Source organism: Nocardia jiangxiensis NBRC 101359 (genome assembly GCF_000308615.1).
Classification (GTDB): domain Bacteria; phylum Actinomycetota; class Actinomycetes; order Mycobacteriales; family Mycobacteriaceae; genus Nocardia; species Nocardia jiangxiensis.
In genome coordinates this window covers 1-57,671 of sequence record NZ_BAGB01000161.1, presented here as the reverse complement: position 1 = coordinate 57,671, position 57,671 = coordinate 1, and the positions used below count along the sequence as shown (strand labels likewise).

General features: G+C 67.1%; 43 protein-coding genes and 1 pseudogene (1 of these 44 running past the window's edge). 26 read left to right on the top strand and 18 right to left on the bottom strand.

Annotated features, from left to right (window positions below; all coding sequences use genetic code 11):
• Positions 1 to 306, bottom strand: partial view of an SDR family NAD(P)-dependent oxidoreductase gene (locus ON40_RS38365; protein ID WP_040830316.1) — the start only. Its footprint begins 636 nt before the window's first position; the window shows 306 of its 942 coding nt (coding positions 1-306); it begins with the start codon at positions 304 to 306; the stop codon falls past the left edge of the window.
• A 158-nt stretch (positions 307 to 464) separates the two neighbouring features.
• A complete protein-coding gene (locus ON40_RS38360; RefSeq protein WP_040830315.1) occupies positions 465 to 1,208 on the bottom strand; it encodes an SDR family NAD(P)-dependent oxidoreductase in 744 nt (247 codons plus the stop codon).
• Between the two features lie 290 nt (positions 1,209 to 1,498).
• Here ON40_RS38360 and ON40_RS38355 point away from each other — a divergent pair, with 290 nt between their 5' ends.
• From ON40_RS38355 to ON40_RS38345, 3 genes are read left to right on the top strand one after another with little or no spacing between them, the layout of a single operon-like run.
• The gene (locus tag ON40_RS38355) at positions 1,499 to 2,260 is read left to right on the top strand and encodes an SDR family NAD(P)-dependent oxidoreductase (protein WP_040830314.1); all 762 of its coding nucleotides are present in this window, start codon (positions 1,499 to 1,501) and stop codon (positions 2,258 to 2,260) included.
• 14 nt (positions 2,261 to 2,274) lie between these two features.
• Positions 2,275 to 2,931, top strand: coding sequence for a PaaI family thioesterase (locus ON40_RS38350; RefSeq protein ID WP_040830335.1), 657 nt, complete (start codon positions 2,275 to 2,277; stop codon positions 2,929 to 2,931).
• Positions 2,932 to 2,976: 45 nt separating this feature from the next.
• Positions 2,977 to 3,765 carry an SDR family NAD(P)-dependent oxidoreductase gene (locus ON40_RS38345; RefSeq protein ID WP_040830313.1) on the top strand — a complete coding sequence of 263 codons (789 nt, stop codon included), beginning with the start codon at positions 2,977 to 2,979 and terminating at the stop codon, positions 3,763 to 3,765.
• A 43-nt stretch (positions 3,766 to 3,808) separates the two neighbouring features.
• On the opposite strand, the gene ON40_RS38340 is transcribed toward ON40_RS38345, so the two are convergent.
• Both ON40_RS38340 and ON40_RS38335 read right to left on the bottom strand, forming a co-directional pair.
• Positions 3,809 to 4,348 (bottom strand): nuclear transport factor 2 family protein, encoded by a 540-nt coding sequence (locus tag ON40_RS38340; RefSeq protein ID WP_051194217.1) that lies wholly within the window; start codon positions 4,346 to 4,348, stop codon positions 3,809 to 3,811.
• A 202-nt stretch (positions 4,349 to 4,550) separates the two neighbouring features.
• Positions 4,551 to 4,739, bottom strand: coding sequence for a hypothetical protein (locus tag ON40_RS38335; RefSeq protein ID WP_157186706.1), 189 nt, complete (start codon positions 4,737 to 4,739; stop codon positions 4,551 to 4,553).
• A gap of 252 nt (positions 4,740 to 4,991) precedes the next feature.
• Here ON40_RS38335 and ON40_RS38330 point away from each other — a divergent pair, with 252 nt between their 5' ends.
• A complete protein-coding gene (locus ON40_RS38330) occupies positions 4,992 to 5,549 on the top strand; it encodes a hypothetical protein (protein WP_169541979.1) in 558 nt (185 codons plus the stop codon).
• Between the two features lie 109 nt (positions 5,550 to 5,658).
• Here ON40_RS38330 and ON40_RS38325 read toward each other — a convergent pair whose 3' ends face one another.
• From ON40_RS38325 to ON40_RS48800, 4 genes are all read right to left on the bottom strand, one after another.
• Positions 5,659 to 6,948 (bottom strand): cation:proton antiporter, encoded by a 1,290-nt coding sequence (locus ON40_RS38325; protein WP_051194216.1) that lies wholly within the window; start codon positions 6,946 to 6,948, stop codon positions 5,659 to 5,661.
• Positions 6,945 to 7,622, bottom strand: coding sequence for a hypothetical protein (locus tag ON40_RS38320; RefSeq protein ID WP_157186705.1), 678 nt, complete (start codon positions 7,620 to 7,622; stop codon positions 6,945 to 6,947). Before ON40_RS38320 ends, ON40_RS38325 begins: the two co-directional genes overlap by 4 nt.
• Positions 7,623 to 7,671: 49 nt before the next feature.
• Positions 7,672 to 9,168 carry a flavin-dependent monooxygenase QhpG gene (qhpG, locus tag ON40_RS38315; RefSeq protein ID WP_040830305.1) on the bottom strand — a complete coding sequence of 499 codons (1,497 nt, stop codon included), beginning with the start codon at positions 9,166 to 9,168 and terminating at the stop codon, positions 7,672 to 7,674.
• Between the two features lie 1,105 nt (positions 9,169 to 10,273).
• Positions 10,274 to 11,041 carry a class I SAM-dependent methyltransferase gene (locus ON40_RS48800; RefSeq protein ID WP_245568178.1) on the bottom strand — a complete coding sequence of 256 codons (768 nt, stop codon included), beginning with the start codon at positions 11,039 to 11,041 and terminating at the stop codon, positions 10,274 to 10,276.
• 229 nt (positions 11,042 to 11,270) lie between these two features.
• Here ON40_RS48800 and ON40_RS38305 point away from each other — a divergent pair, with 229 nt between their 5' ends.
• The 9 genes from ON40_RS38305 (at position 11,271) to ON40_RS38265 (ending at position 23,240) form a co-directional block, all read left to right on the top strand.
• Positions 11,271 to 11,927 (top strand): TetR/AcrR family transcriptional regulator, encoded by a 657-nt coding sequence (locus tag ON40_RS38305; RefSeq protein WP_051194214.1) that lies wholly within the window; start codon positions 11,271 to 11,273, stop codon positions 11,925 to 11,927.
• Between the two features lie 39 nt (positions 11,928 to 11,966).
• Complete coding sequence (locus tag ON40_RS38300) at positions 11,967 to 12,851, top strand: alpha/beta fold hydrolase (protein ID WP_040830303.1); 885 nt, start codon at positions 11,967 to 11,969, stop codon at positions 12,849 to 12,851.
• 265 nt (positions 12,852 to 13,116) lie between these two features.
• Positions 13,117 to 16,662: a carboxylic acid reductase gene (car, locus tag ON40_RS38295; protein WP_040830302.1), complete on the top strand. Its 3,546-nt coding sequence runs from the start codon at positions 13,117 to 13,119 to the stop codon at positions 16,660 to 16,662.
• 187 nt (positions 16,663 to 16,849) lie between these two features.
• Complete coding sequence (locus tag ON40_RS38290) at positions 16,850 to 18,532, top strand: AMP-binding protein (protein ID WP_040830301.1); 1,683 nt, start codon at positions 16,850 to 16,852, stop codon at positions 18,530 to 18,532.
• A 156-nt stretch (positions 18,533 to 18,688) separates the two neighbouring features.
• A complete protein-coding gene (locus ON40_RS38285) occupies positions 18,689 to 19,906 on the top strand; it encodes an ABC transporter substrate-binding protein (RefSeq protein WP_040830299.1) in 1,218 nt (405 codons plus the stop codon).
• 37 nt (positions 19,907 to 19,943) lie between these two features.
• Positions 19,944 to 20,801, top strand: coding sequence for a branched-chain amino acid ABC transporter permease (locus tag ON40_RS38280; RefSeq protein WP_040830298.1), 858 nt, complete (start codon positions 19,944 to 19,946; stop codon positions 20,799 to 20,801).
• Positions 20,798 to 21,853, top strand: a complete 1,056-nt coding sequence (locus ON40_RS38275; RefSeq protein WP_040830297.1) for a branched-chain amino acid ABC transporter permease — start codon at positions 20,798 to 20,800, stop codon at positions 21,851 to 21,853. The genes ON40_RS38280 and ON40_RS38275 overlap by 4 nt, the downstream gene beginning before the upstream one ends.
• Complete coding sequence (locus ON40_RS38270) at positions 21,850 to 22,551, top strand: ABC transporter ATP-binding protein (protein WP_040830296.1); 702 nt, start codon at positions 21,850 to 21,852, stop codon at positions 22,549 to 22,551. The genes ON40_RS38275 and ON40_RS38270 overlap by 4 nt, the downstream gene beginning before the upstream one ends.
• On the top strand, positions 22,548 to 23,240 hold the full coding sequence (locus ON40_RS38265; protein WP_040830295.1) for an ABC transporter ATP-binding protein: 693 nt from the start codon (positions 22,548 to 22,550) through the stop codon (positions 23,238 to 23,240). The genes ON40_RS38270 and ON40_RS38265 overlap by 4 nt, the downstream gene beginning before the upstream one ends.
• Here the strand turns inward: ON40_RS38265 and ON40_RS48795 are convergent.
• Both ON40_RS48795 and ON40_RS38255 read right to left on the bottom strand, forming a co-directional pair.
• Positions 23,219 to 24,406 carry a helix-turn-helix transcriptional regulator gene (locus tag ON40_RS48795; protein WP_051194213.1) on the bottom strand — a complete coding sequence of 396 codons (1,188 nt, stop codon included), beginning with the start codon at positions 24,404 to 24,406 and terminating at the stop codon, positions 23,219 to 23,221. The two genes, ON40_RS38265 and ON40_RS48795, sit on opposite strands and share 22 nt — an antisense overlap.
• Complete coding sequence (locus ON40_RS38255) at positions 24,403 to 25,659, bottom strand: acyl-CoA dehydrogenase family protein (RefSeq protein ID WP_040830294.1); 1,257 nt, start codon at positions 25,657 to 25,659, stop codon at positions 24,403 to 24,405. The genes ON40_RS48795 and ON40_RS38255 overlap by 4 nt, the downstream gene beginning before the upstream one ends.
• A gap of 153 nt (positions 25,660 to 25,812) precedes the next feature.
• Between ON40_RS38255 and ON40_RS38250 the strand changes: the two genes are divergently transcribed.
• Complete coding sequence (locus tag ON40_RS38250) at positions 25,813 to 26,265, top strand: MaoC family dehydratase (protein ID WP_040830293.1); 453 nt, start codon at positions 25,813 to 25,815, stop codon at positions 26,263 to 26,265.
• Positions 26,266 to 26,438: 173 nt separating this feature from the next.
• Here the strand turns inward: ON40_RS38250 and ON40_RS38245 are convergent, their stop codons facing one another.
• Positions 26,439 to 27,506, bottom strand: coding sequence for a phosphotransferase family protein (locus ON40_RS38245; RefSeq protein WP_040830330.1), 1,068 nt, complete (start codon positions 27,504 to 27,506; stop codon positions 26,439 to 26,441).
• Positions 27,507 to 27,629: 123 nt separating this feature from the next.
• Between ON40_RS38245 and ON40_RS38240 the strand changes: the two genes are divergently transcribed.
• The gene (locus tag ON40_RS38240; RefSeq protein WP_040830329.1) at positions 27,630 to 28,418 is read left to right on the top strand and encodes an SDR family NAD(P)-dependent oxidoreductase; all 789 of its coding nucleotides are present in this window, start codon (positions 27,630 to 27,632) and stop codon (positions 28,416 to 28,418) included.
• A gap of 226 nt (positions 28,419 to 28,644) precedes the next feature.
• Here ON40_RS38240 and ON40_RS38235 read toward each other — a convergent pair whose 3' ends face one another.
• From ON40_RS38235 to ON40_RS38220, 4 genes are read right to left on the bottom strand one after another with little or no spacing between them, the layout of a single operon-like run.
• Positions 28,645 to 29,637, bottom strand: coding sequence for an NADPH:quinone oxidoreductase family protein (locus ON40_RS38235; RefSeq protein WP_040830292.1), 993 nt, complete (start codon positions 29,635 to 29,637; stop codon positions 28,645 to 28,647).
• A complete protein-coding gene (locus ON40_RS38230) occupies positions 29,637 to 30,353 on the bottom strand; it encodes an SDR family oxidoreductase (RefSeq protein ID WP_040830291.1) in 717 nt (238 codons plus the stop codon). The genes ON40_RS38235 and ON40_RS38230 overlap by 1 nt, the downstream gene beginning before the upstream one ends.
• Positions 30,350 to 32,164 (bottom strand): PucR family transcriptional regulator, encoded by a 1,815-nt coding sequence (locus ON40_RS38225; protein ID WP_083896230.1) that lies wholly within the window; start codon positions 32,162 to 32,164, stop codon positions 30,350 to 30,352. The genes ON40_RS38230 and ON40_RS38225 overlap by 4 nt, the downstream gene beginning before the upstream one ends.
• A 15-nt stretch (positions 32,165 to 32,179) precedes the next feature.
• Complete coding sequence (locus ON40_RS38220; protein ID WP_040830327.1) at positions 32,180 to 33,100, bottom strand: LLM class flavin-dependent oxidoreductase; 921 nt, start codon at positions 33,098 to 33,100, stop codon at positions 32,180 to 32,182.
• 508 nt (positions 33,101 to 33,608) lie between these two features.
• On the opposite strand from ON40_RS38220, the gene ON40_RS38215 reads away from it, so the two are divergent.
• Positions 33,609 to 34,310 (top strand): DUF8020 domain-containing protein, encoded by a 702-nt coding sequence (locus ON40_RS38215; protein ID WP_040830290.1) that lies wholly within the window; start codon positions 33,609 to 33,611, stop codon positions 34,308 to 34,310.
• A 102-nt stretch (positions 34,311 to 34,412) separates the two neighbouring features.
• Here ON40_RS38215 and ON40_RS38210 read toward each other — a convergent pair.
• Positions 34,413 to 35,277: pseudogene (locus ON40_RS38210) on the bottom strand (aldehyde dehydrogenase family protein).
• Positions 35,278 to 35,738: 461 nt separating this feature from the next.
• On the opposite strand from ON40_RS38210, the gene ON40_RS38205 reads away from it, so the two are divergent.
• From ON40_RS38205 to ON40_RS38190, 4 genes are all read left to right on the top strand, one after another.
• Positions 35,739 to 36,983 carry an amidohydrolase gene (locus ON40_RS38205; protein ID WP_040830288.1) on the top strand — a complete coding sequence of 415 codons (1,245 nt, stop codon included), beginning with the start codon at positions 35,739 to 35,741 and terminating at the stop codon, positions 36,981 to 36,983.
• Between the two features lie 445 nt (positions 36,984 to 37,428).
• On the top strand, positions 37,429 to 38,637 hold the full coding sequence (locus ON40_RS38200; protein ID WP_040830287.1) for a CaiB/BaiF CoA transferase family protein: 1,209 nt from the start codon (positions 37,429 to 37,431) through the stop codon (positions 38,635 to 38,637).
• A complete protein-coding gene (locus ON40_RS38195; protein WP_051194211.1) occupies positions 38,634 to 40,250 on the top strand; it encodes an AMP-dependent synthetase/ligase in 1,617 nt (538 codons plus the stop codon). Before ON40_RS38200 ends, ON40_RS38195 begins: the two co-directional genes overlap by 4 nt.
• A 105-nt stretch (positions 40,251 to 40,355) precedes the next feature.
• Positions 40,356 to 41,945 carry a class I adenylate-forming enzyme family protein gene (locus ON40_RS38190; protein ID WP_218008941.1) on the top strand — a complete coding sequence of 530 codons (1,590 nt, stop codon included), beginning with the start codon at positions 40,356 to 40,358 and terminating at the stop codon, positions 41,943 to 41,945.
• A gap of 88 nt (positions 41,946 to 42,033) precedes the next feature.
• Here ON40_RS38190 and ON40_RS38185 read toward each other — a convergent pair whose 3' ends face one another.
• Both ON40_RS38185 and ON40_RS38180 read right to left on the bottom strand, forming a co-directional pair.
• A complete protein-coding gene (locus tag ON40_RS38185) occupies positions 42,034 to 42,762 on the bottom strand; it encodes a class I SAM-dependent methyltransferase (RefSeq protein ID WP_051194221.1) in 729 nt (242 codons plus the stop codon).
• Positions 42,763 to 43,447: 685 nt separating this feature from the next.
• Positions 43,448 to 44,230, bottom strand: coding sequence for a tyrosine-protein phosphatase (locus ON40_RS38180; protein WP_063713175.1), 783 nt, complete (start codon positions 44,228 to 44,230; stop codon positions 43,448 to 43,450).
• A 531-nt stretch (positions 44,231 to 44,761) separates the two neighbouring features.
• Here ON40_RS38180 and ON40_RS38175 point away from each other — a divergent pair.
• The 6 genes from ON40_RS38175 to ON40_RS38150 all read left to right on the top strand — a co-directional run.
• Positions 44,762 to 45,694, top strand: a complete 933-nt coding sequence (locus tag ON40_RS38175) for a LysR family transcriptional regulator (protein ID WP_040830284.1) — start codon at positions 44,762 to 44,764, stop codon at positions 45,692 to 45,694.
• Positions 45,695 to 45,781: 87 nt separating this feature from the next.
• Positions 45,782 to 47,458, top strand: coding sequence for an AMP-dependent synthetase/ligase (locus ON40_RS38170; RefSeq protein ID WP_245568177.1), 1,677 nt, complete (start codon positions 45,782 to 45,784; stop codon positions 47,456 to 47,458).
• A 143-nt stretch (positions 47,459 to 47,601) separates the two neighbouring features.
• Positions 47,602 to 48,855, top strand: coding sequence for an NAD(P)/FAD-dependent oxidoreductase (locus tag ON40_RS38165; RefSeq protein WP_040830283.1), 1,254 nt, complete (start codon positions 47,602 to 47,604; stop codon positions 48,853 to 48,855).
• Complete coding sequence (locus ON40_RS38160) at positions 48,852 to 49,457, top strand: SGNH/GDSL hydrolase family protein (RefSeq protein WP_040830282.1); 606 nt, start codon at positions 48,852 to 48,854, stop codon at positions 49,455 to 49,457. The genes ON40_RS38165 and ON40_RS38160 overlap by 4 nt, the downstream gene beginning before the upstream one ends.
• A gap of 31 nt (positions 49,458 to 49,488) precedes the next feature.
• Entirely contained in the window at positions 49,489 to 56,136 is a 6,648-nt protein-coding gene (locus ON40_RS38155) for a type I polyketide synthase (RefSeq protein ID WP_040830281.1), read from the top strand.
• A partial coding sequence (locus ON40_RS38150) for a beta-ketoacyl synthase (protein WP_157186703.1) occupies positions 56,133 to 57,671 on the top strand: 1,539 nt, incomplete at its 3' end. The genes ON40_RS38155 and ON40_RS38150, both read left to right, overlap by 4 nt.

The following is a 57,671-nucleotide window of genomic DNA, read 5'->3' as shown; positions in this document are numbered from 1 at the left end:
GTCCAGCGGCCCATGCCAATTCGCGACGAAGGTGGCCACCGAAGCCGGTTCGCTCAGGTCCAGTGGCCGCACCGACGGACGCCGCGCGGCGCCGTCGGCGGCGATCCGAGTCGCCACCTCCTGCCCTGCGTCGGTATCGCGGACGGCGAGCGTCACCGCCGCACCGGCCCGAGCCAGGACGCGGGCGGTCTCGGCGCCGATGCCCGACGACGCGCCGGTGACGATCGCGCTCTTGCCGGTGAGGTCGACGCCGGCGAGTACCTCGGCAGCGGTGCTCTCCGGTCCGAACGGGATCTGGCTGGTCATATCGTTCTCCTCGGAGGCTTCAGGTGCGGCTGTGATGGCGCCGATGAGTTGCGTCGGCGCCAGTGCTGCTCATGTTCAACCTGTTGGGGCGGGTGACCAATCCGGTCCACGATGACCGTTTTCCTCAGTTTTGATAGCAATCGCCTATAGGCATGTGGTCAATGCAATTGGATCATGCCTCCGTCGGCCATCACCGTCTGCCCGGTGATGTATCGGGCCTCCTCGGACGCCAGGAATGCGACGACCGGTGCGATATCGGTTTCCGGGTTACCGATCCGCCGCAGCGGCACCTTGGCCACGGCTTGGGCGGCTTGCTCGGGATGCTGTGCCTGCCAAGCGCTTACACCTTCGGTGGCGGCGAACGGGCACACCACGTTCACCCGGATGCCGTCGGGCGCCCACTCGTTCGCCGCGACTCGGCTGACGCCGCGAATCGCCTCTTTCGCCGCCGCGTAGGAGGTCTGCCGCGGCATTCCCTCGAGGCCGGATCCGGAGGCGAAGTTGACGACCGACCCCTTCGACGCCCGCAACTGCTCGTAGCAGGCCTGCATGAGGTGAACGGTCGGATAGAAGCCGGTGTTGAACGAGAGATCGAACATCTCGCTGGTGGTCTCGACGAATGCGGCCTGACGTGACGCGTGCGCGTTGTTGACCAGGATGTCGATCGAGCCGAACGCGGAGAGCGCGGCATCGCGGATCACGGCTGCCGAGGTCTGCTCGGAGATGTCGATGCGCAGGAACCGAGCGTGCGACCCGAGTTCCTGCTCGAGCGATTCACCGCGTTCCCGGTCGATGTCGACGAACAGGACATCGGCTCCCTGCTGGACGAACACGGTGGTGATCGCGCGGCCGATGCCACCGGCTCCACCCGTGACGATCGCTGTCTTGCCCTGCAGTTTCATGACACTCCTGTGGTCGACGGCGTCGGCTGGCCGACCGGCTCATGCTCACCACCGAACAGTGGGTTCCGGTGTTGCTGTCCCGATGATCGGGACCACGATGTGGCTGTGGGTGGCGCCCGGGGCGGCGGTTGCCTCTCGGGGCAGGTCCCGGCGAGTGGGACCGACGACCTGCGATCGCGTCGGAGGGCTAGGGTCCCTGCCGTGTGTCAGGTCCGCGAGGCGAGTGGCCGGATCTGTATGGGCCGCACGGTGGCCCGAGTTCGGCGAAGTCCACTGGGATAGGTGCGGATATGGGAAAGCTCGACGGCAAGGTGGCCATCATCACCGGTGCGGGTCAGGGCGTGGGTCAGGGTGTGGCTCTGGCGTTGGCGAAGGAAGGTGCGGCGATCGCGGTGACCGGCCGTACCGAGTCCAAACTGCACGACACCTGCGCGATGCTGACCGAAGTGGGGGCGCGCAGCGAGCCGATCGGCTGCGACGTCAGCCGGCGCGAGGATCTCGCGGCCGCCGTCGATCGCGTGGTGGCGACGTTCGGCGGGATCGATATCGTCGTCAACAATGCGAACGACTGCAGGCCCGGCCCCCTGCTGTCGCTCCTCGACGAGGAATACCAGCGGTCCATCGACGCCGGGCCGATGGCGACGCTGCGCATGATGCAGCTGTGCTATCCGCATCTGAAGGCGCGCGGTGGAGGGGTGATCGTCAACATGGTGTCCTCGGCCGCGGTGCGCTGGGATGCGAGCAATTACGGCGCCTACAGCTCGATCAAGGAGGCGATGCGTTCGCTGACGCGGGCGGCCGCGTGTGAATGGGGCCGCGACGGGATCCGTGCCCTCGCGGTGGCGCCGCATGCCGGCACGCCTGCCCTGGAACGCTGGGCGCAGCGCAATCCGCAGGAGGCGGCAGAATTCGTCGCCGGTATTCCGCTCGGCCGGGTGGGGGATCCCGAAACGGATATCGGCCGGGCTGTCGCATTTCTGGCCAGTGACGACGCGGGCTATCTCAGCGGTGCGACGATTCCTCTCGACGGCGGACAGTCGCGCTGGGGATGAACGCAGGAGACTCGATGAATCAACACCCGAAAGTCACTCGTACGGTGGACAATTCGCCCGACGGGACGGTACTGACCTCGGCGCCTCGGGACGTGCCCGTCGATCGCGCGACCGCTGCGGCGCGGCGAGTGGTCGACGCCCTGCTGCGCACCGACCGCGCGAATGCGAATCTCGATCGGGTGGCCGAGGAGCTCGAGAGCATCGCGGACCATCTCGATCAGCATGCTCCGGAGGTTGCCGAACGGCTGGTCGACATGTGGCACGGTGAGGGGGTCACTCGTCACGACCCGGTCACCGGTCCGGAAAACGCGATCGCACTGCCTCTTGTCCTCGCGGGCCGCGCGGACGGATCGGTCGAAGGTGTTGTCACCGTGACCATCCCGTATCAGGGACCGCCGGGCCATGTGCACGGGGGAGTGGCTGCGCTGCTGCTCGATCACACGCTCGGTGTCGCGAACGCGTGGGCCGGACGTACCGGCGCCACAGCGCAATTGAATGTGCGCTACCACCGTCCGACGCCATTGTTCGTGCCGCTCACCGTGACCGGCCGGTTGGTGTGGCAGGACGGTCGCAAGGTCGGCTCGGTCGGCGAGATCCGCACGGCCGACGGCACGCTGTGCGTCTCGGTGGAGGCGTTGTTCATCGACAGGACCGTTCCTCGACCGCGCTAGCGCCACAAGGCATCACACGATCGCGGGACCGAATATGGAGGTGCCATGGGCAAGTTGGACGGCCGGGCGGCGATCGTCACCGGCGCGGGAATGGGGGTCGGTCGCGGGATCGCCGGCGCACTGGCTCGCGAGGGCGCGGATGTGCTGGTCGCGGAGATCGATGAGAGGGCAGGTGCGGACACCGCACGGTGGTTGCGCGAAACCTGGGGTGTGCGTGCGAGGTTCGTGCACACCGACGTGACGCGGCAGTCGCAGGTCGAGGCGATGGTGGACACCGCCGTGGCCGAGTACGGGCGGCTGGACATCCTGGTGAACAATGCCTGGCGCGGGCAGGGGTACGCCCGGCTGGAGAAGACGTCGCCGGAGAACATGTCCGCCGGGTTCGACATGGCGGTGCTGGCCGCGTTCTGGGCCATGCAGCGCGCCTACCCGGCACTGGTGGCGCACGGCACCGGACGGGTCGTCAACCTGGCCAGCCTCAACGGCGTCAACGCGCACATGTATTCGGTGGCCTACAACGCGGCCAAGGAGGCGTTGCGTGCGCTGACCCGCACGGCGGCTCGCGAGTGGGCGTCGAAACAGGTGTGCTGCAACGTGATCTGTCCCGGCGCGCAGAGCGCGGCCTACCAGCGGGTGGTCGAGGCCAACCCGCAGATGGCGGCGACGATGGCCGCGGCGAACCCGATGGGCCGCATCGGCGACCCGCTCGAGGACATCGGCCCGGCCGTCGCGTTCCTGGCCGGGGACGATGCGCGGTACGTCACGGGCAACACGCTGTTCGTCGACGGTGGTGCGCATATCAACGGCGTGCAGTGGGCGCCGGAGGTCGACTGAACGCCCGGTTCGACCGCGGTGGCCCTGCCACACATCGCCGAGGTCAGTCGCGGGGCAGTCGGCGTTGCGCGTGCTCGCTCAGGTCACCGGTGTGGTCGACGCAGAACAGTCGCTGCGTGAACCGCCATTGTCCGCCGAGGAGCGCGAACTTGTCGAAGTAGCGGCCGGTGAGGATGGGCTGTAGCGGCAGCTCCCCAGCCGCCTGCAACACCGTGACGTAGGAGCATGCGGACGCCTCGATATTGTTGTCCGCCACCTGGATTCGCACATTCGTGGTGACGTGTTCGGTTCGAGGCGAGGGTGGGTCGCCGTGCATCTTGACGAACGCCCGGTTCGCCCGGAGCACGGCGTCCGCGTCTCGCACGGTCGCGACGCCGATCGCGACGCCTGCCCCGTCGCACTGCCCGTAGACCGCGTCGGAGAACAGTTCCGACACCTCCTCGAGCGCGCCGCGGTCGATCAGGTGGGAGTAGGCGTAGATCAGATCTCGAATCGCTTCGGTGGCGGCGAGCCGCGCGACGGTGTGCGCGATATCCGTCGGCCCGTCGATCGGGCGGGAGTCTCCGTGTTCAGCGGTGGTCATTCGATGATCGGCCTTTCTCGTGTGCGTCTGTGCGACAAGATCTCACGAACAGTTCCGGTGAGGCGGGAGGTTACCGATGATCGGGACCGACCGGCCAGCACCGGACACCGTGCGGTAGGGAGGCGGGTAGCGGCGCGCCATGGACTCGCTTCGCAAGCCGCATCCGCACGGCCAGACCGTACGGATGCGGTGCTGGTGACTGCTACGCGACGGCTATCGCCTCGCCCGAACCATCCACCGCGCCTGCGGATTCGGTGGCGGCGGACACGCGCAGCTGCCGAATCGTGCGCGGAATCGCGAGGGCGATGATCGCGCCGACCAGCGCGGTCCCGGCTCCGATCAGGAAGCCGTAGCGAATTCCGGCGTCGGTGTAGAAGACGTTGCCTCGCAACACTATTCCGATGTGGGAGTTCAGGAAAGGCTATGACGTGTCCAGTCGCGGGCGGATCCGGACCAGTGCCCTGGAGGCATGCGACGAGGCGAGTTGACTCGGCGCCTGCACCGGGATCGTGTCGGGGGTGAGAAGCTGCCCGATTCTGTGTTGATGCGTACCGCGAATACGGTTCTGGAAAGCGACTATTCGGTATCGGAGTATTAACGTTCACGTAGCCTGTTGATCTTGGTTCGTGGAATACTCGGCTGTATGCCAGCGATGTCCGCGTTTTCCGCGGTCGACCAGGAACAGCGTATCGTGATGGTGGAACTCGAAATCCTTCGCCAGCACAGCATTTCACTAGCCGTCAACCGCCGCGATGGTCAGAGCCCGGTCGCTCTCGAGATCCTGACACGCATCGTGAAAACGTTACGGCCGGGCACATGGATCAGCGCGGAACATCGCATCGACGCAATCACCGATGTCCTGGCCGGAGCCATCGAGCAGTTACCGGACGAAACGCTTCCTGGCGCCGCCGAGAACTCCCTGATCACCTGGCGCAGTGCGGCGCGGATCTTGTTCCAGGCGCCGCCGCTGCCGTTCGAACTGTTCGTCGCGGTCAAGAAGACCGATTCTGGCGTATCTGCCCCGTTCTCTGCCAAAGCTGTCCGCTACGTCCAACACGCGGCAGGACTGCCCAGCGGCGAGCAGCCGACCGGGGACCTCACCGGTTTGCTTCACCGCGAACTCGCGCGGATTCTGTTGCAGGAGGAGGGGAAGGCGATGATTACCTCACCCGGCGGGCCGGGGTCCTCAGGGGCACTCTGACGCACGCTGGCCTCGCCCGGCGACCCGCTCCGCTCGACGCCCTCTTCGAAGCTGCGCGGGACCACGTCGCCCCCCTCGGCAGTGCCGGTGGCCGTCAGTGATCCATTGGTTACCGAGTAGCGCTGTCTGGCTCGGAGTCGGTCAGCGCAGCAACATCATCGGCGTTGCTGTTGTGCAGCAGGGGGCCGGTCGTTTGGGCGGCGTGTGCTGAGGATGTGATCTCGGCGGGGCCGTGGCCCATGCCCAGTATTCGAAGTATCGGCGCGGTCGATGCGGTCGTGACCAGGGCCATGACCACCAGCAGTGAATACAGCTGGGGTCCGATCAGGCCGGTGGTCAGGCCGACGGACAGAATGACCAGCTCGGTCAATCCGCGGGTGTTGAGCAGCGCCGCGACCGCCGCGGCTGGTCGCACGTTCATACCGGTCAGGCGACCGGCGAGATAGACGCTGCCGATTTTGCCCAGTACAGCGACAGCGATGATGACCGCGAGTTCGCCGATCGCGGTCGAGTCGATCGAGCTGAGGTCGACGGCCAGGCCCGCGACGACGAAGAATCCGGGCAGCAGGACCGCGCTGAGGACCCGGACGCCGGATTCCACCGCCTGGCGACGTTCGCGGGGAAATATGACGCCGAAGGCGAACGCGCCGAAGATCAGGTGCAGTCCGATCCATTCGGTGATCGCGGCGACGGCCAGGGCGCCACCGACACCGAGCACGATCATCGTCTGGGCGGTGCCGATCTGGGAGATCCGCCCCAGCGCCGGCCGCAGGACCCACCACAGCAGCCCGACGAGCGGGATCAACAGAATCAGCCGCCATTGCGTGCCTCCCGGGTGCGCCAGCGCCAGCACCACCGCCAGCACAGCCCAGGCCATGATGTCGACCAGCGCCGCGCAGGCCAGGCTGAGCTGGCCGATCTCGGTGTGTACCAGGTTGCGGTCGTGCAGGATTCGCGCAAGGACCGGGAAAGCGGTGACGGCCAGTGCGCAGCCGATGTAGAGGGCGAAGTGCAGCCGGTTGCCGGTCTGGTAGCGCGCCAGGGCGGTGACCGCGATGCCGCTGCCCAACGCGAAGGGCACAATGTAGGCGGCCGCCGATATCGCGGGGATCGACCGGCGGGCGCCAGCAAATATGCCGCGGTCGAGTTCCAGGCCCGCGACGAACATGAACGTTGCCACGCCGATGTTGGCCAGCAGATTGAGTGAGGAGCGGGCGTCGTGCGGGAACAGCACTGCTGAGAGGTGATGGCCGATGATGGTGGGGCCGGCCAGGATTCCGGCCGCGATCTCTCCGATCACCGGTGGCTGACCGATCTTCTCGGCCAGCCATCCCAGGATGCGGGCCGCCACCATGATCAGGACCAGGTCCAGCAGGACCGTGACGGTGGGAATGTTCACTCTCGCGTCTCCTCGGATCCGAACGTATCGCGAAATTCGTTCGAGCGGATGGTCTTTCGGACTTCCTGGTCGGGTTCGTCCCGCAATTCGGGTTCCGGCAGCCACACCATGGCGTGTTCGGGCGGGACCACAGCCGGGTTGAATGCCTCCCGAATCCAGCACACCGGGCGATCGTCGAGTGACATCGCGTATGCCCGTGCGGCACAGGCACGCCCGTCCGGCCACGTCTTTGCGCCTGCCCACATGATCCGGCGGCGCTGGCTCAGCCCGCGGGCGATCAGTCCGCGGCCGATCGGAGTACCGAGATCGGCGATCCCGCTCGCTTGGGCCGGTTGCGCCACGGCCGCAACGTAGTTGATCGACACGGTCAGCTCGGCGGTGACCAGGTGCGAGCGCCGGATCAGGACGCGGTCGGCTGCGCGCAACTGAAGCACACCGACGATGAACGCGGGCAGCGCAGGGATCGCGACCTCGTCCTGATCCATCACCCGCACAGTCAGACGGCTTGCCACGAGGCGTTCGAGCGCCATGGTTGTCAGGCTCTCACTCGCCAGCAGGGCCCGGGTCGTGGGGTGGTGGAAGCGCTCGATCTGTGCAGCCGCACTCGTCCGGAACCCCGGCCCGCCGGGCGTCGGTTCGCCCAGCGGGCCGGGGGCGGAACGAGTGACCGTCACGGCCGACTCCATTTATCGGTACACACCGGGAGCCCTGGTGATTCGGCCGCTAGTGTGCGGCACCGGCGCCATGACGCGGCGGTAGGACCGGGCGAGACACCGCCTCGCGTTCAGCGTCGCTGCGCGGGCGCGTGGTCAGGCCGAACACCGGCTCGGTGGTGATCCGGAGCTCACCCATGTCGGTGTCCACCAGCGGGTCGCGCCAGTGGTCCCAGACCGGTGACATGTCCAGTCCGCCCATGTATTTGATGTTCACCCCGTCGGTGTCCGGGTCGGTGTGCAGGCGCTCGGCCTCGGAGGCGATCACCTCGGTTCCGGTCCGCTCCTGCGTGCCCGCGGTTTCGCCGACATCGGTCAGCCCGGCCATGATGCGCGTGAACGACTGCTCCGGCGAGTCACCTTGGTAGACCTCGGTGAGCTTGTGCGCGTGCGCGAAGTACTCCTCGGACCCGACGTAGTGCTCGTACATGCGCGAGACCAGCGACAGGAACCGCGTGTAGGCGCGGCGATAGGTGTACTCGTAGTAAGCCAGGGCGTCGGTCTCACTCATCTCGCCGCGCAGCGTGGTCGCGATCGCGGCCGCGGACACCAGCCCGGAATAGGTCGCCAGGTGCACTCCGGTGGACAGCAGCGGATCCAGGAAGCAGGCCGCGTCACCGACCAGGGCGTAGCCGGGACCGCAGAACCGGTCCGCGACATACGAATAGTCCTGCTCGGCCTTCACCTCGGCGACCTGCTCCGCGCCCTGGAGCATTGCGGTCATCGGTTTGCTGGCCGCGATCGTGTCCAGATAGTAGGACTGCCGCGAGTCGTGGCCGCGTAATTTCTCCGCGGCGAGCTTCGCGGACACCACGTATCCGACACTGTTGCGGCCGTCGGAGAGCGGGATGTTCCAGAACCAGCCACCCTCCTCGGTGGACGCGACGTTGATCGCGCCCTCGGGGCTATCGGGGTGTAGGTGCGCACCCTTCCAGTACGACCAGACCGCGACGTTGCGGAACGCCGGATGCTGACGACGCATACCGAAATGCTTGGCCAACAGGCCATCTCGGCCGGTGGCGTCGACGAGGAAGTCGAATTCGAGCGTGTGGACGGTGTCGTCGTCGGCCTTGACCCAATCCGCCGCGGTCGGGCGCTCACCGTCGAACACGATATTGGTGACCCTCGCTTGTTCTATGACCCGCGCGCCCTGATCGGAGGCGTTGCGCAGCAGCAGGTCGTCGAACTCGGCACGTTCGACCTGCCATGACCACGCCTCGGCGTCGACCAGCTTGTCCCAGTCCAGCAGCCAGGTGTCGTGCTGCCATTGGAAGTAGCCGCCCCGCTTGATCTGGAAGCCGTGCGCGGCGACCTTGTCGTAGGCACCGGATATCCGCAGGGTGGACAGGCACGAGGCCAGCAGCGACTCTCCGATGTGGTAGCGCGGGAACGTATCCCGCTCCAGGAGGGTCACCTGCACTCCGGACCGTGCGAGCAGCGCGGCAGCGGTCGAACCCGCCGGACCTCCGCCGACAACCAGAACGTGTGGATTTTCCTTGTTCCCCATAGCAACTCCCTGGAACGTGCGAACAAGATCGTGCGCCGCGTCATAGCGGCAGAATCGAGCCCGGGTCACATGTCGAACGACAGAATCCGCAACCTCCGTAGCCGCTAGTTAACTATATGACGGCGCACGGGTAACTAGCCTAACAGGTGATCTTGAAACCCTAAGGGAAACAGTGATTTACGATGCAATTGCAGATGCACCAACAGTAGCTGAAAAATAGCTGCTAGGGCATGGGGTATCTGCGACAGCGGCACGGGAACACGGTGTCACGACAATCGTTACCGCATCACGTTGTGGTGGTCCCGATTTCGGTGAACAGCCCAGGCGGAGAGGGCGAGAGACGGATCGGAAGAGGTTGCGATCACGATTGCTTCGTCATACATCACCCCGCTCTCCGGCCCGTCAATAATACGACGTTTGTCCGGTTTGCGTGCGGCACAGCTGGGGATTCGCAACACACGCGCCATGATCCGTGCTGGTCGGGCGGGTCCGAGCGGAGTGCTTGCGGTGGAACGTGATTGCCTTTGCATCACGCCGAGCAGGGCGTGGTGGCAGTTCGCCAGGAGTCCTGACAAGCCGCGCCGCGCCCCGACGGGGCAGACGCTACTCAGCGGTAGCCTCGATCGTCGGCTCGGCCATCTTCGTCACGGCCGGCTGCGCATCGGCAACATTGCAGCGGTCCAGACCGCACGCGGTCGCGACTCCGTAGACGGTACGGTCGGCCGACCAAGATCCCCGTCATCGTCGCGGGATGCGCCCCGGCACGACGTGCGAGCGCCGAGGGGGACAGCGGGCCATATCGGTTGATCAGATCCAGGCACGTCCAATCGACATCCTCGAGCTCAACCCGACCACCGAACCTCCGATTGAGTAGCGACAACCGAGTATTCAAGTCACGCAACGCTTCCCGCACGTCGACGGTGAACCTCCGCCGGCTCCCCGTCGAAGCACGACCTGCTACCGATGTCCTCGACATTGCTGGTCACCGCGATCGGCTGTTCGATCTCGCGTGCCTATCGAGCCATCAGGGCATCCACGAACTGCTTGTCGAGCCCGTGCGGGATCATGCCTTGGCGGCCATGTCGGAGGGAACGCCTGTCTTTCGTCAGAGCCGCTGTGCTTCCAATGCCCAGACGGGCATCAGCATCAGCCCGTCATCGGTGAATTCAGGGTGGAAGTTGTACTGTGCGAACTGATTCAACAACTGCATGGGCGGCTTGATGCCCTCCATATGGCCGGCTCGCAGACCAACGATCGACCAGTCCGGCGCTGTGAACGTGGTACGCAATTCGTCCTCCGAGATGGAATACAGCCCGAAGGTTTCGACGCCGGCGGCGAAGTTGGCGCTGAACTGGATCAACCGGCCGCCGGGTTCGAGCACCCGGGTCAGCGCGGCCACATGCGCGCGACGCTGCTCGGGATTCAGGCAGTGAATGAGCTGGCTGCTTACGACTGTGTCGAACTGGCCGTCGTATCCGTCGAGGACGGTTGCGTCGGCGACCTCGAACACGATCGACACCCCTTGCTCCGCCGCACGGCGGCTTGCCTGGTCGATCGCCGCGGCCGCGATGTCCAACCCGGTTACCCGGTACCCGAGACCGGCCAAGTAGATGGCGGTGTCGCCCGGTCCACAGCCGGCGTCGAGTACCTCACCGGTGATGCTGCCCGCCTTCTCGAACTCCACCAGCAGTGGCTGCGGCCTCCCGATGTCCCAGGGCACCCGGTCGAAGCTCAAGCCTTGGGCGACTGTCTCGCCGCGGTACATCAGGTCGAAGTCGACTCCGGCTGATTCGTTGTTCGATACTGCACTGCTGTCGGCCATCAGGCCCGGTCCTTTCTCACAAAGCGGTCGACCTTCGGCGACCGTGAACAATCGTTCGGATGGGCGAACGTTCACCTCGGACGTTGCGCCGCAGGAGCTATTTCAGTGCTGTCAACGGCCGAGCCGGTGAATGTCGCTCGGCCAGAGCCGCAATGATCTCGCGGCGCTGTCTGTCGGATCTTACTGAGTTGATATTATATGGTTTCCATATATTACCGAAATGCTGTGGTGGTCGCAACTGCGCTGGGTCGTGCGGCGGTAGGCTGATACGGTACGAAACGTGTCGTTTCGTAATAGTCATCCTGCGGATCCGGATACCGGCGCGCGTACCGGACGTCCTCGTGATCGAGTGCGCGAGGCCGAGATTCTCGCGTGCGTGCTGGAACTGCTCGGCGAGGTCGGTTTCGAGGCGTTGACGTTCGAAGCGGTCGCACGCCGTGCGCGGGCGTCGAAGGCGACGCTGTACCGGCGCTGGGAGACCAAGCGCGACATGGTCGTCGCCGCGATCAAGGCCGGTCCCGCGGCGGGCAACTCCGCCGACGCGGTGGATACCGGTTCCCTGCGTGGCGACCTGATCGCCCTATGTGAACGGCTCGACACCACCATGCGTTCGGCGGACGCGCCGATGAGCCTGATGCTGCTGCAAGCGGGCCTGGAAGACCCCGACCTGTGCCACCACATCGAAGAGACGACCGGGCCGACCGGGGCGAAGCTCCCGGCGACGGTGATCGCCGCGGCCATCGCCCGGGGCGAACTGCCGCCGGGCACACAACCGTTCCCCTACGAGGAGATCACCGGGTCGGTGCTGCTCGTGCGCAGGCTGAACGGGCTGCCCGCGGGGCCCGAATATCTGGCGCATCTGGTCGACGCCATCCTGATTCCCGCCCTACGCGCGAGCGTGCGTCCCGCCCCGCCGCTGCGGGCCATCTTCTCCTGACCGCATATTTCTCCACCCGACTCACGAAAGGTGTGCGCCATGACGGGCACCACGATCGACGGTTTCGAATACCGACAGCTTCCCGGAACAGGCGGTATCCGCCTGAACGTCGCCGTCGGCGGGCAGGGCCATCCGGTCGTCCTCCTGCACGGCTTCCCGCAGACGCATCTCATGTGGCGGCACGTCGCCCGCGCGCTCGCCGAGCGGTACCTGGTCGTCGTGCCCGATCTGCGCGGCTACGGAGACAGCGACAAACCCGAGGAAACCTCCGCGGACACCTATTCGAAGCGGACCATGGCGCACGACATCGTCGCCGTCGTCCGCGAGATCGGATATGAACGCCTCAGCCTCGTCGGTCACGACCGGGGAGCTCTGGTCGGAGTCCGGGCGGCGCTGGATCACCCGGGCACGATCACCCACCTGGGGATCCTGGACGTCCTGCCGACCATGGACACCTGGGATGTGCTGCACGGCGTCGATGCCGCGGTCGCCTGGCATCTGTACTTGATGGCACAACCGAAAGGTTTGCCCGAGCGGATGATCGACGCGGTCGCCGAAGACTTCTTCAGCTCGTTCCTCGATGCCTGGGACCCGAGCGGAACCACCTTCCCGCCCCACGTGCGGCGCCACTACATCGACAGTTCCGCACGCGCTGTGCCGTCCATCGTCGCGGATTACCGGGCCACGGCCGGTATCGACCTCGAGATGGACCGAGCCGACCGGGCCTCGGGCGCCCGGCTGGCCATGCCCGTGGGTGTGCTCTCCCAGGACTGGGGTTCGCGGCTCGGATTCGACGCGTCCGCCCTGTGGCGCCGATGGGCCCCGGCCGCCAGGTATCGACCGATCGATGCCGGTCATTTCATGGCAGAGGAAAAGCCCGCCGACGTCACCGCTTTCATCGAGGAATTGATCCAGCGAACGTAGCAACCTCGAGGTTATTGCCGTGTCCTGGTGCTGGATGGGCTCGCAGCGGTCACGGCGTTCGTTCCGGACCTGGCGATACGGTCATGGAATCTGCCTATTGAACAGCTGGCCCGGCGGAGCTTCACTGGATGTGAGCGGAGGAAATACGCGAGTGACGAGCCAGCAAACAATCGAATACCCCTCGAATCCTGACCGAGCCCGAATGCGGTGACTCGAAGCCTTCGGACCGACGGCCATGGACCCCCTCCGAGGAAGGTAAGGAATCATGGCAGAAGAAAAGCGAGAACAGCGACTGGTTCACCGGATCGACCAGCTGTACGCGACCGACCCCCAATTTCGGGCCGCAGCACCACGATCGGAGGTCATCGACGCCGCACAGAAGCCTGGACTGCGGTTGTGGGAAGTGGTGCAGGAGTACCTGAACGGTTACGCCGACCGACCGGCGTTGGGGCAGCGAGCGCGTGAGGTGCGGCTGGACGAGGCCACCGGGCGTCGGACCACGACGTTGCTGCCGGGCTTCGACACCATCACCTACGGCGAACTGCGTGACCGTGTCACTGCGTTGGCCAACTCGTGGCGGTCCAGCGGTTTCGAAGCCGGTGACTTCGTTGCCGTCCTGGGCTTCACCAGCCTCGACTACGCGCTGATCGACCTGGCGTGTATTCGCCTGGGCGCCGTATTCGTCCCGTTGCAGACCAGCGCGACGGCCACCCAGCTGGCGCCTATCGTCGCCGAGACGCAGCCGCGGATCTTCGCGGTCAGCATCGAAGCGGTGGACATCGCGATCGACCTGGTGCTCGGCGCGCCTTCGGTCGAGCGGCTGGTGGTGTTCGACTACCTCGGCGATGACGATGTGCAGCGCGAGCGTTTCGAGTCGGCCACCGCGCGCCTGGCCGACGCGGGTCGCGCACTGGAAGTCGTACCGCTGCTGCGGGAGTTGGATGTCGGGCGCGGACTACCGGAGGCCCCGGCGTTCGTCCCCGCGGCGGGCCAGGATCCGCTGGCCACCCTGATCTACACCTCGGGCAGCACCGGCGCGCCGAAAGGGGCGATGTACACCACCGACCTGGTTGCGCGACTGTGGGTGCGCGCGCACAGTCCCGCGCTCGACATCGGTATCGAGATCCCGGCGATTCACCTGCAGTACATGCCGCTGAGTCACGTGTACGGGCTGGCGTGGCTGATCAGCACACTGTCCTGCGGGGGTATCGGATACTTTGCCGCCAGGAGCGACATGTCCACCCTGTTCGAGGACATCGGACTGGTACGTCCCACCGCGTTGAACCTCGTTCCGCGAGTGTGCGACATGATCTTTCGGCGTTACCGCAGGGAGCTGGACGAGTCCCCGGCCGACGGGCGCAGCCCCGACGTCCTCGACGACGCGGTGAAATCCGCACTGCGGCAAGACTTTCTCGGTGGGCGCGTGGTGTCGGCGATGTGTGGCAGCGCACCGTTGTCCAAGCAGATGCACGAGTTCATGGAGTCGTTTCTGGATTGTCCGGTCAGCGACGGCTACGGGTCGACCGAGAACGGCGGCGGAATCATGCGCAACGGGGAGATTCTGCGTCCGCCGGTGACCGATTACAAACTCGTCGACGTTCCCGATCTCGGATACTTCACCGCCGACGAGCCGCATCCGCGCGGCGAGTTGTATATGAAATCGACCAGCCTGATTCCCGGCTATTACAAGCATCCCGAGTTGACGGCGAAGATTTTCGACGAGGACGGCTTCTACAAGACCGGCGACATCATGGCCGAGATCGCGCCCGATCACCTGGTCTATCTCGACCGCAGCAACAACGTGATCAAACTGTCGCAGGGTGAGTTCGTCGCGGTGTCCAAGCTCGAAGCCGACTACGCCGCGAGCCCGTACATCCGGCAGATATTCGTCTACGGCAGCAGCGAACAGTCGTTCCTGCTGGCGGTGGTCGTGCCCAACCGCGACGCGATCGGCGACGGCGACGCGCGTGCGCTGATCGCCGAATCGGTGCAGCAGATCGCGGCCGAGAATCACCTGAACGGCTATGAGGTCCCGCGCGCGTACCTGTTGGAGTCCGAGCCGTTCAGCCGCGAGAACGGCTTGCTATCGGGGATCGGCAAGCTGTTGCGCCCGGCGCTGAAGGCGCGCTACGGCGAACAGTTGTCCGCGATGTACGCCGATATCGCTGCGGGACAGGAGGATCGGATCGATCAGCTGCGCGCCGCCGCCCGGGAACTCCCGACGATCGAGACCGTCCGGCGCGCGGCCATCGTGACGCTCGGCTCGCAGGCCACCGAGGCAGGGATGCCGGACGACGCCGAATTCGTCGAGCTCGGCGGCGATTCGCTCTCGGCCTTCTCCTTCGGCTCGCTGCTCGAGCAGATCTATCACATCGACGTGCCGGTGCAGACGATCGTCGGTCCCACGGCGACACTGGCCACCATCGCCGATTACATCGATGGCGAGCGCACGTCGGCCTCGACCCGGCCGACGTTCGCCTCGGTGCACGGTCGTGGCGCCGACGTCGCGTACGCAGCCGATCTGACGCTGGACAAATTCATCGATGCGGATACCTTGAAGTCCGCGCGCACGCTCCCGGAGCCGACCGATACCGTTACCACCGTCCTGCTGACCGGCGCGAATGGATATCTGGGCCGATTCTTGTGCCTGGAATGGCTCGAACGGCTGGCGCCGATCGGCGGGACGCTGATCTGCCTGGCTCGCGGCGCCGACCCGATCGCGGCGCGCCAGCGTATCGAGGCCGCGATCGACAGCGGTGACGCCGAGTTGTCCACTCGCTTCCGCGCTCTGGCTGACAAGCATCTCGAGGTGCTCGTCGGTGACGTGGGTGCGGCCGATCTCGGCCTCGACACCCCCACCTGGAATCGCCTGGCCGAGTCGGTGGACCTGATCGTGCACGCGGCCGCGATGGTCAATCACGTACTGCCGTACAGCCAGCTGTTCGGCCCGAACGTGGTGGGCACGGCCGAGATCATCAAGTTGGCAATCACCGAGCGGCTCAAGCCGATCGACTACATTTCCACGGTCGCGGTGACCGCACTGCCCGACGGCGGTTTCATCGGCGAAGACGTGGATGTGCGCGCGGCGAGTCCGTCCCGTTCGCTGGACACCTCGTACGCGAGCGGCTACGCGACCAGCAAATGGGCCGGTGAGGTGCTGTTGCGCGAGGCGCGCGATCTGTGCGGGCTGCCGGTGGCGGTGTTCCGATCGGACATGATCTTGGCGCACAGCCGCTATGCCGGTCAGGTCAACGTGACCGATATGTTCACCCGCCTGGTGCTGAGTCTGGTGGCGACCCGGATCGCGCCGCGGTCCTTCTATCAGCTCGACTCGGTCGGCAACCCGCAGCGCGCGCATTACGACGGGCTACCAGCAGATTTCACCGCTGATGCGATCACCACCCTGGGCGGGTACGTCACCGACGAATACCGCACGTACAACGTGCTCAACACCTACAACGACGGTATTTCCCTGGACACGTTCGTCGATTGGCTCATCGCGGCGGGCAACGAGATCGACCGGATCGACAATTACGACGAATGGCTGACCAGGTTCGAGGCGGCGCTGAAGGAACTGCCCGAAGATCAGCGCAAGAATTCGGTCCTACCGCTGCTGAGCGCCTACGCCCGCCCCGCGCCGCCGATGCCGGAAACTCCCATGTCCGCGGAAAAGTTCAGCACCGCAGTGCATTCCGCGATCGGCGGCACCAAGGATGTGCCGCACCTGACCGAACCGTTGATCGACAAGTACGTGACCGATCTACAGCAGTTGGGTCTGCTCGAGTCCGCCTCGGGAGCCGGGGTGGGCTGAGTCCTCCCTGTCGACCACTTCGGCCGTCTCGCCGGCGCAGTCGACTGCGCCCGACGGCCAGGTCGTGCGTGCCCGACGTGGCCGGACTGGCCGAAACATTGTGATTGTGGTCATACCATTCTATTGTTGAGGCCGTAATTTCTCGAGCCTGGGCGCGTTACCCCAGGTCAGTAGAGGGAGCCACGTCATGGCATTCGCAACGGTTTCCGACAGGTACACGACGGAGCAGATCGGCGAGTTCTACGCCACCGGGCAATGGGCCCGGGACACCTTCTTCGACTATCTGGAGCGACAGGCCGCGCAGCAGCCCGACCGGGTCTTCCTCAGCGACGACACCTCCGACGGGCTCACCTTCGCGCAACTGCGCGACCGCGCCCTGCAGCTGGCGGTCGGGTTGCGGCGGCGCGGAATCGGTGTGGGCGAACGGGTTTCGGTGCAGATACCGAACTGGGCGGAGTTCGCCGTCATCGCGGTCGCGCTCTCGCGGATCGGGGCGGTCCTGGTGCCGATCATGCCCATCTACCGCGCCGACGAGGTCGGCTACATCCTGCGCAACGCGGGTGTGCGAATAGCATTCGCGCCCACGGTGTTCCGGAAGTTCGACTACGCCGCGATGTACCGGGAGCTGCTCGATTCGGTGGATTCCCTGGACGGCGTCGCCATCGTCCGTGCCGGGCAAACTCCGATTGCCGAGCCGACGACCACGTTCGAGTCGTTGTTCGTCGATATCGACCCGGCCGCGGCCGCGGCCGAACTGGGCCCCGCCGTCGGCCCGGACGAGCCGTTCGCCGTGGTCTACAGCAGCGGGACGACCTCCCGGCCCAAGGGATGCATCCACACGTTCAACACCCTCGCGTGCGGATCGCGTTTGCTGGCAAAGGGTTTCGGCTATTCCTCGGCGGACGTCCAGTTCGGGCCGTCGCCGATCACTCATACCACCGGGCTGGTCACCAGCATCATCCTGCCGTTGATCCACGGCGCGGCCTCACACGTCATGGAGGTGTGGGACCCGGTCCGGGGGATCGCGGAAATCGAGGAACACGGTTGCACGGCGGCAGTCACCGCGACGACGTTCCTGCAGATGGTGATGGACGTCTACGACCCTGCGGTGCACGACATCGGCAGCCTGCGGCTGTGGGGCTCGTCCGGGTCGCCGATTCCGGGGAGCTTCGTGGAGCAGGCGGGCCGGTTGTTCCCGCAGTTGCGGGTGCTGAGCCTGTACGGTCGCACCGAGAACGTCACCACCACCATGTGTACCATCCACGACGACCCCCGGCGGTCGGTCACCTCCGACGGACGCGTACTGCCGATGCAGTCCGTGCGCATCGTCGACGAGGCGGGCCAGGAGGTGCCGCGCGGCGAAGAGGGTGACATCGCCTACCGCGGCGCCATGCACATGCTCGCCTACCTGGACAACCCCGTCGAGACGGCCGCGCTGTTCACCCGCGACGGCTACTCGCGCTCGGGCGATCTCGGGCATATGGACGCCGACGGATTCGTGCGAGTGACCGGCCGCACCAAGGACATCGTCATCCGCGGTGGCCTCAATATCAGTGTCCGCCAGGTCGAAGACCTGCTCACCGCACATCCCGCGGTCCGCGACGTCGCCGCGGTCGGCATGCCCGACGTGCGCCTGGGCGAGACGGTCTGCTGCTATCTGGTCCCCGCGCCCGGACATGAGCGAATCACGCTGTCCGACATCAAGTCCTATCTACTCGGCGAAGGACTGGCCATCCAGAAGGTCCCCGAGCGTCTGGAGATCGTGGACGCCCTGCCCACCACCGCCACCGGCAAGGTCCAGAAGCACGTGCTGCGCGCGCGAATCGCCGAGCAGATCGCGCGCGAGAAGGCTCAGCCGAAGGCGGGCTGAGGTCCCGAACCACTCCCCGAAAGGGGTGGGGAATCCACCCCTCCGGGCAGTGGTATAGGACCAATGATTAGGCCATTCTTGTGTGATCTGGCGCACTCGCTGTGCTTCCCGGCTACTGAGGCGGGCGGCGGTGCGGCAGGTCCTCGAAAGGAGAGGATGGCTGTGCAGAGCAAGCTTCTTCCCGCACTGACGGCGCTGGTCATCTGTGGTTCGGTGGCGGCGTGCGGCACTCCGGGCAGTGGTGGCGCCGGCGGTTCGGACGCGATCAAGGTCGCGGTGATTCCGCCGTCGAGCGGGGCGCTGGCGCAATTCGGCTCCGATGCCGCCGAGGCGTGGAAATTCGCCGTCGACGAGGTGAACGCGGCGGGCGGGATCAACGGCAAGAAGGTGCAGATGATCCGCGCCGATACCGATGCCACCGCCGCGACCACCCTGCGCGCCGCGCGCTCCGCGGTCACCCAGGACGGCGCGAAATTCATCGGGGGAGTGATGACCTCCACCGAGAACGGCGCGCTGAACGCGCAGCTGAAGGGCCTGAACGTGCTGTCGTTCAACAGCCTCGGCAAGGACGACTCGCTGACCGGAAAAGACTGCAATGCCAACGCTTTTCGCGCGGTGCAGTCGACGACGATGGATATGAACGCGCTGGCCGCCACCCTGGCGCAGCTGCCCGGCGACCGCTGGGCCGTGCAGGCCGTGGACTACTCCACCGGTCACACCTCGGCGGACATCTTCCGCGAGGCCGCGCGCAAGGCCGGCAAACAGGTCGTGCTCGAGCAGTTCGCGCCGCTGAACACCACCGAGTTCGGCACCTACATCTCCAAACTGGTCGCCAGCAATGCCGACGCCCTGTTCGCGGTCGAATACGGCGCCGACGGAATCGCTTTCGTGAACCAGGCCGAGCAGTTCAAGCTCAACGAGCGGTTCAAGACGGTCCTGGGCTTCAACATGGTCTCCGAACCGCTGTTTCCCGCGCTGGGCGACAAGATCGCCGGGTTCTACAACAACCTCGGGTACGACGTGAACTCGACCGATCCGAAGAACACCGCGTTCGTCCGGGAATGGGCGGACAAGCACGCCGGAGCCAAGCCGTACTACGTCGAAGCCGACAGTTACCTGGCCGCGCAGATGCTGTTCGAGGGAATCCGGAAGGCGGGCACCGATGATCCGGCCGCGGTCCGAAAAGCGTTGCAGGATCTGTCCTTCGACAGCATCGTCGGGCCGGTCACGGTGCGCGGCGGTGACCATCAGCTGATCCGCCCGTCCTATGTCGGCAAGGTCGTCGACAGCGGAGGTCACCTGGCTTTCGAGAAGGTCGCCGAGGCGCCCGGCGCCGCGATCACTCCGCCGGTGAGCCCGGAGTGCAAGCTGTGAGCGCCCGCCACCGCCGAACACCGGAGCGGAGGCCGTCATGAGTCTCGCGCAGGTGTTGAACGGGATCGCGCTCGGCGCGCTACTGATGATCCTGAGTTCGGGCCTCGCCATGATCTTCGGGCTGCGCGGGGTCACCAACTTCTCGCACGGCTCGCTCTACATGGCAGGCGCCTATGTCGCTTACAGTGCGGCCCAGCACGTGAACTTCTGGGCGGCACTGATTCTCGCGCCGGTCGTGCTGGCCGTCCTGGGTGTGGTGCTGGAGCTGGCCTTCTTCCGGCGGCTGCAGAACAGGTCGCACATCGAGACCGGATTGGTCACCTTCGGCCTGGCCATGGTGCTGGAACGGGTGATCGTATTGATCTGGGGTGAGCGCACGTTGTCGGTGCAGGCGCCGGCGCTGCTGTCGGGCACGACCTCGATCGCCGGGTTCGAGTATCCGAGCTATCGGTTGTTCATCATCGTGGTCGCACTGGTGCTGGCCGTCGGTTTGGTGCTGTGGATCCGGTCGAGTCGCACCGGTCTGCACATCCGCGCCGCGAGCCAGGACGTGCAGACCGCGGGCATCCTCGGCATCAATGTCGACCGGGTCAGCCTCATCGTGGTGTGCCTCGGATGCGCACTGGCCGGACTGTCCGGAGCCCTTGCGGCGCCGTACTTCTCGGTCTACCCGGAAATGGGCGTCAATATCCTGATCACGGTGCTCATCGTCGTGGTCGTCGGCGGGGCCGGCAGTATCGGCGGCGCGATGGTCGCCGGGATGGGACTGGGCATCGTCCAGACCCTCGGCTCGGTCTGGAATCCGAGCCTGTCGGTTCTGGTTCCCTATATCGCGCTGGCGGTCGTGCTGCTGTGGCGGCCGGCCGGGCTGGCCGGAAAGCGAGTCCGCGCATGAACGCCACCATCGTGGCCAAGAAAGAGCCGAAGACGCTGCGCGGCAACAGAATCGGCGGAGTGCTGGTCCGCAACCGGATACCGCGCGGCGCCCTCGTCGCCGTGGTCGTGCTCGCCGCCGGGCTGGCCGTGCCGTATATCGTGCTCGACCGCTACTACATCACCCTGCTGTTCGACGGGCTGATCCTGTCGATGCTCGCACTGTCGATCGGGTTCCTGGCCCGGCATCTCGGCTTGATCAGCCTGGGGCACGTCGCCTTCTTCGGCGGTGCCGCCTACGGTTACGCTATCGCGATCACCCGGTGGCAGTTCACCCCGCTCGCCGCCGCCGGATTCGGGCTGCTGGTGGGTACCGTGCTCGCAATAGTGATGGGGGCGTTGGTGGTTCGAGCCACCGGTATGGGTTTCCTGATGCTGACCCTGGCCTTCGGGCAGGCTCTGTACGCGCTGTGCATCCAACGTTTCGCCATCCCCTACACCGGTGCGTTCGACGGCCTGCAGGCGCCGTTCCCGCCCGGGACGAGTTTCCTGGGCCTGAGCCGTTCCGACGTGATGAACGCGGGCTTGTTCTGGCCGGTGGCGTGGATCGTGTTGGTACTGGTCGTTTTCGGCATGTGGGTGGTGGGCCGCACCTCCTTCGGGACGCTGCTCGAAGGAATCCGGGAGAACGAGGAACGGATGCGTTTCTCCGGATTCGACACCTACCGGCCGCGGCTGATCGCCTTCGTGGCATCGGGTTTCGTCGCGGCACTGGCCGGGGTGCTGTTCGCGATCAACGCCGCCTACGTCTCGCCGGAAGTGCTCGGTTTCCTCGAAGCGGGCGATTCGCTGACCGCGACGATCGTGGGCGGTGCGAGCACGCTCGGCGGGCCCGTGCTCGGTGGATTCCTCTACGTCTGGGCGCAGGCGACGTTCAACAGCTCCGGCAATCTGCACCTCTACATCGGCATCGCGCTGATCCTGGTGCTGATGTTCCTGCCCGGCGGCATCGTCGGCAGTGCACAGCGGCTGTGGGGGCGAATGCGCTCGCGCCGGAAGGAGAACGAGAAATGACGTTGTTCGAAGGACGCGGCGTGAGCGTCCGCTACGGTGCGGTCGAGGCGCTGACCGAGGTGGACATCGAGCTGGAACCCGGTGTCGTGCACGGTGTCATCGGGCCCAACGGTGCGGGCAAGTCGACCTTCATCGACGCGCTGTCCGGGCGCACCAAGGTCTCGGGCGGGCAGGTGTGGTTCCAGGGTGCCGACATCACTGCGCGGTCGCCCGGCTGGCGGCGGCATCGCGGTGTCGCCCGGTCGTTCCAGCGCACCAGCGTGTTCCCGTCGATGACCGTGCGCGCGCAACTCGAGATGGTTGCCCGGCGGCAGGGCGAATCGGATCTGGACGGGGTGATCGAGGCGCTGGGCCTCGGCCTGGTGCTGGATACGGTCTGCGGCGAAATCGCTTACGGCACTCAGCGTTCGGTGGATCTGGCGCTGGCGCTGATCGGTGATCCGAAGGTGGTGCTGCTGGACGAGCCGTGCGCGGGCCTGGTGGCCGACGAATCGGTGCGGATGCTGGCACACCTGCGGGAGCTGTGTCAGCAGCGCGGGGTCGCCGCACTGCTGGTGGAGCACGACGTCGACGGTGTCTTCCGCACCTGCGACCGGATCACGGTGCTGAATCTCGGGCAGGTGCTCGCCTCGGGCGCGCCCGCCGACGTCCGCGCGGACCCGGCCGTGGTCCGCGCCTACCTGGGGAGCGCGGCATGAGCACGCTACTGGAATTCAACGGTGTCGGAGCGTCCTATCAGGGTGCGGTGGTGCTGCGGGAGGTGTCCTTCGCGATCGAGGAGGGTGAGACGGTCGGCCTGGTCGGGCGCAACGGAGCGGGGAAAACCACTGCGCTGCTGTCGATCTTCGGTGTGCCCACGGTGACCGGACAGATCTGCATCGACGGCAGGCCGATCGGCCGTCGCGCCTACGACCCGGCCGCGCGCGGGGTCAGCCTGGTGCCGCAGGGAAAACGGATCTTCGGCAACCTGACCGTGGAGGAGAACATCCGCCTCGGCCGGGCCTCGCGCCGCACGGGGCAGTGGACGGTGGAGAAGGTCTTCGAGCTGTTCCCCAATCTGGAACGCGGCCGCAACCGGCCCGGCACCGCCCTCAGCGGCGGCGAGCAGCAGATGCTGGCCATCGCCAGGGCGCTGCTGGCCGAACCGCGGCTACTGATGCTCGACGAGCCGACCGAGGGCCTCGCCCCGGTGGTCATCGACGAGCTGACCGAGGCGTTGCGCAGAATCCGCGCCGCAGGCACGGCCCTGCTGCTGGTGGAACAACATATCGGCATGATCAAGAAGACGGCCGAGCGTTTCATCGCCCTGCGCAAGGGCGAGTTGGTGGGCGGCGGCGCCGTGGCGGACCTGGACAAGCGTGAGGTTCAGGAGCTGATCGCACTCTGACCGCGCGGCGCGCCGATGGTCAGCCGCAGGTACAGAGTGGCGGCCTCGGCGCGGTTCTCCACCCGCAGCTTGCGCAGAATGCCCTTCACATGGAACTTCACCGTCTCCCCGGTGATCACCAAGGTGTCGGCGATGCGGGCGTTGGTGGCGCCGGTGGCCAGCAGTGCCAGCACCTCGCGCTCCCGGGCGGTCAGCGACGAAAGTTCGTCGTGCTCGGGGCGCGAGGCCGGTGCATCTGCCGAAATACTGTCGGACACAATGGAATCCAGCTCGATATCGGCTTCGCCGTACTCGTCGAGCAGGGTCTGCGTGGCGCGCATCGAGTCCCGGAGCCGGTCGCGCTGGCCCGCGAGCCGTTCCACCAGTGCGATGTGTTCGAAGAGTCGATCGAACCGGCCCACGAAGGAGGTGAGCACATCGCGGTCGGCGGCGACGACGTCGCGGTCGGCGCGATCGGCATGCAGAAACCCGATCACCCGAGTGCCCGCGGTGAGCGGCACAGCGACGTAGGTGGTCAATCCCGCGGCGGCCATCAGCTCGTGCGGGACCCCCGCGAGCGGGTCGGCGGCGTTGATCAGTGCCGCGCGACCCCGGCGCGCGATATCGGCTTCGGGCATGAGATGTCGGAGCCGGATCTGCGGCGCGGTCCGCAGCCACATCCGGAACCGCTCCTCGGTGTCGCGGGCGACACGGGCGTACGAGCGCCAGGGCTGCCAGGTCGAGCGATCCACCCGCGAGAGCAGTACACGGTCGAATTCGCAGTAGTCGGCCACGACCGGGCAGACCCGCTCGAGCAGGCCCGCGGTGGTCCGTTCCCGGTGCAGCACGGCGATGGCGGCGTCGAGCTGTTCGATGCGCCGCAATCGCTCGCCGAGGACGTGGCCGCGGATCTCGTATCGGATATCGGAGATCTGGGCCAGTCCGCGACCGATCGCCAGCAGGCGCTGCCCGTCCGGCACGGTGTCCGGTCCGGTGAAGTATTCCCGGAGGCGATGCTGCGTGGCGGCGAGTTCGGCATCGATGGATTCCAGGTCCGGCACGGGGCCCGGCGTCAGGAGTCCGGGATCCCCGAGCGCCTCCCATGCCGAGCGCAGCGCGGAGACCGCTTTCCAGTACAGCTCGACATGTTTCGCCCCGCCGTGGACCGGAGTGTCGCGCCCGTTCACGCGGACGGTCGACCACGCCGCGCGCCGAAGTCGAACATGGTGCTCGCAATTCGGCGCAATTGGAGTTCGTCGGTGCCCTCGGTGATCCGGTAGCGGCGGTGGTGCCGGTACAGGTGCTCGAACTGCTTGTGGCGGGTGTAGCCGACGCCGCCGTGGATCTGGATGGCGCGGTCCGCGGCCCGGCAGGCCAGTTGGTTGGCCCGCATGTTGACCATCGCCACCTTGTCGGTGACGGCCGTCTTGCCCAGCTCGTCCATCATCGCCGCGGTTTTGTACAGCGTGTTGCGGATCAGCTCGGCGTCGGTCTGCAACTCCACCAACTGCCACTGCACGCCCTGGTGCTCGTGCAGCGACTTGCCGAAAACCACGCGCTCCTGGGCATATTCGACACTGCGGTCGATGCAGTACTGCGCCGCGCCGAGCGACGATGCGGCCTGGCGGATGCGGTTCTCGTGCACGAACAGCTGCGCGCAGTCCAGGCCACGACCCAGTTCGCCCAGCACCGCGGTGCCCGGCACCCGGACATCATCGAGCTGGACTTCCGAATGGTCACTGGGCATGTTGAACGTCCAGTGGTTGAACGGAATCGAGAATCCCGGCGCGTCGGTGGGCACCAGGAAGGCGGTGATACCGTCCGCCTTGCCGGTGGTGCCCGAGGTCCGGGCGAACACGACGTCGACTGCGGAGCAGTCGACCAGACTGTTGAAACGCTTGGTGCCGTTGATGATCCAGTCGTCGCCGTCGCGGCGGGCGGTGGTCTCGAGGTAGGTGGCCGCGCTGCCGTGGCCGGGTTCGGTGAGCCCGAAGGCGATTTCGATATCGCCGCGGATGAGCGGTTCGAGATACTGCTCGCGCTGCTCGTCGGTGCCGTACTCGTGCAGGACCAGCGCCAGCGGGAGATTGGCGATCACCGACGCCTCGTCGGCGTGCGGGAAGTGCGCGCCTGAACCGCGGGTCAGCAGATGTTCGCGGATGACCGCCATCGCCAGGTTGGAGCCGTCCTGGCCACCGAGCGCCTTGGGCAGCGGGAAACGGAAGAAGCCCGCCGCGTCCGCGCGCCGACGGATCTCCAGCAGCAACTCGCGCCACTGCTGCTTGGGGAAGCCGTCGCGCTCCCAATCGGTGCGCGCGTATTCCCGGCGATGGTCGAAGTACTGCGGGTACTCGGTCTCGAGCGGAGTGATGCCCCGGTCGATGAACGCGTCGAGATCGACGACGAAGCGCTGGACGTCATCGGGGATGGACCAATCCATGAGCGGATTTCCTCTCGGGTCGTTGCTGTCGACCGGAAGGTAGGGCCGCAGACCGGTCCGGGCCCATCGGCCGCCGCGGCGGCACTGTCGATTGCTCCAGTGGCGGTCCGGCATCGGCGTGACGCCCGGTGTGCGGCATGGTTGCCTGCGCTCATGCTGACGTTGAACGGTATCGATGAACTGGTCGCGCGGGTGGGCTCCGAGCTCGGCACCAGCGAGTGGCACGAGATCACCCAGGAGCGGATCACCGCGTTCGCCCACGCCACCGACGATTTCGAGGACATCCACCTCGACCCGGAGCGTGGGCGTCGGGCCGGGCTCGGCGGAACCATCGCGCACGGTCTGTACACACTGTCGCTGGGACCGAAGTTCCTCTACGAGCTCTACGAGCTGACCGGGCATTCCCTGGGCTTGAACTACGGTTTCGAGAAGGTGCGGTTCCTCAGTCCGGTCAAGACCGGTGCGCGAGTGCGGATGATCGCGACGCTCGTCGAGGCCCGGCCGATCGAGGGCGGGATGCGGTGCACGATCCGCGAGACGTTCGAGATCGAGGGCGAGTCCACACCGGCGTGCGTCGCTGACTCGATCGTCGCGTATTTCCACTGACCGAGTCACGAAATAATTTGCGGCACTGGGTAATCCAGCGGCTTGTCGTCCGGTCTCCGGTGCGCCGAGGTGCGGATCGAAGGGGGCCGAGGCGGTGATCACCACCCCGGCCCTGTGATGATCGGTGTCGGACGGGCCTCGAGCCACCGTCGCTCGCCGGAGCGCTCGGGTCGTCACTGCCGCGCGGGCAGTGATTGTTGTTCGGCCCCCGCCAGGATGTCCCGGCCGCGTGCGATTACCTCGGCCAGGCTGCTCGCTGCCACCTCGAGTGTGGGGTCGGGATCGGGCCGTCTGCGGTTGCGCTTGATCAGCACCGCGAGCGTGGAGGCGGTCTTGTAGAGGCAGTAGGCAAGGAACCAGTCGATGTCGGGCATCGGGGCCGCGCGGATTTCCCGATAGGCGGCCAGCAAGACCTCGGCACTCGGCATGCCTTGTCCCGCAACGATATCGGCGTCCGGGCGGGTGATGCGGAACCGGTGCACCGGGTCGGTGTGCATGAGCAGCCACGCCAGATCGGCGCGCGGATCGCCGATCGACCAGATCTCCCAATCGATGATCGCGGTCAGTGCATCCCCTGCGAACAGCATGTTGGCGAGCCGGTAGTCGCCGTGCACCAGCGTCGGCGGCACGGGCCGTGGCATCCGACGCACCAGTGCGGCGTGCAGATCCGCGTGGCCGGGCGCGATGTCGTCCTCGACAGTGCCGAGCAGTCGCTGCCACCGATCCAACTCGTCCGCCAGCCGGACGGGCGTCTCGGTGTCGGCGACGAGCGCAGCCGGATCGATGTTCTGCATGTGGGCCAGTGCGCGGGCCGCGGCCACCGCGCGGATGCCGATCTCGGCCGCGGTCGGCGGACTCGCGGCGACGTCCAGCAGCGGTTCGTAGGACTGTCCCGGAACCAGCGTCATCGCAAACATCGGGGGAGTGTCGAGGTCGTCCGGATCGCCGGGATCCTCGAAGACGATCTCCGGCACCGGAACTCCCTCGGCCGCACTCAGAGCGCGCAGGATGCGCGCCTGCCGCAGGACGTCCCGATTGCGGACCGCTGTCAGGCCGGGCGGAGCCATCTTGACCACGATCGGCAGATCCGCATTGCTCGGCCGGTGCAGCAGTGCGCGGTAGGTCAGGCTCGATACCCCGCCGGGCAGCGGCTCCGGGTCCGAGACGTAGGCCCCGGGCCAGCGGCGTCCGGCTTCCGCACTCGCGCGGGCGGTCAGGGATCGCACATCGAAATCTGTCACGGCGTCACTGTCGATCAGCGCGGTCGGCGGGACAAGGACCTGCATCGGAGGCGGTGGAGGTATCCACAGTGCCGCCGGATCGTGCTGTTCCAGCACTCGCTGGGCACGTGGTACAGCTCGCCCATGACAGCGAACGAATCCTCCGGACATACTGTGGCCGAACGCTTCTCATTGGCCGGAAAGGTCGCGGTGGTCACCGGCGCGTCCTCGGGTCTGGGCGTGGCCCACGCGCTGGCGATGGCGCAGGCGGGCGCGGATGTGGTTATCGTGGCCCGCCGCGCCGAGGCTCTCGCGGCCACTGCCGAAGCGGTGCGCGCGCACAACCCGAATGTGCTCGCGGTCGCGGGTGACGTGACCCGGATCGAGGACTGCGATCGGGTGATCGCCGCCGCGCTCGAACGGTTCGGCCGGGTGGATGTACTGGTCAACAATGCCGGAACCGGCGGGGAGTACCACGAGGTGGCCGTCGATCCGCCTGAGCACTTCCGCGCGACGGTCGAGGTGAATCTGCACGGCACCTACTGGATGACCCAGGCCGCGGTACGGGAGATGCCGGCCGGTGGTTCGATCGTGAACATCTCCAGCGTGATGGCGCTGACCACCGCCAAGATGCCCGCGGCCGCCTACAGCGCCAGTAAATCCGCCGTGCTGGGCATGACCAGAGATCTCGCAGCGCAATTGGGCCCCAAGGGAATTCGGGTGAACGCCATCCTGCCGGGCGTCTTCCCCTCCGAGGCCACGGCGCACTACAGCGAGAACTACAAGCGCAAGATCATCGCCGCGCGCATCCCGATCGGCCGCATCGGCGACCCGGAAGACGTTGCCGCGGTGGCGGTTTTCCTGGCCAGCGATGCCGCCGCTTACGTCACCGGGGTGAGCTTGCCGGTCGACGGCGGAGTACTGGTGAACTAACGAGTACAGCCCACAATGCCTTGGTGCGTGGGTGCTCGCAGCCGAGCATCGGGGCACTGTGCCCTGTGGCCCCTCGTCCGCTGGTCGGCCGCGATACACCGCGCACACGCACTGGCAGGCGGGCGCAGTCTCACCGCCCTTCGTCCGCACGAAGCCGTCCAACTCGGACGCGGTCAGTCAGGGCGCCTCGATATGCGAGGCGCCCTGACTGACCGCGATCGCCGGTCTACTCGGTATCCCGCACGCGGACGACGACCTTGCCCAGCGCTGAACGCTCCTCGAGGATGCGCAATGCCCGGGTGCCGTCGGTCAGCGGCAGGACGTCGCCGACGAGCGGATCGATCTCGCCGCGAGCGGCGAGCTGCTCCAGTTCATCGGTCATCCGCAGGGCGACTTCGGGATACCGTGCGACGTACGGCGCGAGCGCGACCCCGACGACGGCCAAATCCCGCAGCAGCAACCGGTTCACCTTGACCGTCGGGATCTCGCCCGCCGTGAATCCGACGATGGCCAGCCTGCCGCCGACATCCAAGGCCCGCAGCGAATCGGTGAACCGGTCGCCGCCGACCGGATCGACCACGATGCGCACTCCTTGCCCATCGGTCACCGCACGCACCGCCGTGAGCCAGTCGTCGCCGGACCGCAGCACATGTGCGGCACCGGCTTGCCGAGCCACCTGTTCTTTTTCCGCCGAGGACACCACGGCGAGAACCCGTGCGCCCAGCGCTGCGGCGATCTGCACGGTAGCGGTGCCGACGCCGCCCGCCGCGCCGTGCACCAGGACGGTGTCACCGGCGGTGAAGTCGGTCCGGTACAACGCGAACCATGCGGTGGAATAGTTGAGGATCAGCGCCGCGCCGCGCTCGAAATCCATTGTCGGCGGCAGTTTCACGGTGTACTGCTCCAAGCCGAGCGCCTGCTCGGCCATACCGCCCCAGATCGTGAGGCTCGATACGCGGTCACCGGGAGCGAAGCGCGAATCGGCAGGCGCTTCGAGCACGATGCCCGCCACTTCGCCGCCCGGGGCGTAAGGCGTCGGGACGGCGTGCTGGTACTGGCCGCGAGTCTGCAGGAGATCGGGGAACGAGATTCCGGTCGCGTGCACTTCGATCAGCAGCCGCCGTCCGCCCGACCAGTCGTGTGCGCCGGTGGGTTCGGGCAGTGTCCCGATTCGCCCGGCTTCGGGGCCGGAGGTCTCGTGTAATACGAACGCGCGCATCAGCGTTGGGCTCCGTGCGTCTTGACCACCGAGGAGGTGACCGTCCGGGTGTTGAGTGCGTCGCCGGAGTCGACGGTGAGGAACTGTCCGGTGACGCTGCGGGCGCGCGGGTTGGCCAGGAACGCGACCGCGTCGGCGATATCGGCAGGGTCCACGAAACCGTTGGGCAGCGAATCGAGCCAGGCGTCCTGGATGTCGCGAGGCATCGACAGGATGCCCGAGCTCGCGGTCATCCCGGGAAGTACGGCATTGGCGGTGATGCCGCGCGAAACGTTCTCTGCGGCAACGGTTCGCACCATGCCCAGCAGTCCCGCTTTGGAGGCGCTGTAGGAGACCTGTGCGGGCATGCCGGTCAGTGACGAGGTGCTGGCGATGATGACGATCCGTCCGAATTCGCGCTCGCGCATGCCGGCGAGGCAGGGTTGCAGGACGCGGAAGGTTCCGGTCAGGTTGATGTCCATGTCCCGCTGCCACTTCTCCAGCGATATAGTGTGCGCTGCACCGAAAGTTGTTGTGATGCCTGCATTTCCGATATAGACGTCGATATCGGAGAGATCGGGCAGCTCGTCGTGGGCGATGTCCAGGCGGTAGGTGCAGCCCGGTTCGCGGTCGAGCGTGACCACTTCCATACCGTCGGATTCGAGCCGGTCGGCGATGGCACGGCCGATCCCGCCTTCCCGACCGGCTCCGGTCACCAGTGCCTTGAGTTGTCTCACGCGGTTCTCCGTTCCTCCGTGCCCGCCGCGGCTGCCAGGAGTTCGTCGGCCGGGCGATCTGTTGCGTTGCCGGTGTGCGCGCTCGTCACGGTGGCGCGCGGATGTGCGCCGGCGGTGCTGCCGCGCAGGCGCTGCACGAGCAGCGCGGATTGCACGCTGAGTTGGTCGGCCGGATGACCGGCGACGTCGAGCCCGGTGATGGTGTGCACCTTGGCCAGTCGCAGGCGCACCGTGTTCTCGTGCACGCCCAGTTCGGCGGCGGTGCCCCGGACACTGCGACCGTTTCCGAACCAGTAGTCGAGTGTCCGGAGCAGTTCGGGACCGGCGGCCTCGTCGCGCAGCAGCGGCCCGAGAGTGTCCTCGACGAATTGGTGGATCGCCCCGACCGGCCCGTTCGCCAGGAACAACCGGGCCGGGCCGAGATCGTCGACCGCGAGGATGCGGTGCCGGTCGTGCTCGCTGAACCGATCGATGCACTGCGCCACCTCCCGCGCCTCGCGGTAGGCCCGCGCCAGCGCCGACGGTTCGCACACACCGGACACCCCGGCGATGAGTTCGGGATCGACCCGCAGCTCCGTGGCGGCCTGGGCCAGAGCAGTTTTCACCCGAGTCAGGGTGGCCGCCGGGGGAGTCGCATCGTCGGCCTCCACCAGCAGCAGGATCCCCTCGGACCCGCGGGTGGAAAGCACCTCGGCGTCGAGCAGGTGCTCCATCCGTTGCGCCAGTTCGCGTTCCAGATCTCCGGTGTCTGTGCGATGCCGAAGAACGTAGACCAGTGCCCGGCGGGCCTGGGTATTGACGCCGAGGTATTCGCCGCTGGCGGCCAGATCCTCGGCCGCGCCGGAGCCGCGCACCAGTTGCCGGGTGAGCGAGGAGCGCGCGTTCCACGCCACCCGCGCGATCCGGTGCTGCACCAGGAACTGCGTGCCCAGCCGCCTGGCGGTGCGGGTGAGGATGTACTGGTCGAGGTCGGCGAAACCGGCCGGATACTCGTCCAGCACGAGCCAGCCGAAATGATTGTCGCGCTCGACTATGGGCGCCAACAGCTTTCGCCTGGTCAATGTGCTGTCCGGCCCAGTGGGAACCATGGTGGGGACACCTCGGCGTGGATGTGCCGGGCCGTGTGCGCGCAGGATCGCGGCCGGATCGGGGAGTGCGACGCGCGTGCCGTAGCCCGCAGCGGTGACCACCCGGCCGCGAGGATCGCACAGCAGCACGGGTTTTCCGCTGATCTCCGCGCAGAGCCGCACCAGGGCCGCCATCGTGTCGGTGGCGCCGTCGGCGGCGTCCAAGCGGTGCTCCGCGTCGATTCTGGCCGTGACCAGGCGGCAGGCGTGCTCGAGTTCGTCGTGACGATGTCGGGCGGCCACCGACTCCAGCACCGCGTCGACAGCGGAGTCGAGCAACTCGATCGGAATTCGGGCAGCCGCCGGTACGGGGTGCTCGCCGCCGGGATGCGGGTCGATGAGGGCAAGTACACGGACCTCACCGGCATTGCGGACCGGTTGCGGTGCAGCGGGATTCGAGGGCAGCAGCAGGAGCGTCACTGCGGCCGAACCGATTCCGGCCAGTGCGGTGTCGGACAGTTGTGCGACGGGAAAGGGCACCGGGCCCGTCGCGGCCTCGGCGAGCCGGACGAGCGGATCGTCGCGACGCACGACGACGACACCGGCGCGGGCGATACAGCCGTCGGTCGCGGTGGCGGCCGTGGCGAGCAGGATCCGTGCCGCGCGGAACCCGGTCGCGGCGGCTGTGCGCGTGAGCAATTCGGCGAGCATGCGGGCCGTTGCCGGAAGTATGGCGGCGCTCATCGGTGGCTCTCCGGATCAGCCGAGCGAATCGAGTAGCAGCGCGCGGACCTGTGCGACGAATTCGACGGCGGCCTCGTGCGAGCGTGCGGCCGGAATCAGGGTGATGGTGTCCGCGCCCGCCTCGACATAACTCGACAGCCATTCGGCGACCTGTTCGGGCGTGCCCGCCGGGGCGAGATGACGGAACTTGTCGCGGGGCAGCCGGTACAGCGCCTGCATCTGCTCGCCGACGAGCCGATCGGCCGTTGCCGGATCCTCGTCCAGCCCGCACCAGACATTCACCCCGAAAGTGTGTGGTGCCCTGCCCCGTTCGGCCGCGGCGGCGAGGATCTTCTCCCGTGTCTGCGCGAACCTACTGGCGGTGGCGAAGATGGCCAGCCAGCCGTCACCGTGCGCGGCGGTGCGCTCGATCGCCGCCTCGCCTCGGCCGCCGATGATGATCGGGACGGCGGGATCGGGGGAGGGCAGGATTCGGGCGCGATCGAGTGTGCAGAATTCCCCGCTGTGCGTCACCTCGTCCCCGGCCAGCAGCGCGCGCAGCAGGGTGAGCGTCTCGTCCATGCGGCGGCCGCGAGTGCGCGGGTCGACGCCCGAATTCGTTATCTCCGAACGGTCTTCGCCGCCGACACCCACCCCCAGCACCAGCCGACCCGGCGCGAGTTGCGCGAGCGTCGCGATCTGGCGGGCCGCGAGCATGGGATGTCGTAACCCGAGGAGATAGACGCCGATGACCACCGAGATCGTGTCGTGCGTGGACAGCACCGAGGTCGCCGAGACCATACCGTCGAATCCGGTTCCGCCGTGAAAACTGATGTGATCGCCGACGGTGATGTGATCCAGACCCGCGTCGGCGGCCGCGTCCAGTAGTGCGCGGCGTGCCTTCGGGTCCGCGACGAGCAGTGCGTCGGTTGCCGACAGGCCGATACGAAGCGACACCGTTGCCTCCTTCGAACTCATATGGACTGACCATATGGCCAAAATCGGTCCGGTGGCAAGGGGGTGGCGAACGGGCCGGTAGAGCCTCCCGATTGGCATGCTTGACGGAATGGACTGACCATTCTACAGTGTGCGACTGTGACGTACTCCACTCGCTCTCGGCGCTGCAGCGGCAGTGTCGACACCACCCGCCTACGCGGAGATCCCGGCCACCGGGACGCCGTGCCGGTCGGCGACGGCCCGGCCTAGCCTGTGGAGCAGATGATCGTCAACGAGAAGCTGCGTGAGAATGATCCAGTTGAACCCTGAGCCGGTATTCGATGCGGGATCGGCCGATTATTGCCGATTTTTCCGTTCCTGATCCACCATTCGATTCGATTTGTGCCGCCTGTGGCGGTCGTTGATGTGAGTGGCGAGAGCGTCGAAATTCAATCGACATGCTTGTTTTTGCATGCCTGAAAGATGGCACATTGTTCCCCGTCGGAAACACCCGAGAAAGAAAAATAAGATGAGGAATTCAATTATCGGTGCGGCCCTGGTCGCCGCAACACTGCTGCCGGCCGGAGTGGCCGCCGCACAGCCTGCGGCCGGTGACCCAGCGGTGCACTACAAGGCCACCACGACGGCGAAGGCGACCACCATCGCCACCGATGCCGGATCGCTCACCAACGACAACGGCGTATTCAAGATCAAGGCTGCCGACGGCACCGTGCTGGCCGGTACCGAATTGTCTTTCCGGGTGGATGATTTCGTGTTCCCGATCGCCGCGGACATCCACGATCGGACCGCCGTGCTGACTCCGCAGTTCGATCTGGCGCATGCGGTGTACAAGCCGGTGGCGTTGCCGTTCGAGGACTCGGCGCCGTGGAAGACCCCGTACGACCGTGAGCAGGCCGCGTGGAACCGGCTGGCCTCCACCATCACCACCGGCGCGACGGTCGGCACCCTCGTCGGCGGCGTCACCGGCGGGGCGGTCGGGTGTGTGCTGGGCGGCATCGCCGGTGCCACCGTCGCCGCGGCAACCATTGTCGGCATGTTCGGGCCGTTCATTCCCGCCGCCGCAATCGGCTGCCTGGGCGGCATCATCGCCGTCGGCGCTCTGGGCACTCTGGCCGGGCAACTATTGGTGACCGCGCCGGCGGTGGTTATCGCGGCGATCCAATACTTCACCACGATCAACCAGCCATTCCCGTCCAGCCCTGCAAAGTAAGGGAATAGGCGACCCACTGCGGACGTAAATCTGCGGACCGAATGGTCGCGCCCGACGATTTTTCGAATCGGGCGCGACCATTCGCGGGTTCGCGAAATCCGGTCAGCGGTAGATCGTCTGAAACTGCAGATACCCGGCAAGCCCCTCCGGGCCGAGTTCACGGCCCAGGCCACTGGCCTTGACTCCGCCGAAGGGGGCGGCGGGATCGGGGATGTAGCGGTTGACGCCGGGCGACCACGGCGCTGTTGTCGACGTCGGCGAATACCGTTGGCTCCACGAACCATCCACGGTCCAGATGTGCCGGACGACCGCCGCCGACCGTGATGCGGGCGCCTTCACTACGTCCCCGAGCGATGTAGGTCTCGACACGTTCGCGCTGCCTTGCGGTGGCCATCGGCCCGATCCGGGTGGTGGGGTCCGCGGCCGCGCCGACGGTCAGTGACCCGGCCAGGGCAGTGAAGGCGTCGACCACTTCGTCGTACCGGCTGCGCGGCGCCGGCACCCGGGTGCCCAGGAAGCACGTCTGACCGTTGTTGAGCAAGGTCGAGCCGAAGAGTCCCTCACGCGTCTCGGTGAGCGACAGATCCTCGGCCAGTCCCGCATAGTAGCGCAATTCTGCACTGGGATAACCGATTTCGAGCTGCCGGGCCACCGCGACGGGCATGCCGTTCTGCGCGCTGACCCGAGCGACGGACTCCTCGGCGCGGGCATCGATGGCATCGGCAAGCCGGAGCATGATCTCCGCGCGGCGGGCGGGCTCCCAGCGGGACCATCCGTTCGGAGCGTCGAACGCGGCACGCGCCGCGGCCACGGCACTGTCCACATCGGCCTCGGCGGCGTCGGGGACGCTGCCCAGCGGCTGCTCGGTACTCGCATCGATCGGGGTGATCACCCGGTCCGTGCTGGGCTTCACCCAGTCGCCGCCGATGAACAAGCTGCTGTAGGTGAGTGTTTCGGGGGCGGACAGTGTCTCGTCGACTCCTGGAAGTTGTTGCGGGACAAGCGATCGTTGGCAAGTCGGCACGGGTCCGAGGGGTGCAGGGCTCGGAATCCCCGGCCGCGGTGTCGATCTCGGCGACAGAGCAAACGTAGAAGCGGGGCGAGGTGCTGCTGTGTTCAAATCATGAACACTCGGCCGATGGCAGCGCATCGGCGGTGCCGACCTGCGCTGTCGGCTGGCTCCGCCACGTGATCCGTGCGGTCTTGCGCGAAATCGAGCGAACAGCCTGCGCCGTCCTCGGGTGATTGCTGGATTGCTGCCTTTGTTGTCGACTGCGGCAGTTGTGCTGCCGATTTAGACTATCTTTCAGTGTGTTCGATCCAGAGGTGAATCGAGACTGAAGGTTTGCTGGCCTCGCTGCCCGGCGTGAGTGCGCTCTCCACCCGCAGGACATCCGGCTCCACCCGCATCAGGAAAGGACATCGGTCATGACGAGTAGTGCGACGGTGCTGGGCGGTCTCGAGAAGATTCGTGACTGGGTCGAGGACTTCTATCGTGACCTGCACCGGCATCCCGAACTCGGTTTTCAGGAGCATCGCACGGCCGGTAAAGCAGCGGGCGCGCTGCACGAGGCCGGGTACACGGTCACCGAGGGTATCGGCGGTACCGGCGTGATCGGTGTGCTCCGCAACGGCGAGGGGCCCACGGTGATGTTGCGTGCGGATATGGACGCGCTCCCGGTGACCGAGAGGACCGGGCTGCCGTACGCGTCGGAGACCGAGGGCGTGATGCACGCGTGCGGGCACGACGTCCACGTCGCGGCGATGGCCGGATTCGCGCGCCTGATGGCCGCGGCGACCGATGCCTGGGGCGGGACGCTGGTGGTGCTGTTTCAGCCCTCCGAGGAGAACGGTGACGGTGCGACCGCCATGGTCCGCGACGGTCTGGCCGACACCTGCCCCCACCCGGATATCGTTCTCGCGCAACATGTTCTGCCGTATCCGGCCGGGTATGTCGGCACCCGCGCGGGCTCGTTCCTCTCGGCCGCGGACAGCCTGAAGATCACCCTGCACGGACAGGGCGCGCACGGTTCCATGCCGCAGGCCGGGATCGATCCGGTGGTGATGGCCGCGATGGCCGTGGTGCGCTTGCAGACGGTGGTGTCGCGTGAACTCGCGGCGACCACTCCGGCAGTGCTGACCGTCGGCAGCATCACCTCCGGAACCGGCCCGAACGTCATTCCCGACCGCGCCGTGTTGCAGTTGAACATTCGTACGTACGACGACGCGACCCGCACACAGGTCCTCGATGCGGTCGAACGCATCGTCCGTGCCGAAGCCGCTGCCTCCCGATCGCCCAAAGAGCCCGAAATCGAGCGCATCGCAGCCTTTCCGCCCACGATCAACGACGAGGCGCCGACGGACAAGGTGGCCCGGGCGTTCGCGGACTACTTCGGCACCGACGCGCACACCATCGATCTGCAGACCGCCAGCGAGGACATGAGCGATCTGCCCCGGGCATTCGGAGTCCCGTACACCTACTGGGGAATCGGCGGCGCCGACCCGCAGAGCTACGCTGAAGCAAATTCGAAAGGCACTGTCGCCCAGGATATTCCGGTCAATCACAGCCCGTTCTTCGCGCCCGTTCTGCAACCCACCCTGGACACCGGCGTCAAAGCCCTGACCACCGCCGCCCTGGCCTGGCTCGCTGGCACCGGCGCAGGTCCCCAGTAGCGTCATCCATATCTACTGTGACTCAGTACACATCGGTGCGTCGCAGTGCATGCGTCGGCCGCATCCTCATCCAACGGCGGCGCTGCAGCCGATGGGGCTCGGCCGCGCCGTGCGTCGGGGTGGGGTCAGGGTCCGTCGGAGCGGCCGGATGAGATGGTCGGGCCGTCACGAACGCGCCGACGACACGTGGGCGGGCATTCGCCTTACGCGCCCGGGGGAGAACCCCCGGGCGCCCCGATCGGCGTCGGCGGTCCAGATCGTGCCGCCCAGCCCGCATTCCGAAGTGTTTGCGATTGTCACCGCATCGTCCTCGTCGGTGCGACCACCGCATCCGACCCTGTTGACTTTCTGGTCATACCATTGTAATTATTCAGTATCTGATCGCATCGACGTGTCGGGTCGCAGCGGATTACGCGCAGCCCGCTCGGCGAGGAACGGAGGACTCGTGAACAGCAACGGCTCCGGCGAATCCGGCTTCACCGGCCCGCTTCGAGGTATTCGGGTGGTGGAACTCGGCGGGATCGGACCAGGGCCGTTCTGTGCGATGCTGCTCGCCGACCTGGGCGCCGATGTCGTTCGCGTGGACCGCGTGACCGGTGGCGGCCTGGTGGGGCCCAACAGCGACCACCGCGCAGAACTCATCAACCGTGGTCGTCGATCGGTCGCCATCGATCTCAAACAGCCCGACGGCCTCGAGATGGCCCTGCAACTGATCGACCGTGCCGACGTCCTCATCGAGGGGTTTCGCCCCGGTGTCACCGAACGGCTCGGCCTCGGCCCCGAGGATTGTGCCGCCCGCAACCCCGGGCTCGTCTACGGCAGGATGACCGGATACGGCCAATCCGGTCCGATGTCGCAGGAGGTCGGACACGACATCAACTATGTGGCGCTGAGCGGAGTGCTGTCGATGATCGGTCGGCGGGGGCAGCCGCCAACGCCGCCGCTGAGCCTCGTCGGTGACTTCGGCGGGGGAGGCATGTTGCTCGCGTTGGGTGTGCTGGGTGCGCTGGTCGAACGTCAGCGATCCGGGCTCGGCCAGGTGATCGACGCTTCGATGGCGGAGGGCGCGGCACTGCTGGGAACGGCGTTCTTCGGATTCCGGCAGAACGACACCTGGAGTGCCGAGCGCGGGACCAACATTGTCGACAGCGGTGCGCCCTTCTACGACGCCTACGAGACCGCCGACGGAAAATGGCTCTCGGTGGCGGCGATGGAACCGCATTTCTATCGGGAGCTGATCGAGCTCCTGGACATCCGGGACGAGCTGCCCGACCAGAACGATCGTGCCCAGTGGCCGAGGATGAAACTGATCTTCGCCGATGCGGTCAGGAAGCGGACCAGGGACGAATGGGTGGCGGCCGCCCGCGGACGATCGGTGTGTATCGCACCGGTCCTGGACGCCGCCGAAGCCGCGGTCCACGAACACAGCCTCGCTCGGTCGTCGTTCGTCGAGGTCGACGGGTTCGTGCAGCCCGCGCCCGCACCGCGGTTCAGCCGGACTCCCGCGCAGGTGGATCGGCGACCACCCGTTCCCGGAGAGCACACCTTGTCGGCGTTGACCGAGTGGGGGGTCCCGCCCCACGCCGTCGCCGCCGCCCTCGGGACGGGAGCGCTGCGGCGCGGTGCGCCATCGCCCAGCAGTACAGAAGGATGAGTGACGAGCATGACCTCCATACCGGTGACACCCTTGTCGCCTTGTTCCGGGCTGCCGTGGCGGATCGTGGCGATGCGCCCGCCCTGATCGGTCCGGGCGGCAGCATGTCGTGGAATCAGTATGCGCAACAAGTGGATTCGCTTGCGGCCAGGCTGCGTTCCTGGGGGCTCGAATGGGGGCAGCGAGTCGCACTGGTGATGGACAACAGTCCCGAGTTCCACATCGTCGACATGGCGGTTCTGGTCGCCGGAGGGGTGCCGTTCTCGATCGATCCGCGTGACGCGCCCGCGCGGGTCACCGGTCTGCTGGCGGTGGCGTCGCCGCCGATACTCATCGCGGACGAACAGCACCTCGGCGCCGCCCGAAGCCTGGCGAGCGAGTCGGCCGTGGCGCGGGTGGTGTGTGCGACGGATATTCCGGAGCCCGGCGAGGTGACTGGTCGCGCCGAGCAGCCACAGCCCAGCGCGGAGGACATCGCCACGCTGATCTTCACATCCGGAACCACCGGAGCGCCGAAGGCCGTGCAACTGGCACATCGCGCGATCGTGTCGAGCCTGCGCAGTACCGATGCCGTCGCGCCGATGGGTCGGGCGGGCAGAGTGCTGTCGTACCTGCCGCTGACCCATATCGCCGAACGGTTCATGAGTTACTACTTCGCGCTTGCGACCGGGTCGACGATCTACTGCGTGCCCGACGCGGCCGTACTCTACGACCGGATAATCAGCGTGCGGCCGACCCGATTCTTCGCCGTCCCAAGGGTTTACGAGAAACTCGCGGCCCGCGCTCGCGCCCTGCGGGCCGCCGAACCGAACCTCAGCGGTCCGGAGGTGATCGCTGCCCTGGGTCTCGGCGAGACCGAATATCGCGGCGTCGCCACGGCGCCGTCCTCGCAGGAGTTGTTGCGCTTCTTCGCCGATCTGGGCAGTCCGGTCTCGAACATCTGGGGAATGTCCGAGGCGATCATGTGCACCGTCAACCCGCCCGAGCGAATCGTGGAAGGGTCGGTCGGAGTCTTTCTCGGCTCGTGTGAAGGTGCGGTCGCATCGGACGGAGAGCTGTTGGTGCGGGGCTCGAACGTGATGAGCGGATACCTCGGCGACCCCGAGCGAACCGCCGAAGTGCTGGACGAACAGGGCTGGCTGCACACCGGCGACCTCGGGCGAATCGACGATGACGGATACCTGTTCCTGATCGGTCGCAAGAAGGACGTGCTGGTGACGGCGACCGGAAAGAACGTGGTTCCCACGGTCGTCGAACAGGAGGTGATCAACCGCACCGATCTGTTGTCGCTGGTGGTGGCCATCGCCGAGGGGCGGCGCTATGTGACTGCCCTGTTGGTTCCGGACGAGGAGAACCTCGCCGCATTCGCGCGCAGCCGAGGTCTGGCGGGGACGGCCGCGGAGCTGACGCGCCATCCGGAGGTCCGCGCCGCGATCGAACGTGCGATAGCGGAGGCGAATACGGTTCTTGCCAAAGCCGAGACGATTCGCAACTGGGTGTTGCTGCCCGCGGAATGGCAACCGGCGTCGGACGAGTTGACCGCGACGATGAAAATCAGGCGGTCCGCGGTGGACGACAAGTATGCGACGGAGATCGACCGGATGTACACGTGAGGCAGAGCTCGTAGCCTTTCGAGAAGTAGGCAGACGAAAAGAGTTGCAATGAATTTCGATGTCAGAACTTTGCACGGGCGTCGTGCCGACCAGCGCTGGAATCGTATGGTTGTCGGGGATGTCCTGGAACGCGTGACGTGGAGTGAACCCGATAAGACCGCGCTGGTCGGGTGGACGGGCGCGTACGGCAGCGAAGAATTCTCCCGAGTCAGCTATCGGCAAGCGGATGCCTGCGCGAATCGAATCGCGCATGCGCTGCGGGATGAGGGGCTCGAGCGTGGCGATCGCGTGCTGCTGTATTGCGAGAACTCCGTCGAGGCCGTGCTGTTGCTGTTCGGCATCGCGAAGGCCGGTCTTGTTGGCGTTCCGGTCAATCCCAATCTGGCTCCCGATGTACTGATCTGGGTCATCGACCATGTCGACATCAAATTCGCCGTGGTCGACGCGGAATTCAGGTCTCGCGCCGGCGGAGTGCTCGCTGCTGCCGGGATCCGTAATACCGTGACGATTCCGATCGGCGGCCCGGTGCCTGCCGACACGCGTTCATTTGCCGACTGGATCGACGGAAAGCCGGAGACCGAGGTCGAGGAAGTACTGCACGCCGACGATATCTGGAGCCTCGTCTTCACCTCCGGGACCACTTCGATGCCCAAGGCATCGATGACCTCGCACACCTACTCCTACATAACGGCCTTCGCCTACGCGATGTCCTTGTCCCGCGGCCTCGACAACGAGCGCGACCTGACGATGTGTACGTTCCTGCCGATCCTGTACCACTGCGGGCACAATTCCACCGTCCTACCTGCGTTGATCTCCGGCGGAACGATGGTGCTGGGTAGACGTCCGGATCCGGTGGGCCTGGCCGAGGCCGTGACCGCGGAGCGCGTCACCGCAGTGTGGGCGGGCTCTCCCGCGTGGGTGCTGAAATTGGCCGACATCGCCTTGGAGCAAGAGCGGTTCGACCTGACCAGCTTGACGGTGGTGATGTTCTCCTGGGGTGCCATCCGGCCGGATATCGGCGAGCGGCTGCGGTCGGCGTGCGGCGACGACGTCAAGATGCTGGAGGTATTCGGACAGACCGAGGCGATGTCGTGTTATCGGTTCTGGCCGGACAGCGAACCGGAAAAGTTTCGGCAGTCCATGAACGGGGTCAACTACGTGGGTCATCCGAACCCGATGCTCGCGGCGAATATCGTAGATTTCGACGGGGAAAGTCTGCGCGGCCGGCCCGGAGAAGCAGGGGAGGCGGTCTATCGGAGCCCGGTATTGACTGCGGGATATTACAACGATCTTCCCGCCACCGAAGAAGCTTTCCGGGGCGGATGGTTCCATTCCGGCGACAGCTGCACCTACGACGACGACGGTATGCAGATCATGGTCGACCGTTACAAAGACATCGTCAAATCCGGCGGTGAGAACATCTCCAGTGTGCGGGTCGAAGGTGTGCTGTCCACGCATCCCGCGGTCGAGCGGGTCGCTGTTATCGGCCTCCCGGACGAGAAGTGGGGTGAAAGGGTGGTTGCCGTGGTCACGCTGCGGCAAACCGATGGAACTTCCGTCGACGAGCTGCTGGAATTTTCCCGTGCGCGGTTGGCCGGTCACGAAGCTCCCAAACAGGTAGTCGTCGTGGACAGCATGCCGGAAACCGTCGGCGGGAAGATCATGAAATACAAACTGCGCGAACTGCTTTCGTGACGGCCGGAGACCGAACCCCGCTGCTCCCGACCCCGCCCACCCGATCCTCAGTCACGGCGATAGGAAATCATCAGCGCGACAACCGGATTCAGCCCAGGTGGGCCTGCAACAACCAGGCGGGTACCGAGCTGCGGCCGCCCGGCTCGTCACGGACGTCTTCGAACGAGATCGGCAACGCTTTGTCCTTCGGGAGATTGTTGCCGTGGATGCGTGCCGGGCTGATCTCGTCGATCACCCAGTACTTCGAGACCACTTCGCGCAGTTCGGCTTCGGTGACGGGGTTGGGGCCGAAACCGGCGGGCGGATTGGGGAGGGCCTTGCGGTCGAACACGAGTACGAAGTAGGACGCTCCGGGGGCGGCGGCGCGGACGATCGACTGCTGGTATCCCTCGCGCTGGTCCACCGGGATCGAATGGAACAGGGTGCTGTCGACGATGGTGCCGAAACGGCCGTCGTACCCGGTGAACGAGGCGATGTCGGCGACCTCGTACGACGCGGTGGTCAGTCCGCGCCGGGACGCTTCGGCACGGGCCAGTTCGATGGCGGTCGGGGCGGAGTCCAATCCCACCGTCGTGTAACCGTGTTCGGCCAGATACAGGGAGATCGCTGCCTCGCCGCACCCCACATCGAGGACGTCGCCGTGGATTTTGCCCTGCTCGATGATAGCTTTGAGTTCCGGCTGCGGCTCGCCCAGGCTCCAGGGAGGCTTGGCATCCCAGAACGGTCCGGCGTCGCCCTTGTAGGCGCCCTCGAAGGTGAACTCGCCCGGTGTGGTCGTGCCTTCCGCTGGTCCCCCGTCACCGTCTCGGGTCTCGATGGCTTTCACGGTCTTGTCGAGGGCCTGTTTCAGGACGCGTTTGCCGACGGTCCCGACGACGACTCCCAGGACCCGGCCCTTGAGGTTCTTGCCCTCGCGCACGACGACCACGTCCACGTCGGTCATCCCGTCGGGTCGGCGTGTGAAGGTGTAGGTGTGACCCGAGTGGCCGCCCCACAGGTTCGAGTCGGTGGTGGTCATGACGACGCGGTCCGGGTTCGACCAGTCGTAGTGCAGGCGTTCCCAGATGCCGTGTGATCCCTCGGTGACGTCGGCATCACGCTGTCCCTGGTCGTGGACCTCGAGATATTCGTCGGCGCTGTTGCCGAACACCTGTGAGCGGCCCGGCCCGAAATCGGTCAGCGCCGCCACGAACTGTTCCGGTGTCGAACTAGTGGTCTCCTTGAAGTGGATGGTGGACATCGGGGCCTCCTGTTCTGGGCGATAACTCCTCGAGGGATCGACGGGTCGCCGTTCGCACGTCGCGTGCGCAACGGGGGAGACCGCCCAGGCCGAGGCGAGGATGCCGACAAGGACATCACGCCGAGCACGCGCCGAGGCTGCAGCCGTCCGTCCCGTTTGCGCGACGTTCGAAACTGTCGATTCATGATCCAGTCTAGGACCTCGCACGGAACAATCCGAGGTACTGATTCCGGTACCGGCTGCTACCGCTGACGAGTTGAAGCTACGAGTCCGCCGGTTCGAGCAGGCTGTCCACGAGGCGCTGCCGGGCGGCCTGACCCAATCCCGCCCGACGCGCCCACTCGGCCGGACCGCCGTGTTCAACAGCGAAGTGCGCCAGCAACTTTCGCATCGTGTCGGCTTCCGCGGCGAAGACCCAGGCGGGCACCTCGGCGAGATCGGTGCTGCGCTCGCGGGCGGAACGCGCCTGCTGCACCCGGGCGCGCAACGCCTCGACGTTCACCCCGGTCGCGGCGTAGTCCGCGACGATATCGTCGGCGCGGACACCGATGACGCCCAGCAAGAGGGCCACGACCACGCCGGTGCGGTCCTTGCCCGCGGCGCAGTGCACCAGGGCCGGCAGGTTGCCCGCCTCGGCCAGCAGATCCAGGACCTCGACGATATTGGCGGGGCTGTGTTCGAGGTACTCGAGATAGCGATCGAACATCGTTCCGTCGGCGGCCACCTGCATCAGGTCCAGGCGTAGCCGACCGGCTCCGAAGATGTGGATGTTGCGGTAGACGGGCACCGAATCGGCCACCGGCCCACGCCCGTCGGCCTCGGCCTCCGTCGGCGCACGCAGATCGATCACGCTCTGCAGTCCGCAGTCCCGCAGCAGGTACGAGACGTCGCCGTCGTCCAATTCGGTCAGTGCGTCCGACCGCAGCACGTGCAGCCGTCGCACCCGGCGGCCGTCCTCGGTCCGCAGTCCGCCCAGATCACGAGCGTTGCACGCCCCGCGCAGGGGCAAGGCACGGCCAGCGACCGCCATCTCATCGTTTGTCATCGGCTTCCGGTTTCGTCCAGTGCATCGGCGGCTTCTCGCTCTCGATGATATTGAACCGCGACCGCGGCGTCCGGACCACACCTCGCGCGGCCCTGTCTCGGTCGACCCGGTGGCCCGAGCTCACTGCGCCACAACAGAAATGGAGGCAAGATCGGCTCGGCGATGCGATCGCCGATTTCGACCCGGTCCACGCCATCGCGGGTGGTATGCTCGGCGGCGGTGCGTCGGGTCGCGCATCAGGGTTGTTTGTGAAGGCGCGCAACGAGTACCGCGTCGGCAGGGGGTGTATCCAGTTCCCGGCTTTCCGGGCGAGCGGCCGGAATCGGCAGTGTCGCACACGGATCGCCTGGTCACTCGGCTCGTGGTGGCGGGAATCTCCGGTGGTATCGACACCGAAGAGCTGACGCCCAGGGGTGAGCCCGGCGGTGGTTCACGGGTTAGCAACGCACACGCTGTCTGTCGTGACCGTGTGATTCATCCTCAGTTACCTGCCCGGGCTTAGCGTGCTGAGTACCACGGAAGGAGTCGGCTGTGGAGATCCGACATCTCGTTTCGTTCATCGCCATCGCCGAGGAATTACACTTCGGCCGCGCAGCGCAGCGCCTTCACCTCACTCAGCCCAGTCTGAGCGCCCAGCTGCAGAAGCTGGAAAAATCACTCGGCGTGCAACTGGTCGCACGCAACTCGCATGATGTCCGGCTGACCGCGGCCGGAGTGGAATTCGAGGGTCAGGCCCGCCAGATCGTCGCTCAACTGGAGCGGGCGGCACATTCGGCGCGGGCCACCGCGGCGGGCCGGTCGGGCACCCTCAACATCGGCTACAACCTCCCGGCCAGCCGCCACGTGCTGCCGAAGGCGTTGGCCCGCATGGCCTCCGACCACCCCGACATCGTTGTGTCGTTGTGGGAGAAGCGAACCGGGCCGCAACTGGCCGGGCTCTCGGACGGCTCACTGGATATCGCGCTGGTGTACGGACATCCCGGCACCGCCGAGTTCCGCTACCGCCGGTTGCTGCACCGGGTGCCGCTCGTGGCGGTGGTGGGCCGGTTGCATCGCTGGGCGGAGCGGCCCGGTGTCCGGTTCGCCGAGTTGGCGAGCCAGCAGTGTGTGCTGTTCGCGCGGGACCAGTGCCCGGCGATGTACGACTCGATCCTGCGGGCGGCGGCCGACAACGGCATCTCGCTGACCGTGGCCCAGATGGCCGACGATCCGGGGGCCACCGCGCATATGGTCGCGGTGCGCCCGCTGGTCGGCTTCGCCTCGCTGCCGCGCGCGATCTCGATGGGAATGGTTGTGCCGGGCAGCACCTCGGTCGCGGTGAAACTGGTGGATCCGGTACCTACTCTCGATCTGTATGCGGTGTGGAATGCCGAGGAGACGAATCCGGCCGTCTCGCTGTTTCTGGACTGTGTGGAGTTTCCGGAGGAATCGGAGATCGATACTGCCCCGGCGATTTCCGCCTGACCACTTCGATAGGCCCTGACGTTCGCGCGGTAGGAATGCGCCCGCGACCCGGACAGTATTTGTCGCCGCCGAGAAGAATTCGGAGGCGTGAATACAGTCTCAGGCATCGAGATATCGGTTACCGAGAACGGAATCCAGCCGGCGGATTTCGAGAGTTTGTACTCGATTGTCTCCGGCGGCGCCCGGCAGGATCCGCACCGGCTGCTGCTGGGCTACCCGGACGGGACGGTGCTGACCCGGGCGGAGGTGGACACCGGAATCCGGGCGGTCGCCGCAGCGCTGGCTGAACGCGGTGTGCGGCACGGGGATCGGGTCGCGATCCTGGGCCGCACCAGTATGGAATGGGTTCTGCTCGACTGCGCGGTGCTGGCGCTGGGCGCGGTCGTGGTACCGATCTACCCGACCTCCTCGCCCAGCCAGATCGAGCACATCCTGACCGACAGCGGCAGTACGTATTTCGCCGCCGAGACCGACGACGACGCGGTCCGGCTGCTGGCCGCCGGTGCGGGCGCGGTCTTCACCTTCACCGAGATCTCGCGCTGGGCGCAGGGCGCGGTGAGCGCCGATCCGGAGGCGCCGACCGCCGACGTGGGCGCCGACGACCTGGCGATGATCGTGTACACCAGCGGCACCACCGGCCTGTCCAAGGGCTGCATGATCACCCACCGCAACATGTACACCTCCGCGGCCAACACCGTCCGCCAGACCGGCGCGCTGTTCGACGGGACGACCGTGCTGGCATTGCCGCTCTCGCACGTCTTCGGTCAGACCATGCTGTTCGCGTGCCTGTTCGGCGGCACCGAAACCTATCTGCTGCCGGGGATTCCGGATCTGGTCCCGGCCCTGACCCGGCTGCGGCCCACCTTCCTGCCGCTGATTCCCTACGGGCTGGAGAAGATTCGCAAGCACTGCCGCACGTTGCTCGCCGAGGGCGCGGAGCGCGAGGCGGTGACGCGCGGGCTGGAGTTGCTGCGGCGGCGCGATCCGGCGCTGCCCGTCGAACCGGTGGCCTCGGCGTTGGGCGGTCGGTTGCGCCATGTGATCTCCGGCGGTGCGTCCCTGGACGATTCGACGGCCGGGTTCTACGCCGGGGTCGGCGTGGTGATCCTCAACTGTTATGGCCTGACCGAGGCGGCCACCGCGGTGACCGTCAATGCGCCGGAGACCAACCGGCTGGGCACCGTGGGCCGCCCGATTCCCGGTACCGCGGTCGGCATCGCCGCCGAGGACGGGGAGGTTCTGGTCCGCGGCCCGCACGTGACGCCCGGGTACTGGGGTGCGGCGAGCGAGCAGCGGCCGGTCGATGCCGACGGCTGGCTGCACACCGGTGACATCGGTGAACTCGACGACGGGCATCTGCGAATCACCGGGCGCAAGAAGGAGATTCTGGTCACCTCGGGCGGTAAGAACGTCGCCCCGACGCCGCTCGAGGATCGGGTGCGGCTGCACCCGCTGGTCAGCAACTGCATGGTGCTCGGGGACGGCCGGGCCTATGTCACCGCCCTGGTCACCCTGGACGCCGAACGCGCCGAACAGTGGCGGGCCGAACATCCGGACAGTGATCCGTCCACCGCCGTGCAGGCGGCGGTGGACGAGGCCAACGAGCTCGTCTCCCGGGCGGAATCGATTCGCGCATTCCGGATCGTCGCGGGTGACTTCACGATTGCGAACGGACTGCTCACCTCGTCGCTGAAATTGCGTCGGGCGGCCATCGCCGAAGCGTATGCCGACGATATTCGGCAGCTCTATGTTGCGCGTGAGTGAACCTGCCGCAAATCATTCATCAACTTCTCCGTCGCGATAGCCGAGGCCGATCGGCCGATGAATTGCAGTGTCCGCCGGTAGTTCTCGGACGGTATCGCGAACAAACTCGAAACCGGAATTCCTCTAGCGAAAGTGATGGGCACATGTACGACGTCATCGTGGTCGGATCTCGCGTCGCGGGGGCCCCGCTGGCCATGCTGCTGGCTCGTAAGGGTTACCGCGTGCTCGCCGTGGACCGCGCCACCTTCCCGAGCGACACCGTCTCCACCCACTACATCCACCAGGCGGGCCTGAGCCTGTTGAAGTCCTGGGGACTGCTGGACCAGCTGGTGGCCACCGGTTGCCCGCCCGTGCGGAACCTGAACTTCACCTACACCGACATCGTGATCAACGGGATGGCCGATCCGTCGGCGGACGGCATCGACGCCGTGTACTGCCCGCGGCGCACCGTACTGGACAAGATGCTGGTGGATGCCGCGCGCGGTGCGGGCGCGGAGGTGATCGAGGGATTCACCGTCAGCGCACTGGAATTCGACGGTGACCGGGTCACCGGCCTGCGCGGCCGAACCGCTGACGGCGCCGAGCACAAGTTCGAGGCGAAGCTGGTGATCGGCGCGGACGGCGCCAACTCCACGGTCGCCAAGCAGGTCGGCGCCGAGGTCTACGAGGGCTCGCCGGCGGCGTGCTTCGTGTTCTACTCCTACTACGAGGGCGTCGACTGGGGTATGCAGCACCGCACCGGATTCGGTGAGCAGCAGTTCGCCTCCTGGCCCACGCACGACGGACTGGCCCTGGTGGCGGTCATGCGCAAGCGCGACCGGTTCCGGGAGTTCCGGGCCGATCCCGATGCCGGCGTGCAGGAGATCGTGGACCAGGTGGACCCGGAAATCGGTGCGCGGCTGCGGGATACCGGTAAGCGGGTGGAGCCGTTCCGGCCGATGCTGTACCCGGACAACTACCGCCGCCGCTCCTTCGGACCGGGCTGGGCGCTGGTCGGCGACGCCGGATACCACAAGGACCCGTTCACCGGCTGGGGCATCACCGACGCCTTCAAGTACGCCCAGCTGCTGTCGGATCTGGTGGACGAGAGCCTGTCCGGGGTACGGCCGTTCGAGCAGACCCTTGCCGAGTACCAGCGTGAGCGCGACGCGCAGAGTGCGAGCACTTACGAACTGACACAGAGCATTTCGGAGCTGTCGCTGAGCCCGTACTACGACTCGGTGTTCCGCGCGACCAGTATGAGCCCGGACTACTCCAAGAAGTTCTTCGGTCTGATCGCGGGGCTGTATCCGCCGGACAAGTTCTTCGGCGAGGCCGAGCTGGCCGAGCTGTACGAGAAGGTCGGCTTCCCGTCCGAGCGCCGCCACCTGACCCGCGACGCGGGAGTACCGGCATGAGCGGGGTGGCGCTCACCGCGATCGGTGACAGTTTCGTCGAGGGGCGCGGGGATGTCCGGCCGGACGGCGCTTTCCGCGGCTGGGTGCCGCGCCTGGGCAGCCAGCTCGGCCTGCGGGGCGGGGCCGTCCGCAATCTGGGCACCCACGGCGCGACCACCACGACTCTGGTGACGCAGCAACTGCCCGCGGCGGTTTCCGCCCGGTCGGCGGTGTACGGCGTGGTCGTCGGGGTGAACGATCTGGTCAGCGACTACGACCGGAATCGCTTCGCGGACAACCTCGCCACCGTGTTCGGCACGCTGAACGAAGGCAGCGCAACGGTTTTCACCGCCACCTACCCGGACATCCCGGCGCGACTGCCGGTTCCGGACGGATTCCGGGAGCTGCTGCGTGAGCGGTTCGCCTACGCCAATTCCGCGCTGGCCGAGGTGACCGCCCGGACCGGCACCCTGCTGATCGATATCGCGGCCCGCCCGGAGTGGGCGCGCCCGGAGATGTGGACCGAGGACGGCCTGCACCCCAGTTCGCTCGGGCATCGCGTCTTCGCGGCCGCGGCGGCCGAAGCGATCTCGTCGACCACCGCCACCACCGTGGCCGCCTGACGCGGCCCACCAGGTTCGAGAGGATTCCCCTGTGACGGACGACAGACGCCTGGCGCGCGACCCGATCGCGATCGTCGGGATGTCGGGGCTCTTGCCCAGAGCCCACAACCATGTTCAGTTCTGGCAGAACATCGTCGACGGTGTCGATTGCATCCAGGAGGTTCCGCCGTCGCGGTGGAAGCTCGACGACTACTACGACGCCGACCCGGCGGCGCCGGACAAGACCTACTCGCGGCGCGGCGCGTTCCTGCCCGATGTGGACTTCGATCCGCTGGAGTTCGGCCTGCCGCCGAATCAGCTCGAGGTCACCAGCACCATGCAGACGCTGAGCCTGGGCGTCGCGCGGGATCTGCTTCTCGATGCCGGGGCGGCCGGATCGGACTGGTACGACGCCGCGAGCACCGGGGTGGTGCTGGGCACCACCGGCCCGGTGCCGCTGATGCACCCGCTCGCGGCCCGGCTCTCGACGCCGGTGCTCATGGAGGCGGCGCGGTCGGTGGGCCTGAGCGAGCGGGACGCCGACGCGATCGCCCAGCGGTTCGTGACGGCTTTCGCGCCCTGGGAGGAGAATTCCTTCCCCGGTCTGCTGGCCAATGTGGTCGCGGGCCGGGTCGCCAACCGGCTCGGCCTGGGCGGGATGAACTGCACGGTCGACGCGGCCTGTGCGGCCTCGCTGGCCGCGATCCGCACCGCGATCGCGGAATTGCAGGACCGCCGCGCCGACATGATGATCACCGGCGGGGTCGACACCGAGAACACCATCTTCATCTACATGTGCTTCAGCAAGGTCGGCGCGCTCTCGCCGACCGGGCGGATCAGCCCGTTCTCCGACGAGGCCAACGGCACCCTGCTCGGCGAGGGCATCACCATGCTCGCGCTGCGCCGGCTGGAAGATGCGCGCCGCGACGGGAACCGGATCTACGCGGTCATCCGCGGGCTGGGTTCCTCCAGCGACGGGCGCTCCAAGAGCATCTACGCACCGCGTGCCGAGGGACAGCGGGTCGCGCTGGATCGCGCCTACCGTGACGCCGAATGTTCGCCCGCCGACGTGGAACTCATCGAGGCGCACGCCACCGGCACCGCGGTCGGTGATCGGACCGAACTGACCGCGCTGAACGGGCTGCTGACCGAATCGACCGAGGAATCCCGGTTCGCCGCGCTGGGCAGCGTCAAATCGCAGATCGGCCACACCAAGGGCGCGGCCGGTACCGCGAGTGTGATGAAGCTGGCCCTGGCATTGCATCAGAAGGTGTTGCCGGGCACCATCAATGTGGCCGCGCCCAATACCGACTTCGACTGGGGCACTGCGCCGTTCTACGTCAACACACGTACCCGGCCGTGGATTCTCGATCCGCAGCGTCCGGTGCGCCGCGCCGCCGCCTCCGCAATGGGATTCGGCGGCACCAACTTCCACGTGGTGCTGGAAGAGGCCGACGCCGACCGGTCCGGGCAGCAGGTGCTGCACCGGGTGCCGCGTGCGCACCTGTGGCATGCGCCGGATGCGGCGAGTCTGGCAGAGTCGGTGCGCGCCAACGAATCCGGCGACGGTGGCGATATTCCGGAGCAGCACGCGCGGATCGGGTTCGTCGCCATCGACGACGAGCACGCCGAACATCTGCGGGACCTGGCGGTCGAGGAACTGCTGCGCAATCCGGACGCCGCGGCCTGGGATCATCCGGAGGGCATCCACTACCGCGCGGCGGCGCTGCCGCAGCGCACGGCAGGTGCGCTGTTCGCCGGTCAGGGCAGCCAGTACGTCGATATGGGATCGACCGCGGCGCTGAACAACCCACCTGTCGGCGCCGCTTTCGACGCGGCCAACGCGGTCTTCGCCGAGGCCCCGCGGCGGCTGGCGAGCGTGGTGTTCCCGGCTCCGGCATTCGACGAGGACGAACAGGCCGAGCAGGAAACCCTGTTGCGCCGTACCGATTTCGCGCAGCCCGCGATCGGTGCGTTGGCGGTCGGGCAGTTCCGGGTGCTGAACGACTTCGGCTTCCGGCCCGACGGGCTGCTGGGGCACAGCTTCGGTGAACTGACCGCGCTGTGGGCGTCCGGCGCGGTGTCCACTGACGACTACTTCGCCCTGGCACGGGCGCGTGGCGCGGCGATGGTGGTGCCCGAGGGCGAGGACGCGGGCACGATGACCGCGGTCGGCGCCACCCGGGAGGTGGTGTCCGAGCTGATCGCCGGGGTCGCCGATGTGTGGATCTGCAACCACAACGCGCCCGATCAGGTGGTGGTCGGCGGTGGCGCCACCGGAATCGCCGAGGTGGCCGCCCGCGCCGCGGAGCGCGGGATCGCCACCCGGGACCTGCCGGTCTCCGGCGCCTTCCACACCCCGTACGTGGCGCACGCGGTGGATCGCTTCGCCGCGGCGGTGGCCGAGGTGCCGATCGGCGCACCCGCTGTCCCGGTCTACGCGAACTCGCCGGACGCGGGATACGGCGACGATGCCGCGGCGAACCGGGCCACCCTGACCGGACAGCTCAGCAAGCCGGTGGAATTCGCGTCCGCGTTGAGCGCGATGCGCGCGGCCGGATGCAACGTTTTCGTCGAATTCGGGCCCAAGCAGATTCTCACCTCGCTGGTGCGGCGCACCCTCGGCGATGAGGTGATCGCGATCGCCACCGACTCCGGGCCGATCGGCGACGGTGACCTCACCCTGAAGCGGGCAGCTGTGCGACTCGCGGTGCTGGGCTTCGACATTCGCGGGATCAACCGCTATGCCGCGCCCGCGCCCGCCGCGGCGCCGCAGCGGGGCATGACCGTGACCCTCTCCGCGCCGGAGTATGTGCCCGACACCCGCCGGGCCGCCCATGCCGCCGCTCTCGGCGACGGCTACCTGGTCACCGCCGCCGCAGCGCCGCAGCCGGTTGCCGCCCCGCCGGTGCCGCCCTCGAATGGTGTTGCGCCGCAGAACGATATCGTCCCCGCCGCCGAGCCGCCCGTGGTCCGCTCGGCCGACCTACCGGAGAATTTCGTGTCATCCCAACCGCCCCACCGCGACGCCGGGGCCGCCGCTGTCGCGGACTACAGTGCACTGGACTCCGCGCTGGTACAGCATCTGGACATCCACCGCCAATACCTCGACGGCCAGCTGGATCTGGCCCGCAGCCTGGCCGGTGCGCTCGGCCAGGGTGGCTTGGACGAGAGCACCGTCCGGGCCATCGAGGCGGTGAAGGAACACGGAATCGCCATCAGCGACAGCCATTCTCGGGCCAGTTCGGTACTGGCGCAGCTGGCCGGGCTGGAGAGCGGTGTGGAGGTCGCACCGGTACAGCGGATCGCCGCGATGCCGCAGCCTGCACCGCGCGCCCTGTCCGCTGCCCCGGGCACGGAAAGTTCGGCGCGGCAGACGATTCCGGCAGCTGTGGCGATCGAATCGCAGCCGGCTCGCCCGACCTCGATACCGGCCGCCAACGGGAGCACTTCGGCCGGTGCCGCATCGAACAACACTGCTTCGAGCAACACGGTGTCGAATGGTGCTGCCCCGGCCGCCGAACCCACGGCCGATGCGGCGACGTTGCGTCGTGCGTTGCAGGAAGTGGTCGCCGACAAGACGGGTTATCCGGTCGAGATGGTCGATCCTGCAATGGATCTCGAAGCCGACCTCGGCGTCGACTCGATCAAGCGGGTGCAGGTGATCGGGGCGTTGCAGGAGCGGTTTCCGCACTTGCCGAGCCTCGGCCCGGAGCAGTTGGGCACTCTGCGCACGCTGGACCAGGTGGCGACACTGCTTGCCGGTACCGATACCGAAGCTCCGGCTCCCGCCGCGGCACCGACGCCCGCGAGCGGGGCGACCGCTGACGAGCTGCGCCGCGCCCTGCAGGAAGTGGTCTCGGACAAGACGGGTTATCCGGTCGAGATGGTCGATCCCGCAATGGATCTCGAAGCGGATCTGGGCGTCGACTCGATCAAGCGGGTGCAGGTGATCGGGGCGTTGCAGGAGCGGTTCCCGCATCTGCCGAGTCTCGGCCCGGAGCAGTTGGGCACTCTGCGTACGCTGAACCAGGTGGCCGACGCGCTCACCACACCGGCTGCCTCCGCTTCCGCGGCCTCCGAATCGGGCCCGGTCTCCGGCGCATCGGCGGACGAATTGCGGTCCGCGCTGCGGGAACTGGTCGCGGAGAAGACGGGCTATCCGGTGGAGATGGTCGATCCGACGATGGATCTGGAGGCGGATCTCGGAGTCGACTCGATCAAGCGGGTGCAGGTGATCGGAGCCTTGCAGGAGCGATATCCGGATCTGCCCAGTCTCGGTCCCGAGCAACTGGGCACCCTGCGCACGCTGGATCTCATCGCCGCCCGCCTGGCGGACACCACCGGTGGTGATGCGGACCCAAAAGCTGAGGCCGCGGCCGGTGCGCCGCGGCACGCCGTCGATCTGATCACCGTCGCACCGGTGGACACGCTCGTCGACCCCTATCCCGCCGACGCCTTCGCGGTGGTGCTCGGGATCGGGGCCGACACCGAGGCCGACTGCGCCGCGCTCATCGCCGTGCTGCGGGGCCTGGGCTGGACCGCACGGCATACGACAGATCTCGCCACGCTGGCCGCCGATCCGGTGGACGCGGTCCTCGTTGTCGCCGGAACAACCACGCAATGGCAAGCGGCACAGGATGTCCTGACCGAGACCATCCTCGCGGCCGGTCGTGCGGTGCCGGAGCTGCGGCAGGCCACTCAACGGGCGGCCTTCGTCACCGTGACCCGACTCGACGGGGAACTGGGTTATCGCGGGGACAAGGATCCGGTGTCCGCGCTGCTCGGCGGCATCGGCGGGATCGTGAAGACGATCGCGGCCGAGGAACCCACGCTGTTCTGCCGGGCGCTCGATATCGACCCGGCAGTGGACGCGACGGTGGCCGCGGCGCAGGTGGTGACCGAACTGTTCGACGCCGCCACCGACACCGCCGAGATCGGCATAGACGCGGCGGGCGTGCGCCGCGCGCCGGTGCCCAGCAGGTATGCACCCGCGTCAACGGTGACGTGGGTGGATCCGGACCGTGTTCCGGACCCGACGACGCTGTCGGCCGACGATGTCCTGCTGGTCACCGGTGGCGCGCGCGGCGTGACCGCACTGTGTGTGCTCGCGCTGGCCCGGCGCAGTCCGGCGCGGTTCGTGCTGCTGGGCCGGACCGAACTCGCACCGGAGCCGGAATGGGCTGCGGGCGTGCCGGATTCGGATCTGAAAACGGCCGCCGTTCGCGCGCTTGCCGGTACCGGCACTACCCCGCGCGAGATCGACCGGAGCTGCGCCGAGGTGCGCGCCGTCCGCGAGATCCGTTCCACCCTGGCCGAACTCGGTGACCGAGCCGTGTACGCGGCGGCCGATGTCACCGATGCCGCGGCGGTCCGTGCGGCGGTCGAACCGTGGCGGGACACGCTGACCGGGATCGTGCACGGCGCGGGAGTTCTCGCCGATTCGATGATCGCGGACAAGACCGCGGAGTCGGTGACCCGGGTGCTGCGCCCCAAGCTCGCGGGACTGGCTGCGGCCCTGGCGGTGGTGGACCAGCCACGGCATCTGGTGCTGTTCACCTCGGTCGCCGGACTGTTCGGCAATGCCGGACAAGCCGATTACGCGGCCGCCAACGAGGCGCTGTGCCGGTTCGCGACGAGCTGGCGCACCCGCCACCCGGACTGCCATTGCGTCGCGATCGACTGGGGCGCCTGGGACGGCGGGATGGTCACGCCCGAACTGCGCCGGCACTTCCGGGATCGCGGAATTCCGTTGCTGGCACCGGAAACCGGGGCCGCGGCCTTCGCCGAACAGTTCACTCCGGCGCACCGCGCCGACACCGTGGTGCTGGTCGGTGAGGCGGTGGCGTTGTCCAGTGCCACGCCTCCGCTCGCACCGGCGCGGGTGCGGCGGACCTTCGCCGGGCTCACCGAGGAGCCGGTGATCGCCGCGCATCGCATCGGCGAGCACATCGTGCTGCCCGCGACTTTCGCGCTCGGTGCGTTGATCAACGTCACCGAACGCCGGTTACCCGGGCTGACCGTCACCGGTGTGCACGATTTCGAGGTCGTCAAGGGGATCGTTTTCGATCATCCGGTGGACGAGGTCGACATCGTCGTCGATCCCTCCGCTACGGAGGGTGATTCGGTCACGATGGAGGTGCGCATGATCCGTGGCCGCACCACCCACTACCGGGCCACGGTGGTGTGCACTCGCACGGCAGAGGGCTCACCCCGGGTGACAGTGCCGACCGGACCCGGGTCCAGTGCGGCATGGATCTACCAGGACGGTGTGCAGTTCCACGGTCCGGCCCTGCAGGGGCTGCGCCGGGTGCGCAGCGCCTCCGACTCCGCGATGGTCTTCGAATGTGTCCTGCCCGCCACGCGAATCGGCGCGGGCTCGTACGGCGGACGGCTGCACGATCCGGTCTGCGCGGATCTGATCCTGCAGTGCCCGCCCGTGCTGGGACACCGGTTGCTCGACGCGGCCTGCCTGCCGCTGGGAATCGGCAAGGCCGAGTACTACGGGCGGTTGCCGGTGGGGGAGCCGTTCCTGGTGGTGGTCGACAATCCGCGCGGCGGGTCGTTCGAGGTGAGCATAGATGCGACCGCGACCGACCTGAACGGCACAGTGTTGCAACGGTTCGCGGGCGTCACCGTGGTGACCACCCCGGACCTGACAGAGAAGTTTCGAAGCTCGGTGAGGCGGTGGCAGAAATGACAGTGCTGGAGTTCGACGGAATCGCCTTCGACCCCACGGGTGGGCCGCGTGCCGGGACCGAGGCGGTGGAGTCTGGTCGGGCACCGGCCACCAGCATCGGCGATCGGCGGCCTGTGGCCGTCCCGTCGATGGCGGTCGAGAAGCGCTCGGCCACAAGACATCCCGGTGTGTCGAGCGCGTTGGCGGAAATTCGCGCCGGGGTGGTGGCCGCCCACCGTGCCGCGCTGGACGCACAGCTCGCGTTGCAGCGGGCGCTGTGGGAGCGGGCCTGCGCGGGCGGATCATCGACTGCCACACCGGATCCAGGTGCATCGGAAGCTTCCGCAACGATCGCGGCCGACGCTGCGATTCGACTGCCGGGTCGGCTCGCCGCTACTGCTGGTGGATCCGCGATCGCTGCGGAGGATGCCTTCAAACCGCTCGCCCGATCCGCCCGCACCACGCTCGATCGTGCTGCGCTGGAACAACTCACCCGCGGCGAAGTGACCGAGGTGTTCGGTCCGGCCTACCGGCGTGCGGGCGTGGTGTCGGCGGTCCGCCTGGCCACCGCGCAGCCGCTGGTCCTGACTTGGATCGAAGCGCTGGAGTTGCGGGGCGGCGACGGAAAGGGCTGGGTCGCTGCCGAATTCGAGGGTGATGTGCGGGCGGCGGCGGTACAGGCCGCCGAGGTGTTCGCGATCTTCTGCGGTTTGCACCTGTGCTTGTCCGGCTGCACCCTGACCGCGACGGTGGACGGCGCAGACGGCTCTGGCGCGGGCCGGATCGAGTTGGTGGTCGGCGATGTCGATCTGATCCCTCGGCCGCACGTGGACGCAATCGCGCGCACCGCGGCCGGGGCGCTGGCGGTGACGGTCGCCGCGGCCGAACCCCCCGGTGCTGGAGTAGGGCCGGGCGCGGCGGTATCGGGCCTGCTGCTCAACGAATTTCACATGGTGCACCTGTCCCGGGGCGATCAGGCCATCGCGATGGGACCGGAATTCGCGCCGTACACCGGGGTCCGCGCGACCCGGTTGCCGACCGGCGGATTGTTGCTGGTGGATCGGGTGCTCAGCTTCGACGGCACGCGTGGTGTCCTGGACGGGCCCTCCTACACCAGCGAATACGACTCCCCGGCCGATTCCTGGTACTACGGCGACACCGCCAACGAATCCATGCCGCATTTCGTCTACATGGAGACCTCGTTGCAGGCGGCGCTGCTGATGGGCTACTACGCCGGGCCGACGCTGTCCCAGCGCGACACCACGCTGAGTCTGCGCAACCTCGGCGGCAGCGCGCGACTGCTGCGGCGAATCGATCTGCGGGACAGCACGATTCAGCAGTCCTCGCGGCTGCTGTCGACCACGCTGCTGCCCGGATCCTCGTTGCAGACCTTCGATTACACCCTCGCCGTCGAGGGAGAGCCGTTCTACACCGGCGAGACCATGTTCGGCTACTTCAGTGACGAGGCGCTGGCCAATCAGACCGGCCTCGACGCGGGCCGCTCGGTACCCAGCTGGCGGACCGAGCATCCGCAGGCCCCGGCCCGGGTGATCGAC

Excerpts from the sequence above, each read along its gene's own strand:
- ON40_RS38180 (WP_063713175.1), bottom strand. The coding sequence starts at position 44,230 with ATGACAAACGATGAGATGGCGGTCGCTGGCCGTGCCTTGCCCCTGCGC.
- ON40_RS38340 (WP_051194217.1), bottom strand. The coding sequence starts at position 4,348 with ATGACCACCGCTGAACACGGAGACTCCCGCCCGATCGACGGGCCGACG.
- car (WP_040830302.1), top strand. The coding sequence starts at position 13,117 with ATGGCAGAAGAAAAGCGAGAACAGCGACTGGTTCACCGGATCGACCAG.
- ON40_RS38205 (WP_040830288.1), top strand. The coding sequence starts at position 35,739 with ATGACGAGTAGTGCGACGGTGCTGGGCGGTCTCGAGAAGATTCGTGAC.
- ON40_RS38280 (WP_040830298.1), top strand. The coding sequence starts at position 19,944 with ATGAGTCTCGCGCAGGTGTTGAACGGGATCGCGCTCGGCGCGCTACTG.
- ON40_RS38235 (WP_040830292.1), bottom strand. The coding sequence starts at position 29,637 with ATGCGCGCGTTCGTATTACACGAGACCTCCGGCCCCGAAGCCGGGCGA.
- ON40_RS38195 (WP_051194211.1), top strand. The coding sequence starts at position 38,634 with ATGAGTGACGAGCATGACCTCCATACCGGTGACACCCTTGTCGCCTTG.
- ON40_RS38225 (WP_083896230.1), bottom strand. The coding sequence starts at position 32,164 with ATGAGCGCCGCCATACTTCCGGCAACGGCCCGCATGCTCGCCGAATTG.
- ON40_RS38255 (WP_040830294.1), bottom strand. The coding sequence starts at position 25,659 with ATGGATTGGTCCATCCCCGATGACGTCCAGCGCTTCGTCGTCGATCTC.
- ON40_RS38285 (WP_040830299.1), top strand. The coding sequence starts at position 18,689 with ATGGCTGTGCAGAGCAAGCTTCTTCCCGCACTGACGGCGCTGGTCATC.
- ON40_RS38330 (WP_169541979.1), top strand. The coding sequence starts at position 4,992 with ATGCCAGCGATGTCCGCGTTTTCCGCGGTCGACCAGGAACAGCGTATC.
- ON40_RS38350 (WP_040830335.1), top strand. The coding sequence starts at position 2,275 with ATGAATCAACACCCGAAAGTCACTCGTACGGTGGACAATTCGCCCGAC.
- ON40_RS38275 (WP_040830297.1), top strand. The coding sequence starts at position 20,798 with ATGAACGCCACCATCGTGGCCAAGAAAGAGCCGAAGACGCTGCGCGGC.
- ON40_RS38265 (WP_040830295.1), top strand. The coding sequence starts at position 22,548 with ATGAGCACGCTACTGGAATTCAACGGTGTCGGAGCGTCCTATCAGGGT.
- ON40_RS38240 (WP_040830329.1), top strand. The coding sequence starts at position 27,630 with ATGACAGCGAACGAATCCTCCGGACATACTGTGGCCGAACGCTTCTCA.
- ON40_RS38270 (WP_040830296.1), top strand. The coding sequence starts at position 21,850 with ATGACGTTGTTCGAAGGACGCGGCGTGAGCGTCCGCTACGGTGCGGTC.
- ON40_RS38160 (WP_040830282.1), top strand. The coding sequence starts at position 48,852 with ATGAGCGGGGTGGCGCTCACCGCGATCGGTGACAGTTTCGTCGAGGGG.
- ON40_RS38300 (WP_040830303.1), top strand. The coding sequence starts at position 11,967 with ATGACGGGCACCACGATCGACGGTTTCGAATACCGACAGCTTCCCGGA.
- ON40_RS38345 (WP_040830313.1), top strand. The coding sequence starts at position 2,977 with ATGGGCAAGTTGGACGGCCGGGCGGCGATCGTCACCGGCGCGGGAATG.
- ON40_RS38360 (WP_040830315.1), bottom strand. The coding sequence starts at position 1,208 with ATGAAACTGCAGGGCAAGACAGCGATCGTCACGGGTGGAGCCGGTGGC.
- ON40_RS38355 (WP_040830314.1), top strand. The coding sequence starts at position 1,499 with ATGGGAAAGCTCGACGGCAAGGTGGCCATCATCACCGGTGCGGGTCAG.
- ON40_RS38190 (WP_218008941.1), top strand. The coding sequence starts at position 40,356 with ATGGTTGTCGGGGATGTCCTGGAACGCGTGACGTGGAGTGAACCCGAT.
- ON40_RS38165 (WP_040830283.1), top strand. The coding sequence starts at position 47,602 with ATGTACGACGTCATCGTGGTCGGATCTCGCGTCGCGGGGGCCCCGCTG.
- qhpG (WP_040830305.1), bottom strand. The coding sequence starts at position 9,168 with ATGGGGAACAAGGAAAATCCACACGTTCTGGTTGTCGGCGGAGGTCCG.
- ON40_RS38215 (WP_040830290.1), top strand. The coding sequence starts at position 33,609 with ATGAGGAATTCAATTATCGGTGCGGCCCTGGTCGCCGCAACACTGCTG.
- ON40_RS38250 (WP_040830293.1), top strand. The coding sequence starts at position 25,813 with ATGCTGACGTTGAACGGTATCGATGAACTGGTCGCGCGGGTGGGCTCC.
- ON40_RS38290 (WP_040830301.1), top strand. The coding sequence starts at position 16,850 with ATGGCATTCGCAACGGTTTCCGACAGGTACACGACGGAGCAGATCGGC.